Below are 57,671 nucleotides of genomic sequence, written 5' to 3'. Positions count from 1 at the left end.
CCCACGAGACATTTCTGCCCACTGGTTTTCAAGACCAGCTCCATCGGCCGCTCGGACAGCCCTCCTTGCCGCTCTGGGGTTCGTCGGAACGATCTCCGGAGCGGACAGGCCACGATTCTAGCCGACTCGCATCCCGGCAAGCCTTCCAGCCGAGCCTGTGAACGTCCTGAGGCGCCCTCAGCGTCTCAGCCCTCGTTGGCCGTGGAGCATCGCACCTCGGCCGCGGTCTGGCCCGTGACATCCGATGGCAATGCGCCCTCCGGCGCCGTGGGCGCGACCTCCTCGCCCGTCTCCTCGCCGGTCTCCTCGCCGGCGCCCTCGGTGCCGTCCTCTGGCACGGGGGCGGATGTCGCGGGGTCGCCGCCGGTGCCGAACTCCGCCTCGCCCGTGGCCGCCGGGTCGAGCACGATCGGCTGGTCCGCCTGCAGCGCCGCGTTGACGAGGGCCGCCGAGTCGGACGGCTCGACGGCGCTCTGGTCCCACGTGTACACGGTGGGGTACTGCACGAACGCGACCTTCGACAGGTCGACGTCCTGCACGGCGCGTGCGATCGAGATGAGCACCGGCGGGCTCTGCAGTGCGCTCGACAGGCTCATGTTCGACAGGATCGCCTTCGCCATCGAGTAGAGCTTCACCGGATCGCCCAGCGTGCCCTCGCCCTGCAGCTTGCGCATCATCGCCGACAGGAACACCTGCTGGTTCGAGATGCGGCCGAGGTCGGATCCGTCGCCCACGCCGTGACGCACCCGCAGGAACTGCAACGACTGCATGCCGCTGAGCGTCTGCATGCCCGGCGCGAGGTGGATGCCCGTGTAGTCGTCGTCGATCTGCTCGGCGATGCACACCTCGACGCCGCCGACGGCCTCGGCGAGCGCCGCGACGCCGTAGAACTCGACGATGCCGCCGACCGGGATCGTCACGCCGGTCAGCTGCTGCACGGTCGCGGCCACGCAGTTGAACCCGCCGTACGAGAGCACGGTGTTGATTTTCACGGACGAGAGCGCCGAGAGCGGTTCGCCGCCCGGGTCGGCGGGGTCGGGGCATTCCGGCACCTCCACGAGCAGGTCGCGCGGAAAGCTCACGACCTCGACATGCGTGTGGTCCTGCGAGATGTGCACGAGCATCGTCACGTCGTTCAGCACCGCCGAGTCCTCCTCGGGGTCGCCGAACGATCCGTCGGCCGGTCGCTTGTCGCTGCCGACGAGCAGGAAGGTCAGCCCTCCGTCCATCGCGCCGATGTCGGGCACCCCCTCGAGGAGTTCCTCGTTCTCCAGCGTCAGCGTCGGCGCCGAGACCGCGGTCTTCACGAGGTCGACGGCGGCGAACGCGGCCACCGCGACGCCGCTGATCGCCACGATCGCCACGACGGATGCCGCGAGCTTGGCCGCCGAGACCCAGCCGTTGTGTCGCGGCATCCGTCCGTGCCGAGGCGGTTCGGGTTTGAGGGGCCGAGGAGGCGGCAGGTCGAGACCGCGGGTGCGGGGCTTCTGCGCCGCCTCGGCATCGGCAGGCACGACGGCGTCCGGATCGACTTCGTCAGCCGCCCCGTCAAGCCCCTCACGATCATCGCTCACGACGACACTCCCCTGAGTGCCGAGTGTAACCGGGCGAGGGGGCGACGACCGGGGAGGTCGGGCGCCGGGCTAGGGCAGCGTGTCGAGCACCACGGCGAGTCCGGCCTCGTCGACGGAGCCCGTGACCTCGGTCGCGGCGCCCTTGACCTCGTCGGGCGCCTGGCCCATCGCGACGGCCCGACCGGCCGCACCCGCCCACGTGAACATCTCGATGTCGTTGCGGCCGTCGCCGACGGCGATGACCCGGTCGAGCGCGTGTCCCTGCCACCCGCGCACGCGTTCGAGCGCGGTCGCCTTGCTCACGCCGTCGGGCGCGATGTCGAGCCACGCGGTCCAGCCGATGGCGTAGCTGACCTGGTGCAGGCCCATGCCCGCGACGATGTCCATGAACTCGTCGGCGCCGTGCTCGGGTGAGACCACCACGACGCGCGTCGCGCTCGGCACGAAGAGCCCCTCGAACTCGACCTGGCGCGCGGAGTCGAGGTTCCAGGTGTCCATGCCGGCGGTGTAGATGCGTTCGCCGTCGGGGAGCTCGACCATGAATCGCCCGTCGGGCAGGAACGAGCGGATGCGCTCGAGTGCCGCCGTCGGGTCGAACGTCTCGATATGCGTTCGCACGTACCCGTCGGATGCCGCGTCGTCGCGCTTCATCGTCACCGCGCCGTTCGCGCAGACCACGTACTCGGGCCGAAGGCCGAGCGTCTCGAGCACGCTCGACGTGCCCGCCCACGAGCGACCGGTCGCGATCGTGACCTCGTGTCCGCGATCGCGGGCGGAGGCCACGGCCGAGGCGACCGCCGGGTCGATCGACTCGTCTTCGTGCATGATCGTGCCGTCGACGTCGAGCGCCACGAACCAGGGGTCGGTCGTGAGGTCGGCCCGCGGCATCCGCTCGCTCATCGGGTGACGGGTTCGAGCACCTCGAGGCCGCCGAGGTACCCGCGCAACGCCTCGGGCACGCGCACCGACCCATCGGCCTGCTGGTGCGTCTCGAGGATCGCGACGATCCAGCGGGTGGTGGCGAGCGTGCCGTTCAAGGTCGCGACCGGTGCCGTCTTGCCCGATTCGGTGCGGTGGCGGATGTCGAGGCGGCGGGCCTGGAAGGTCGTGCAGTTCGACGTGGAGGTCAGCTCGCGGTAGGCGCCCTGCGTTGGCACCCAGGCCTCGACGTCGTACTTGCGGGCCGCGCTCGACCCGAGGTCGCCGGCGGCGGTGTCGATGACGCGGTAGCTGAGGCCCAGGTCTTGCAGCATGCCCTCCTGCCAGCCGAGCAGGCGCTCGTGCTCGGCCTCGGCGTCGGCCGGGTCGATGTAGCTGAACATCTCGAGCTTGTTGAACTGGTGCACGCGGATGATGCCGCGGGTGTCGCGGCCGGCCGAGCCGGCTTCGCGGCGGTAGCAGGTCGACCACCCGGCGTAGCGGATGGGCCCGTTCGACACGTCGATGATCTCGTCGGCGTGGTAGCCGGCGAGCGCGACCTCGCTCGTGCCCGTGAGGTAGAGGTCGTCGGCCGGCAGGTGGTAGATCTCGTCGGCGTGGGCGCCGAGGAACCCGGTGCCCTGCATGATCTCGGGGCGCACGAGCGTCGGCGTGATGAGCGGCGTGAACCCGGCCGCGAGCGCGCGGTCGAGGCCCATGTTCATGATCGCGAGCTCGAGGCGCGCGCCGATGCCCTTGAGGTAATGGAACCGGGCGCCGGCGACCTTGGCGCCCCGCTGCATGTCGATCGCGTCGAGCAGCTCGCCGATCTCGAGGTGGTCGCGCGGTTCGAAGTCGAAGGTCGGCCGCTCGCCGACCTCGCGCAGCAGCACGAAGTCGTCTTCGCCGCCGGCGGGCACGCCGTCGACGACGACGTTGCCGATGCGCCGCACGGCCTCGGTGAACGCCTCTTCGGCGACCGTCGTCTCGGCGTGGGCCTGCTTGACCCTGGCCGCCAGGTCTTGGGCCTGCGCGACGAGCGCCGCCTTCTCGTCTTTCGGCGCCTGGGCGACCTGCTTGCCGAAGGCGTTCTGCTCGGCGCGCAGCGTCTCGTAGGCGGAGATCGCCTTGCGACGGTGCGCATCGAGGTCGACCGCGGCATCCACCAGCGCCGCGGACTCTCCACGCAGCTCCTGCGAATGCTTGATCAGGTCGGGGTTCTCTCGAAGCAGCACGGGGTCGATCACGCGTGCAAGTCTATCCGGGGGGCCCGGATGCAATACCGTTGGCTCCGTGGCGCGGGGCGAGAAGCAGAAGGCGGCGAAGACCGCAGGCCCTCAACGGCGCGTCGCGGTGATCTTCAACCCGAGCAAGCAGGGCGTCGAGACCCTGCGCACGACCATCGCCGAGGTCGCCGAGCAGCAGGGTTTCGCCGATCCGCTCTGGATCGAGACGACCGTCGACGATCCGGGCAAGGGCATGGCGCTCGAGGCCCGCGAGTCCAAGGTCGACCTGGTGGTCGCCGCGGGCGGCGACGGCACCGTGCGCTCGGTCGCGGCCGGGCTCCGCGACAGCGGCATCCCCGTCGGCATCGTGCCGATCGGCACCGGCAACCTCTTCGCACGCAACCTCGACATCCCCGTCAACGACATGCACGGGGCGGCGGAGCTCGCCTTCTCGGGCCTCGACCGCGCCGTCGACGTCGTCGTCGCCGACATCACCCGGCCGAACGGCGACACCGAGACCCACACGTCGCTCGTGATGGCCGGCATCGGCATCGACGCCGCGATGATCTCGAGCACGAACCCCGACCTGAAGAAGCGCGTCGGCTGGCTCGCCTACGTCGACGCCGGACTGCGCGCGCTGCCCGCCTCGAAGCCGTACCGCGCCTACTACCGAACGGATGCCGGCCGGCTGCACCGGTCGAAGGTCTCGACCATTCTCGTGGCCAACCTCGGCTACCTGCCGGGCAACATCGAACTCATCCCCGACGCCCAGCTCGACGACGGCCGCCTCGACATGGCCGTGCTGCAGCCGCGCAACTTCCTCGGGTGGATCTTCATCTGGCGCAAGGTGACCTGGGAGAACCCGGTGCTGCGCAAGTCGGCCCTCGGTCGGCAGATCATGGACCTCACGGGCGGCAGCCGCCGCCGCGAGATCATCTACTCCCGCGGTCGCTCGGTCGACATCGAGATCGGCGAGGGCGCAGAGGAGTTCGAGATCGACGGCGACGAGTTCGGCACCGTCGTGTCGGCCAGGTTCACGGTCGACCCCGCGGCGCTCATCGTGCGCGTGCCCTCGCTCGACTGAGCTGCGGCCAGCGCCGCGCCTCTCGGCCAGAAGCACCACACGAACACGAGGGCCAGGGCGGATGTCGCGGCGAGCGTCGCGATCGCGTTGCTCGCCTGGCCGAGCGAACTCAGGATCGCCCAGCGCTCGTTCATCGCGTTCATGTCCGCCTCCGACATCTCCTGTCCGCCGTAGGAGTTCATCTCGTCGTAGCCGTCGGCGATCACCTGCGAGAGCCATTGGAGGCCCGCGATCGAGAGCACGAGCACGGCGACCAAGGCGAGCAACGCGGGGTTGCGGATCGCCGCAGACGGGCGACTCATGAGGTCCGCCTGCGCCGGGACTGCACGGCCCACATCGCGAGCACGACGACGACCCCGAGTGCTCCCGCCTGCACGAGGCCGATCGCGAGCGCGGAGAGCGCACTCAGGAACGCCTGCGATTCGGCCCCGGCCATGCGCCCGGTGGGGCGCATCTGCTCGAGGTTCACATTCCAGGTGAGCACTACGCCCGCGATGACGAACGCGGCACTCGCTGCGAGCGCGACCCAGAACGAGAGCGACGGATGCCGCACGAACGGCGACTCGCTCAGCGGCTCCGGCTCGACGACGAAGTCGTCATGAGCGCCCATTCCGTCATCGGCATGCAGTGCCTGCTCGAGCGGCGAGGGCTCGATGCGGCCCTGACTCTGCGCCTCGGCGGCGTACGACGTGGTCGCCTCGGCGCCCGCCTTCGGGCCGAAGTAGGCGAGCAGGGTCGCGGCGTGATCCGGTTCGGAAACCCGGGTAGGGGCGAAGGGAGCGGCGGCCTCGATCCGGGGCGTCGGCCGCTCCGGAGGTGCTCCGGGCGGGCGGGGACCGAACAGCGCCGCCTCCTCGGCGGTCGGCGGGGCGTCGGGCCTGCGGCGTTCGGCCGCGCGAGCGGCGGCCGCGGCATCCGTCTTATACCCGCGCTGGAATCTGGGATCGAACCTCGGGTCGATGCCCCGCGCGGCCTCATTGCTCATCGCGTGTCCTTCGGTGTCGGGTGGGCGCTGCCGGTCACGGGTCGGACGGCTCAGTCGGGCTCGCCGCTGAGCAGTCCGCGCAGCCAGTCGCGCGCCTCGATGAAGATCTCGTCATCGTACTTCGCGTGGTACTCGATCTCACGCTGGTCGGCGCGCGGATAGGAGCCGAGGAAGATGACGTTCGGGCTCGTGCGGCGAAGGCCGAGCAGGGCGTCGGCGACGCGCTCGTCGGCCACGTGGCCGTCGAGGTCGACGACGAAGCGGTAGCGGCCGAGGGCGTCGCCGATGGGGCGGGACTCGAGTAGCGAGAGATTGACGCCTCGCGTCGAGAACTGCTCGAGCATCGCCATCAGCGCGCCGGACTCGTCGCTCGGCAGTTCGACGATGAGGCTCGTCTTGTCGGCGCCCGTCGGCTCGGGCAGCGCGCGCGAGCGCGACACGAGCACGAACCGGGTGACCGCGTTGGGGTTGTCGCCGATGTCGCGCGCGAGCACGACGACGTCGTGGTGCTCGGTGATGCCGGGCGGGGCGACCGCGGCATCGGCCGCGCTGTCGGCGTCGAAGAGGGATGCCGCCGACTGCACGTTGCTCGACGCGGGGATGTGACCGTGCTCTGGCAGGTGCCGTTCGAGCCACCCGCGCGACTGCGCGTAGGCCACGGGGTGCGCGTTGACGGTTCGCACGTCGGCGAGCGTGGTGCCGGGGCGCGCGACGAGCACGAAGTTCACGGGCACGAGCACCTCGCCGACGATGCGCAGGCCGGGCACCGTCGCGAGCGCATCCTGCGTCGCGGAGACGCCGCCCTCGATCGAGTTCTCGATCGCGATCATCGCGGCCACCGAACGGCCGCTCGTGACATCCGAGAGCGCCTCGCCCACGTTGTTGACCGACCGCCACGTCTTGCCGGCCGCCTCTGGCACCTGCTTCAGCGCGGCCTCGGTGAAGGTGCCGGCCGGCCCGAGGTACGAGTACGTCTCGTCGGGGGGCGTGGGTGCGGCATCCGTCATGCAGCAAGCCTAGCCAGCGGTCGGGCGCCGAAGGGCTAGCGTCGAGATCGTCCGCGACACGCGAACCGTGAGGAGGACGCGATGACCACCACCCTCGAGACGCCGGCCAGGAACCGAACCGTGCCGACCGACGCCGAGCGGCAGGCCGCGCTCCGGCGCATGAAGCGGCTCGCGACGGGGCTGCTCATCGTCGCCGCGATCGTGTTCACGGTGGCGTTCGCGCTGCAGGACGAGATCCCGTGGCTCGCGTACGTGCGCGCCGCGGCCGAGGGCGCGATGGTCGGCGCGATCGCGGACTGGTTCGCGGTGACCGCGCTGTTCCGGCATCCGCTCGGCCTGCCGATCCCCCACACCGCGATCATCCCGACGCGCAAGAACGAGATCGGCGCGACGCTCGGCGCCTTCGTCGAGGACGAGTTCCTCTCCGACGAGGTCGTGCTCGGCAAGCTCCGCTCGATCGGCATCTCGCGCCGCCTGGGCGGATGGCTCGCGCAGCCCGCCAACGCCGAGCGGCTGACCGCGGAGGCATCCGTCGCCGCCCGCGGGGTGCTCGAGCTCCTGGGCGATGACGACGTCGAAGACGTCATCGAGCGCCTCGCACGCAAGCACCTCTTCGAGCCGGAGTGGGCGCCGTCGGTCGGCCGCGTCGGCGCACGCCTCGTGGCCGCCGACCAGCAGCGTGCCGCCGTCGACGGCCTGCTCGACAAGGCCGAGGAGTGGCTCGTCGCGCATCCCGAGGCGTTCGGCAGCATGGTCTCCGACCGCCTGCCGCGATGGATGCCCGGATTCGTCGACCGGCTCGTCGACGATCGTGCGGCCCGCGAGGTGCTCGCCTTCGTGCACGCGGTGCGCGACGACCCGCGGCATCCGCTGCGCGAGGCGATCGATCGCTACCTCGCCGATCTCGCCGACGCCCTGCAGCACGACCCCGTCACGATCGCCCGCGTCGAGGGCATCAAGAACGACCTGCTCGAGAGCCCGCGCGTGCGCGAATTCGCGGGCGAGGCCTGGACCGCCGTGAAGGCCGCCCTCGACGACTCGCTCGCCGACCCCCAGAGTGAGCTGCGTGCGAGCCTGCGCTCAGCGATCGTCGAGGTCGGCACCCGGCTCGTCACCGACGAGACGCTGGCCGCGAAGGTCGACACCTGGGTGACGGATGCCGCGGCCTACGTCGTGCGCACTTATCGGCACGAGATCGCGGGCGTCATCACCGAGACCGTCGAGCGCTGGGACGCCGCGGAGACCACCCGCAAGCTCGAGCTGCAGGTCGGGCGCGACCTGCAGTTCATCCGCATCAACGGCACGGTCGTCGGCGCACTCGCGGGGCTCGCGATCTTCAGCGTGGCGACGGCGCTGCACTCGGTCGTCTGAGTCGGCTCGAGTCGGCGGGCGGGGGTGCGGTCGCCGTTCAGTCGCGCCAGACTGGGCGCATGCATGAACGCGCGGGAACCCAGGCCATCGAGTCCGACCTCATCGACGTCGAAGCGCTCGTCAGGGCGTACTACGAGCAGACACCGGATGCCTCGGTGCCCGAGCAGCGGGTCGCGTTCGGCACCTCGGGCCACCGGGGCTCCTCGTTCACGACGAGCTTCAACGAGCACCACATCCTCGCGATCACGCAGGCGATCGTGGAGTACCGCACGGCGCAGGGCATCACCGGGCCGCTGTTCATCGGCTCCGACACGCACGCGCTGAGCGCGCCCGCGCAGACCACGGCGCTCGACGTGCTCGTCGGCAACCGGGTGCGCGTGCTCGTCGACCAGTTCGACGACTACGTGCCGACGCCCGCGCTCTCGCACGCGATCCTCTCGTGGAACAACGACCCGGCCAAGCGCGCCGAGGGCGAGGCCGACGGCATCGTCATCACGCCGTCGCACAACCCGCCGCAGGACGGCGGCTTCAAGTACAACCCGCCGCACGGCGGACCCGCCGACTCCGACGCGACCTCGTGGATCGCGAACCGGGCGAACGAGCTCATCGCCGACGGACTGCGCGAGGTGAAGCAGGCCGAGCCGAGCGCGGTCGAGACCTACGACTTCCGCACGGCGTACGTCGCCGACCTCGCGAACATCATCGACTTCGACGCCATCCGCGAGGCCGGCGTCAAGATCGGCGCCGACCCGCTCGGCGGGGCCTCGGTCAACTACTGGGCCGCCATCCGCGACACGTACGACCTCGACCTCACGGTCGTCAACGAGCGCGTCGACCCCGCCTGGTCGTTCATGACCCTCGACTGGGACGGCAAGATCCGCATGGATCCGTCGTCGCCGAGCGCCATGGCGTCGGTGCTCGAGCACGGCGACAGCTTCGACATCCTCACGGGCAACGACGCCGACGCCGATCGCCACGGCATCGTCACGCCCGACGGCGGCCTGATGAACCCCAACCACTACCTCGCGGTCGCGATCGAGTACCTGTTCGCGCACCGGCCCGAATGGCGAGCGGATGCCGCGATCGGCAAGACCCTCGTGTCGAGCTCGATGATCGACCGCGTCGCCGCGGCGCTCGGGCGCCGGCTCTGGGAGGTGCCGGTGGGCTTCAAGTGGTTCGTGCCCGGACTCGTCGACGGCTCGGTCGGCTTCGGCGGCGAGGAGAGCGCCGGCGCCTCGTTCCTGCGCTTCGACGGCACCGTCTGGACCACCGATAAGGACGGCATCCTGCTGTGCCTGCTCGCCTCGGAGATCCGCGCGGTCACCGGCAAGTCGCCGTCGGTGCTCTACGCGGAACTCGTGGAACGCTTCGGCGACCCCGCATACGAGCGCAAGGATGCCGCGGCCACCCCCGCGCAGAAGGCCGCCCTCGGCAAGCTCACCGGAGACGCGATCTCGGCGACCGAACTCGCCGGGCAGCCGATCACCGCGAAGCTCTCGCACGCACCGGGCAACGACGCGGCCATCGGCGGCGTCAAGGTCGAGACGGCCGACGCGTGGTTCGCGGCGCGCCCCAGCGGCACCGAAGACGTGTACAAGATCTACGCCGAGTCGTTCAAGGGCGCCGAGCACCTCGCGCAGGTGCAGGAGGAGGCCAAGCGCGTCGTGGACGCCGCCCTCGGCGGGTAGCGCTCGACCGGCGATGGCGCGAATGCGGAACGCCCGGCCGAGCGAGGCTCGACCGGGCGTTCTGCGCATGCACGCGGCATCCGGATCAGTGGATCGAGAAGTACGTGACCGATCCGCCGCCCGAGGCGAGGGCCTCGTCGACGTCCCAGTAGTCGATGTCCTTCGTGTGGCCGCCGACCCACACCTTCGTGCCGGCGTCGGTCTGCTCGACGCGGGTGACGACCGCCGTGTGGTCGCGGTCGCCCGAGCTGTCCCAGTCGAACTGGGCGATGTCGCCCACCTTGACCTGGGCGCGCTGCGAGTCGTCGAGCGCGGTCGCCCGCGCAGGCTGGCTCAGCAGGTAGTCGCGGAGCGCGGTCGAGCTCGACCAGCTCGAGGACATCGTGCCGGTGGAGCCGTCGTAGAACCAGCCGCCGTCCATCGCCCAGCCGCGGGCGACGAGCGACTGGCTCGCGAAGTTCGCGCAGTCGACGCCGCTGAACACGGGGTACTGGGCCGAGTTGTAGCTGCTCCAGTAGGTCCCGACGTAGGCGAGCTGGGCGTCGATGCCCGGGTCGCTCGTGTAGGTGAGGGTGAGCGGCTCGGCCGGCTTCTCGCCGACGGTCTCGGCGCCCTGCTCGTCTTCGGTCGAGATCGACGAGATCAGGCCGGCGACCGACGATGCCGGCGCCTCGGTCGTGACGACCTCGACCGGCTCGCCTGCGGCATCGGTCATGGTCACGTCGACGGCAGCACCGGTCGTGGCCTGCGCGACGGCCGGCACCTGGAACGTGATCTGCGCGTCGTCGGCGGCGACGATGGTCGCGGGCGTCGTCCCGACGGTGACGGACGCCACCTCGTCGAGTGCACGGCCCTCGACGGTCACCTGGGTTCCGCCGGTGAACGGGGCGGCCTCGGTGGAGAGGCCGCTCGTGATCGCGGGGAGCGGCTCGGCGACGACGGCCGGGGTGACCGAGTCCTTGGTCGCCGCCTTCGTCGCCTCGGAGATGGCCGCGATGCTGTCGGCGCTCAGGTCGGCGGTCGAGGTCTGGGCGACGTCGGAGGTCTCGGCATCGGCCGGGATGAGGGCGCCGAACGCGCTGAGGCCGATGAACGCCATGGCCGACCCGAGTGCCGCCGTGCGTCGAACCGATGCCCCGGCGCCCTTGCCGCCCGGCTTGCCTGCAGCGGCGCGACGGTTGCGCACGCGCTCGGCACGGTGGCGAGGCGTGCTCGTCGCGCGTCGGGTGTCGGTGACCTCGGTCGGAGCGGCCGGGGCGACGTCGTCGGTCTGGGTCCCGGCCGGTTCGGCCGGTTCGGTCGCGTCGTCGGTCGCGGTCTCGGTGGTGGCGGTCGTCTCGATCGCCGGCGGCAGCTCGGCGTCGGCGATCGAGACGGTCGCGGTCACCACGGTCTGCTCGATGGGGGTCGTCTCGATCGCGCCGGTCGCGTCGATCGAGTCGGGTTCTGCCGTCAGCTCGACCGTCGTCGCGGCCTCGACGCCCGCGGCAGCGCTCTTCGAGCGCGCCTTGCGGCGGCGCTTCGAAGGTGCGTGCTCGGGCTCGGTCTCGAGGGCGGGTGCCCGGAAGGTGGCGCGGCGAAGGACGGGGAGATCGGAGGGATTCAGCAAACCGTGTTGTTTCGGGTCGTCGTTCAGGGGGACACCCAGCCCAACACGCGAATTTGTGAGGATCCCTCTCGAACGCTGGGAGACCTATGAGAGCGTGTTCACGCAGCAGCGGCGCGGCGCACCATCGCCATGCGCAGCCCGACGACCGCGAGCGGCACCAGCACGAGCAAGGCGACCATGTTCACCCCCGCGAATCCGAAGGCGCCGAGCACCAACCCTGAAAGTGCTGCGGATGCCGCGGCCGCCACGTTCATCGCGGCATCCGTCGCGCCCTGCAACGGAACGCGCAACCGCGCATCGACCGATGTCGTGAGCAGCGTGGACCCGCCGATCATGCCGGCCGACCACCCGAGCCCGAGCAGTCCGAGCGCGAGCGGCACGAGCAGCACGTCGTCGCCGGGGGCGAGGATGCCGATCACCACCGCCACGACGAGGATCGCCGCGCCGAGCAGCACCACGCGCACGGAGCCGACCCGGTCGACGAGCCAGCCCATGAGCGGGCTCGCGCCGTACATGCCGAGGATGTGGATGCTGAGCACCAGCCCGACGAGGTTCAGCGACATGCCGTGCTGGGTCATGTGGATCGGCGTCATGACCATGACGCCCACCATCACCGTGTGCGAGCAGACGATCGCCAGGATCGCGAACAGCGAGCGCGGCGAGTGCGAGGCCTCGCGCAGGGCGGCGAACGAGCCGACGGGCTTGCCGACGGGTGCGTCGGCGACCGCCTCGTCGACCTCGGCCGCATCGGCGTCGGTTGGCCGGCCCGCGGCATCCGGGAGCGCATCGGTCTCGAGCACGCCCGCCCTCGGCATGCGCAGCAGCGTGGCCACGAGCAGCGTCGACGTCGCGAACGCGACCGCCGAGAAGACGAACGGCCCGACCAGGTGCGGAAGGCCGAAGGCCGCGCCGACACGGTCGCCCGTCTCGGACAGCAGCGGGCCGGCGACCGAGCCGATCGTCGTCGCCCAGAGCACGAGCGACATCGAGCGCGCCTCGAACCCGGGCGCCGCGACCTCGGTCGCCGCGAACCGCGCCTGCAATCCGGACGCGGCCGCCGCGCCGAACGCGGCGAGCCCGACGAACACCAGCAGCGCCCAGCCGCTCGTCGCCGCGGCGACCACGAGCACCGCGCCGACCGCGGCGAGCCCGTAGCCGACGGCCAGCGCGACGTGCCGGCCGGAACGCACCGCGAGGCGCGCGAGCGGGATCGCGACGATCGCCGCGCCGAGCACGCTGGCCGACTGCGCGAGACCGCCCATCGCCACGACGCCCGTGAGGTCCGCGACGAGGATCGCCGCGAGCGCCATGCCCGTCGCGACGCCGATGCCCGCGAGCAGCTGGTTGACGATGAGCACCGACAGGGCGAGCCCGCGACTCGGGCGATGCGAATCGGTGGCGGCCGGCCGCGGCATCCGCTCGCTCATCGCGCGCTCGTCGCGATCGACCAGCACACCGAGGGCATCACGTGCTCAGCGGCACCGCCGGGAGCCCGAAGAACTCCTCGAGGGTCGTGAACCCGGTGTCGTGCATCTCGGTCGCGAGCTCGACGCCGATGTAGCGGTAGTGCCAGGCCTCGTGCGGGTAGCCCGTGACGTCGACCTTGTCGGCCGGGTAGCGCAGCAGGAAGCCGAAGCGATAGGCGTTGGCGCGCAGCCACTCGCCCTCTGGGCTCGTCTCGAGGCACTCGAAGGTGCAGCCGTTCTCGGCGCCGATGTCGATCGCGAGACCGGTCTGGTGCTCGCTCGCCCCGGGCGGCGCGGTCGTCGGATCGCTGCCGTCGCCGTACAGCTCGACCTGCGTCGAGTAGCTGCGGAACGCGCTGTTCGACGCGAGGTACAAGCCGGCCTCGTCGGTCGCCGCCTGGAACATGGCGACGACCGCGTCTGACGCCTCTTGCCGCATGAGCGGCTCCCAGGTGTGGGCGACCGGGACGCCGACGAGGTCGTCGGGCTCGAAGTCCTGCGGGTTGAGGGGGCGCAGCTTGTTGACGACGACCCAGATGCTCGCGGGGTCGTCGATCGACCTCGCCGTCTTGTCGAAGGTGTCGACCGCGGCCGGCGCGGAGGACTCGGACGGAGCAGGCCGCGGCGTCGCGCTCGCGCCCTGGTCTGCGTCGGTCGCGCCGGTGCCGTCGCCGGTGCTCGCACTCGCATGGGAGCCGGATGTCGCGCCCTGCGCCGACCCGGCCACGGCGCCCACCACGACCGCCGCGATCGCGACGAGCACGAGGCTGAGGATGCCGGCGACCGTCAGGCGCCGCCGCTGCACGGCCTCGGAGGGCTGGTCGGGCTCGTCTGCAGGCACCGTACGAGTCTACGCCGGGGCACCGACGGACCCTCGTTCAGGTGACGGATAGGTCACGCTTCGGTAACGAAGCCAGCCAATGAGAGCGCTCTCTTTGACATCCGTGAGAGCGCTCTCGTAGAGTCGCTGCTGCATCGTGAGAGCGCTCTCACCCAGTGGGTCGGCGCGTCCTCACGTGACCATTCCGTTACCCATCACACGCACACAAAGGAGTGACCGTGAAGCTTTCACGACGCACCAGGGCGATCGCAGCCGTCACCGGCGCCGCATCCATCGCCATCATCGCAGCGGGCTGCGCGCCCTCGTCCGACTCGGGCTCGAGCGACGGCGGCAAGGTCGAACTGACGGTCGCCACGTTCAACGACTTCGGGTACACCGACGAGCTCCTCCAGGAGTACATGGACGCGAACCCGAACGTGACGGTCGTGCAGAACGTCGCAGCGACGTCGAACGACGCCCGCGCCAACTACTTCCAGAAGCTCGGCAAGAAGGGCCTCGCCGACGTCGAGGCCATCGAGGTCGACTGGCTCCCCGAGGTCATGCAGTACTCCGACCTGCTCGCCCCCGTTCCCGCGGACCTGCAGGACCGCTGGCTCGACTGGAAGACCGACGCGGCCACCGACGCCGACGGCAACCTCATCGGCTACGGCACCGACATCGGCCCCGAGGGCGTCTGCTACCGCTCCGACCTGTTCGCCGCGGCCGGCCTCCCGACCGACCGCGAAGAGGTCGCCAAGCTCCTCGACGGCGACTGGGCCAAGTACTTCGAGGTCGGCGAGCAGTACACCAAGGCGACCGGCGCCGCGTTCTTCGACTCGGCCGGCGGCACCTACCAGGGCATGATCAACCAGGTCGAGGCCGCGTACGAGGACCCCGACTCCGGCGACATCACCGCGACCACCAACCCCGAGGTCGAAGACCTCTACAACCAGGTGCTCGACGCCAGCGCGACGCAGTCGGCTCACCTCGGCCAGTGGAGCGACGACTGGTTCGCCGGTCTCTCGAACGGCGCCTACGCGACGATGCTCTGCCCCGGCTGGATGCTGGGCGTCATCTCGGGCAACGCTGAAGACGTCACCACGTGGGACATCGCCAACACGTTCCCGAACGGCGGCGGCAACTGGGGCGGCTCGTACCTGACCGTCCCCGCCAACGGCGCCAACGTCGAAGAGGCCCAGAAGCTCGCCGACTGGCTGACCGCTCCCGAGCAGCAGGTCAAGGCGTTCGAGAACGCCGGCACCTTCCCGAGCCAGAACGACGCGCTGACGTCCGACACGCTCCTCGGCTCGACCAACGAGTACTTCAACAACGCTCCGGTCGGCCAGATCCTCACGGACCGCGCCAACGCCGTCACCGTCGCCCCGTTCAAGGGCCAGTTCTACTTCCAGGTGAACGACGCCATGCAGCAGGCCCTCACGCGCGTCGAAGACGGCACGCAGGACAAGCAGGCTTCGTGGGACCAGTGGGTCTCCGAGGTCGAGGCGATCGGCTGATCTGAGCTGACCTCTCACGTGGCGGGTCGGGCACACCCCGGCCCGCCACGATCCTCGCCCCCCACCTGAATTCGAAGGAACGACCGTGACCTCGACAAAAACGGCTCCGCCGTCCGCCCCGAGCCCCGAGCAGGCACGGCCCGACCGCACCGAGCGCACCCCCCGCCGCATCGCCTTCGGGCACAAGCTCAGCAAGTGGGACCTCAAGCTCTCGCCCTACCTCTACATCTCCCCCTTCTTCATCCTGTTCGCGATCACCGGGCTCTTCCCCATCGCGTACACCGCGGTGATCTCCTTCATGGACTGGGACCTGGTGCGCAACAGCGGCACCTTCATCGGCTTCGACCAGTACGTCTACGTGCTCACGCAGCCGAAGTTCTGGATCGCCCTGCGCAACACCTTCAGCATCTTCCTGCTCTCGAGCGTCCCCCAGCTGATCCTCGCCGTCTTCATCGCGACGATGCTCGACCAGAACATCCGCGCCAAGACCTTCTGGCGCATGGGCGTGCTGCTGCCCTACGTCATGGCCCCCGTCGCCGTGGCCCTCATCTTCAGCAACATGTTCGGCGACAAGTACGGCCTCATCAACACGACGCTCGCCGACCTCGGCCTCCCGCCCGTCATGTGGCACAGCAACGCGTTCGCGAGCCACATCGCCATCTCGACCATGGTGAACTTCCGCTGGACCGGCTACAACACCCTGATCCTGCTCGCGGCCATGCAGGCGATCCCGCGCGACTACTACGAGGCCGCGGCCATCGACGGCGCGAACCGCTTCCGCCAGTTCACCGCGATCACCCTGCCGAGCCTCCGTCCGACGCTGATCTTCGTCATCATCACGTCGACCATCGGCGGCCTGCAGATCTTCGACGAGCCGCGCATGTACGACCAGTTCGGCACCGGCGGCGCGAACTCGCAGTGGCTCACGATCTCGCTGTACCTGTACGACATCGGTTGGGGCCAGTGGAACTTCGGCCGCGCCGCCGCCCTCGCCTGGATCCTCTTCATCATCATCCTGGCCATCGGCGTGATCAACATGCTCGTGACCAACCGGCTCGTGCGCGACGAGGGCTCCCGCGACGGACGCTCGAGGCGCGACCGCCGCGCGGCGGCCATCGCCGCCCGCACCGAGCTCGAGCACCGCGTCGGCGGCACCGTCCGCGACGACTTCGGATCGGCCCCGACCGGAGCCGCGACATCCGACACCAACGACAAGACCACGGAGGTGGCACGATGACCGCCACGGAACCCGCCACCCAGGCGACGACGAGCATGAACACCGTCGCCTCGGTGACCGTGAACGCCAAGGACCCCAAGCGGCGCCTGCGCTCGCGCCCCGTCCGCGGCTCGCGCCCCGGATGGTTCGTCTACACGGCCCTCGCCATCGTGCTCGGCTCGGCGATCTTCCCGTACTACTGGTCGTTCCTCATCGGCTCCGGCGACGCCGGCACCATCCGCGACCCGAACATGTCGTGGCTGCCCGGCGGCAACTTCATCGAGAACGCGCTGACGGTCGTCAACGACCCCGCCGTCAACTTCTGGCGGGCGCTCTGGAACTCGATCTACAGCTCGGCGCTCATCGCCCTGTCGGTCGTGTTCTTCTCCACCCTCGCCGGCTGGGCGTTCGCGAAGCTGAAGTTCAAGGGCGGCAAGTGGCTGCTCGTCTTCGTCGTCGCCACCATGGCCGTTCCGATGCAGCTCGGCGTCGTGCCGCTCTACATCCTGTTCGCCGACCTCGGCTGGACCGGCAACGTCGGCGCGATCATCATCCCCGCGCTCGTCACCGCGTTCGGCGTGTTCTGGATGACCCAGTACATCCAGCAGTCGGTGCCCGACGAGCTGCTCGAGGCGGCCCGCGTCGACGGTGCCAACTCGTTCCGCACGTTCCTCACGGTCGGCCTCCCGGCCGCACGCCCGGCGGCCGCCATGCTCGGCCTCTTCACCTTCGTGACGGCCTGGAACAACTTCTTCTGGCCGTTCATCGTGCTCGACCGCAGCGACCCGACCCTGCCCGTCGCGCTCTCGCTCCTGCAGTCGAACCACTTCGTCGACTACTCCATCGTGCTCGCCGGCGTCCTGCTGTCGACCATCCCCCTGCTCATCCTCTTCGTCTTCGCGGGCAAGCAGCTCGTCAGCGGCATCATGGCGGGAGCCGTGAAGGGATGACCATCGAACTCCGAGAGGACACCAGCGCCGTGAACATCGCCGCTGCCGCGAACGGCGCGAACCGCCCGTTCCCCACCGACTTCCTGTTCGGTGCGGCCACCGCCGCCTACCAGATCGAGGGCGCTGCCCTCGAAGGCGGCCGCAAGGACTCCATCTGGGACGCGTTCAGCCGCGTGCCGGGTGCCGTCATCAACGCCGACAACGGCGACGTCGCGTGCGACCACTACCACCGCTACGCCGACGACGTCGCGCTCATGAAGCGCATCGGCCTGCAGACCTACCGGTTCTCGACCTCGTGGGCCCGCATCCGGCCCGACGGCGGCCCCGTCAACCACGAGGGCATCGACTTCTACTCGCGCCTCGTCGACGAACTGCTCGGCGCCGGCATCAAGCCGTGGCTCACGCTCTACCACTGGGACCTCCCGCAGGCCCTCGAGGAGAAGGGCGGATGGGCGAACCGCGACACCGCCGAGCTCTTCCGCGACTACGCGCTGTCGGTGCACGACGCCCTCGGCGACCGGGTCGGCGTGTGGACCACGCTCAACGAGCCGTGGTGCTCGTCGTTCCTCAGCTACACCGGCGGCGCCCACGCCCCCGGCCGGCAGAGCGTTCCCGACGGCATCGCCGCGGGCCACCACCTCATGCTCGCCCACGGCCTCGCCGTGCAGGCGCTGCGCGAGCGCGACCCGGAGCTCGAGCTCGGCATCACGCTGAACCTGGCTCCCGTGCACGCGGTCGACCCGACCGACCCGGCCGACGTCGACGCCGCGCGTCGCATCGACGGCCAGTTCAACCGGTTCTTCCTCGACCCGATCTTCCGCGGCGAGTACTCGGCCGACCTGGTCGAGGACCTCGGCCCGCTCGGCCTCGACGCCGTCGTGCAGCCCGGCGACCTCGAGATCATCTCGACGCCCATCGACACCCTCGGCGTGAACTACTACCACGGCGAGTACGTGAGCGGCCACGCACCGGCCGTGGTCCTCGAAGGCTCCGCTCCCACCGATCGCGCGACGCGTTCGCCGTTCCCGGCCGCCGAGAACGTGCACTGGCACCCGCAGGGCCTTCCGCTCACGGCGATGGACTGGGAGGTCGAGCCCGACGGCCTGCGCCGCCTGCTCAAGCGCGTCCACGACGAGTACACGGATGCCGCGGGCGTGCGCCTCTCCGTCACCGAGAACGGTGCGGCCTACGACGACGTCGTGGAGTCCGACGGCTCGGTGCACGACGCCGACCGCGCGGAGTTCCTCCGCGGCCACCTCGGAGCGATCCTCGACGCGATCGACGAGGGCGTGCCCGTGCACGGCTACTTCTACTGGTCGCTCATGGACAACTACGAGTGGGCCTGGGGCTACGACAAGCGCTTCGGGCTCGTGCGCGTCGACTACGACACGCAGGAGCGCACGCCGAAGCACAGCGCGCACTCCTACTCGGCGATCATCGAGAACCGGGCGCTCCCGGCCGGCCCGGCGGCACCGGTGGCCCCGGCGAGCTGATCGGCCGCACCGCGGCATCCGTCGACGGCTCCGCAGCCGTGAACCAGCCGTGAACCAACCGTGATCCAGCCGGGTTCCACCGGCTGTGGAGCCGTCGACGCGCACATAGACTGACCGAATGCAGGGGGGTGACGACATCAAGACACGACCCGCAGTGCCGACCCTCGAGGAGGTCGCACGCGAGGCGAACGTCTCGCGTGCAACCGTCAGCCGTGTCGTCAACGGCTCCCCCAAGGTCCGCCCAGACGTCGTCACGAACGTGAACGCCGCGATCGCGAAGCTCAACTACGTTCCCAACCGCGCCGCGCGGTCGCTCGTGAGCCGCACGTCGGGGGCGATCGCGTTGATCGTGCCCGAAGACACCACGATGTTCTTCGGCGACCCGTACTTCGCGGCCATCGTGCAGGGCATCACCCGCAGGCTCGACGAGAGCGAGCACCTGCTCAACCTGCTCGTCGCCTCGAACGACCCAGCGCACAAGACCCTTCGCTACCTGCGATCCGGCGTCGTCGACGGCGCGCTGGTGATCTCGCACCACGAGGGCGACGACCTGCTGCAGGCCGAGGGCCTGAGCATCCCGCTCGTCTTCGGCGGCCGCCCGTCGTCCGGCACGGGCGAGCAGGTGTACGTCGACGTCGACAACGTCGCCGGCGCCGCGATCGGCACCGACCACCTCGTCTCGGTCGGGCGCAAGCGCATCGGCGCGATCACCGGCCCCCAGGACATGCCCGCAGGCGTCGACCGCCTCATGGGCTACCGGCGCAGCATGGCCGAGGCGGGCCTGCCGTCCGACGCCGTCGAGACCGCCGACTTCACGGTCGCCGGCGCGGTCGCCGCGACCCGGCGTCTGCTCGACCGTCGCCCAGACCTCGACGGCATCTTCGTGGCGAGCGACCTCATGGCCACCGGCGCACTCGCCGTGCTCCACGAGCGCGAGCGCTCGGTGCCAGGCGACGTCGCCGTGGTCGGCTTCGACGACAGCCCTGCGGCCACCTCGTCGGCGATCCCGTTGACCACGGTGCACCAGCCCTCGGAGCCGATGGGCTTCGAGATGGCCGACCTGCTGCTGCGCCACCTCGCCGGCGAAGACGTACCGCGACGCAACATCATGCCGACGCACCTCGTGCGCCGGGCCTCCGCCTGAGGCGCGGCTCCGGGCGCCCGCCGTCCCAGGCGAGCGCCTGAGCCTGCACCCCGAGCGTGCGCCTCGGGTCAGCGACGCCCGGGCGAGCCGTCCCCGTCGATCGCGTGCATCGATCCCGTCGTCGTCGGCTCGATCGGCGACCCGGCGAGTCGCGCCGCCCGGTGCGCGACCTCGTCGATCTCGGGTTCGTCGCCGAGCGCGCCGGCCATCGCGTGGCGCCCGGATGCGGCATCCGCTCGGTGCTCGGCATCGCGAAGGTCCCTCGCCTCGTCGAGTTCCTCGGCGACGCCGATCTGCGCGACGGCCACCGCCTCTGCGGCGCTCGCGTCGGCCTCCTCCTGCATCGCGGACACCTGTCGCAACGGCAGTGCCGGCACGAACCAGGCCACCGCGAACGCGGCAAGCGCGATGATGAAGCCCAGCCAGTAGACCGAGACCGTCGCGTCGTTGAAGCCGACGAGGAACGGCTCGGCCAGTCGCGGGTCGGCGCCAACGAGGAACGAGCTGTCGGTGTCGAGCGCCGCGCCGATCTTCGCCGGGTCCTGCGTGCCGAGCAGCGCGAGGATCTCGGCGTTCGCGGGATCGGCCTGCACGGCCGGGTCCTGCATGGCCTCGGTCATCGGCCCGATCAGCGCGGGGTCGCTGAAGGCGGCCGTGAGCGTCTCGGCGAGGCGCGAGAACAGCAGCGAGAAGAACACCGCGGTGCCGAGCGTGCCGCCGATCTGGCGGAAGAACGTCGACGCGCTCGTCGCGACGCCCATGTCGCGCGCGGTGACGGCGTTCTGGCTGGCGATGGTGAGCGTCTGCATGAGCTGGCCGAGGCCGAGGCCGATGATGGCCATGCCGACCATGATGAACCAGATGTCCTGATCGGCGGTGAGGTTCGTCAGCCACAGGTATCCGGCGGCCATGAGTGCGGTGCCGATGATCGGGAACATCCGGTACCGGCCGGTGCGCGCGATGATCTGGCCGCTGGCGATGGAGGAGACCATGAGTCCGAGGATCATCGGCAGCATCAGCAGGCCGCTCTCGGCCGGCGTCGCGCCCTCGACGAGCTGCAGGTACAGCGGGATCGTCATCATCGCACCGAACATCGCGAATCCGACGAGCAGGCCGAGCCCGGCCACGACCGAGAACGTCGGGATGCGGAAGAGCTTCATCGGCAGCAGGGCGTCCTGCTTCATCGAGATCTCGACGAGGATGAAGACGACGATGCCGATCGCGCCGACCACGTAGCATCCGATCGCCCACGCAGAACCCCAGCCCCATTCGCTGCCCTGCTCGGCCACGATGAGCAGCGGCACGAGCGCGACGACCACGAAGGTCGCGCCCCACCAGTCGATGCGCACCTTGCGATCCGAATGGAACCGCGGCACGTGCAGGTACCGGATGACCATGAACAACGCGACCGCGCCGACCGGCAGGTTCACCAGGAACACCCACCGCCAGCCGGCCACGCCGAGGATCTCCTCCGTGCCCGAGAGCAGGCCGCCGATCAGCGGCCCGATGACGCTCGAGACGCCGAAGACCGCGAGGAAGTACCCCTGGTACTTCGCACGCTCGCGGGGGGCGAGGATGTCGCCCATGATCGCGAGCGGCAGTGCCATGAGGCCGCCGGCGCCGATGCCCTGGATGGCGCGGAAGATCGCGAGCTCGTACATCGACGTCGACATGCCCGAGAGCAGCGAGCCGAGCAGGAAGATCCCGATCGCGATGATGAACAGCGGGCGCCGGCCGAACAGGTCGCTCAGCTTGCCGTAGATCGGCGTCGTGATCGTGGCCGTGATGAGGTAGGCCGTGGTCACCCACGCCTGCAGCTCGAGGCCGCCGAGGTCGTCGGCGATCGTGCGCATCGACGTGCCCACGATGGTCTGGTCGAGTGCGGACAGGAACATGGCGGACATGAGTCCGAAGATCACCAGCAGGATCTGCCGGTGCGTCATGAGCGGTGCCGGTGCGTTCTGCGCGTTCTGTTCAGGAGCCGTCACCCGGCCGACGCTACTCCCCCACAGGAGGTTACGAGAAGGGGGGCGCGCCCACGGGCGACCGGCTCAGGCGAACTCGACGCCCTCGATGTTCGCGAACCGCGCCCGCATGACGGCGATCGCCTCGGCGTTCTCGTCGACGAGCACGAAGCGTCGCCCGAGCGTCGCCGCGACGGCTCCCGTCGTGCCCGAGCCGGCGAAGAAGTCGAGCACCCAGTCACCCTCGCGCGTCGACGCCTGCACGATACGGCGCAGGATGCCCTCGGGCTTCTGCGTCGGGTAGCCGGTCTTCTCACGCCCCGTCGGGGACACGATCGTGTGCCACCAGACGTCGGTCGGCAGCTTGCCGAGCACGGCCTTCTCCGGCGTCACGAGCCCGGGCGCCATGTAGGGCTCGCGGTCGACGGCGGTCGAGTCGAACCAGTACGCCGACGGGTTCTTCACGTACACGAGGATCGTGTCGTGCTTCGTCGGCCACTTTCGCTTCGCCTTCGCGCCGTAGTCGTAGGCCCAGATCAGCTCGTTGAGGAAGCACTCGCGCCCGAACAGGGCGTCGAGCAGCACCTTCGCGTAGTGCGCCTCGCGGTAGTCGAGGTGCAGGTACAGGGTGCCGTCGTCGGCGAGCAGTCGCCAGGCCTCGACGAGGCGCGGTTCGAGGAATCCCCAGTAGTCGTCGAACCGGTCGTCGTAGCGCAGCAGGTCGCCTCGGATGCGCTCGTAGCGCTTGCCCGCGAACCCGGTAATGGTTCCGGCAGCGGGCTTGGAACCCGGCGATCGCGTCGCGTCATCGTTCGCCTCGACCCTGACGTGGCTGGTGGAGCGCCGGGTCTGCGCCCGCCCCGTGTTGAACGGCGGATCGAGGTAGATGAGCGTGAAACGCCCGTCGGGGAACGTCGGCAGCACGGCGAGGTTGTCCGCGTGGATGATGCGGTCGGGCTCGTCGTGGGTCACGGGCTCCAGTCTGGCAGTGACGGGCGGGCCCGGGCGGCGGTCAGCGCTCGACGTCGAGGCGGATGCGGCCCTTGAACCGGTCGGGGTCGCCGTCGTCGGCGTCGGCCGCGGCGTACGAGATGCCCTTGTCGCCGTCACCGGGAACGGGCGCCGGCACGGGCAGCCTGGCTTGGCGCTCCTGCTCGATCTGCGCCTCGTACTTGCGCGGGGCGAAGACCTCGTCGCCGATCATCATGACGGCGCTGCCGCTGGGCTTGCCCTTGCGGGTCTTGTCGGAGAGGTCGATCCAGCCGCGGCGCACCGCGTACGTCAGCACGGCGGCGACGAGCACGGCGCCGACGAGCCAGATCCACCAATCCATCCGGTGAGTCTACCTGCGCCGGATGAGTCTTCCTCACACGGGTGGCGGATGCCGCGGCGCTACCGGGCGACCTGGTTCACCGGCTCACGGCACGCGGTAGAGCCACTCCTTCGTCGCGAACTTCGACTCGGCGAGCGCCTCGGCCTCGGCGAGCTCGTCGGGAGCGACGGCGCCGGGCGTCGCGCCGTAGAGCGAGGTGAACGTCTGGATGAGCGCCTCGATGATCGCGCCGCGGCTGAGCCCGGTCTGCGAGCGCAGCGGGTCGACGCGCTTCGCCGCCGAGGCGATGCCCTTGTCGCTGATCTTCTCGCGGCCGATGCGCAGCACCTCGAGCATCTTCTCGTTGTCGAGGTCGTACGCCATGGTCACGTGGTGCAGCACGCCGCCCGAGCCGAGGCGCTTCTGCGCGGCGCCGCCGATCTTGCCGAGCGGGCTCGCGATGTCGTTCAACGGCTGGTAGGTCGCCTCGATGCCGATCGAGCGCAGGCCCTGCAGCACCCAGTCGTCGAGGAATGCGTAGGAGTCGGCGAAGCTCATGCCCTGCACGAGCTCGGCCGGCACGTAGAGCGAGTAGGTGACGACGTTGCCCTGTTCCATCATCATCGCGCCGCCGCCCGAGATGCGACGCACGACGTCGAAGCCGTTGCGCTCGGCGCCCTCTGGGTCGACCTCGTTCTTCACGGACTGGAAGCTGCCGATGACGACGGCCGACTCGTCCCACTCCCAGAAGCGCAGGGTCGGCTTGCGGCGCCCGTCGCCCACGCGGGTGGCGAGCACCTCGTCGAGCGCGAGGTGCACGCGCGGCGACACGGCCGGGTCGTGGATGACCTCCCACTCGTAGTTCGACCAGCTCGTGGCATCCGTCAGCGCACGTCGAACGGCGACCGCGATCGCCTCGGGCGAGAATCCGAGCATCACCGCGTCTGGTCGAAGCCCCGCGGCGACGGCGGCGGCGATGGTCTTGGCATCAGATGCCGCGGCCAGGCCGTCGAGGGACGCGTCGAGGTCTGCGAGCGCCTCGTCGGGCTCGAGGAAGAAGTCGCCCGCGACGCGGGGCGAGCGGATCACGCCGTCGACGACGTCGAAGTCGACGACCACGAGCTTTCCACCGGGGACCTTGTACTCACCGTGCATGAGGGACAGCCTACGGATGTCCCGGCCGGTTCCACCCTCGAATGCGTACGCTGGCGATATGACGACCTTCTTCCTGGCGCGACACGGCGAGACGGTCTGGCATGCAGACCACAGGTACGCCGGCAACTCGGATGTCGCGCTCACGCGCCACGGGCTCGGGCAGGCGGCCGCGCTCGGCGCCTGGGCGGTCGACTCCGAGCTCGACGCGATCGTCGCCTCGCCGCTGAGCCGGGCGCAGCGCTCGGCCGCGCCGTCGGGCGAGACGACGGGGCTCCCCGTGCGCAGTGAGCCGCGCCTGGTCGAGATCGACTTCGGCGACGCCGAGGGCCTCACGCCCGACGAGCTCGCCGAGCAGTATCCCGACGAATGGGCGGCGTTCTGCCGGGCGCCGGCCAGCAACCCGTTCCCCGGCGGCGAGACCGGTCGGGCGGGCATCGCTCGGGCGGTTCCGGTGTTCGACGAGCTCGTCGAGGAGTTCCCCGACGGGCGGGTGCTGATCGTGGCGCACGCGACGCTCATCCGCCTGCTGTTCTGCGAGCTCGCGGGCATGGATCCCGACGGCTACCGCGACCTGCTCCCGGTGCTCGGCAACTGCCACGTCACGACGATCGTCTACCCGTGGGCGACGGAGTCCGATGCGTCGCACCATCCGCGCATCCGCCTGCTCGGCTACGACGTGCCGCCCTGGCACGCCAAGATGTAGCGGTCGCCCAGCGCTTCGCAGGCCGCGACGCCGGCCCGCGGCATCCGAGGTCCGTCCGTCGTCGGAGGCCGGCAGAACGGTGACCGATCAGTCGATCGCGAACCGCTCGTCGAGCCAGGTGATGAGGTCGGCGCGCACCTCTTCGCGGTTCGTCTCGTTGAAGACCTCGTGGCGGGCGTCGTCGTAGACCACGAGGGTCACGTCGACGAGGCCCGATCGCCGCGCGTACGCCCTCGCGAGCTTCACGGCACTCGTCTCGCCGCCGAGCGTGTCGTCGGAGCCGACCATGATGAGCAGCGGCAGCTCGGTGGGCAGCCGTCGCGCCGGGCGGCCGAGCAGGCGCATCGCATCGCGCAGGCCGAACAGCTTCCGCAGCGGCACCTCCGTCGTGTACGGGTCGGCCATGAACGCGGGCGCCACCGCCGGATCGCGGCTCAGCCACTCGACGGGGGTCGGGCCGAGGTGCTTGTGGCGGGCGTTGAGGTCGCCGCCGTTCATGTCGAAGAGGGTGCGGTAGGCGGTGCCCGTGAGCACCACCGCGTCGTAGTCGAGCGGATGCCGGTTCAGGATGATCTGCGACATCAGCGAGCCCCACGAGTGCCCCAGCAGCACGAGCGGGAGCTCGTGGCCCTCGGTCTCGCGGATCACGCCCGTGAACTGGTGAACGGCGTCGATCGTGGCGCGCAGGCCGCCCGGCCCCAGCCGGCCGATGCGGTCGAGGTCGCCGCCGTGCTGCTCGAAGCCGGTCTGCCCGTGCCCGCGGTGGTCGTCGGCCCAGACGGAGTAGCCGGCCTCGTTCAGGGCCAAGATCAGCTCGCCGTAACGCCCGATGTGCTCGCCGACGCCGTGCGCGAGCTGGATCACCGCGGTCGGTTCGGGCACCCGCCACGCCTGGTAGTGGATGTGGACCCCGTGCGCATCGGTGAACGTCGGCATGCGCACATCATGGCAGGCGCGGCATCCGCTCGACAGTGCCGCGGCGGACTGCCGCTCAGGCGACGCGCGTGATCTCGACCGAGACGAACAGCTCGGATGCCCCCGGCCCCGCGTAGACCCCGCGAAGCGGAGGCACGTCGCCGTAGTCGCGGCCGCGGCCGACGAGCACGTGCCGGTCGCCGACCTCGACGAGGTTGGTGGGGTCGTAACCGCGCCACTCCCCCGCGAACCACTCGATCCACGCGTGCGACTCGCCCACGACCGTCTGGCCGACCGTCGCGCCCGGATCGGGGTGCAGGTAGCCGGAGACGTAGCGCGCGGGGATGCCGGCCGAGCGCAGCGCGCCGAGCGCGACGTGCGCGATGTCCTGGCAGACGCCCTTGCGCTCGGCCCACGCCTCCGCGGCCGTCGAATGCACGCCCGTGACGCCGCGCATGTACTCCATCGACGAGCCGACGGCCCGGCAGATCTCGAGCGCGGTCTCGCTGATGCCGCCGCCCTCGGCGACGATCTCGGCGGCGAGCCCGCGCACCTCGTCGGGCGGGGCGGTCTGCCGCGAGCGGCCGGTGGACTCGACGAGCGTCACGGTCGACGCGGCGGCGACGGCGAGCTCGTCCCAGCCGAGCTCGGAGCGCGGCACGGGTGCGGGGTGCACCTCGACGAGGCTCGTCGCCGTGACCGACAGTTCCTGGTGCGGGGTGAGCACCTCGAACGTCGACACGCGCGTGCCCCAGTAGTCGAGGTACGAGTGCTGGTTCGCGCCGGGGCGGATGTCGAGGCCGGCCTGCATGACGAACTGGTGCCCGTCGGAGTGCGGCAGCATGCGCGCCTCGTTGTACGACGCCGTCGCCGGCTCGGCATAGGTGAACCCCGTGCGGTGCACGATGCGGATGCGACTCATGAGACCTCTCCGATCCAGACGGGGACGACGCTCGTCGGGAAGTATCGCGCCCTGATCGCCTCGCTCGTCGCGGAGGTGACGCCCTGCAGGTGCTCCATGTGCCCGGTCAGGTCGACGAGGATGTCGGCGATGGGCCGGTACTCGAGCTCCGACCGGATCTGGCCGAGCAGCCGCCTGGCCTGGTCGGTGACGCCCACTCGGCCGGCCCTCGGGTCGATCTCGCGGAGCGACTCCTCGGCGCGGATGACGCTCGAGATGATCGAGCGCGGGAACAGCCGGTCGAGCAGCAGGAACTCCGCCGCCGACTCGCTCGACGGCACGCCGCGGTAGCTGCGGAGGTAGGCCTCGTAGCCGCCGCAGCTGCGGAGGATCGTGGTCCAACTGGGCCCGCTCGCCTCGGTCAGCGAACGGGTGGCGAGCAGGCGCGCGGTCATGTCGGCCCGCTCGATCGCCCGGCCCAGGGCGAAGAACTGCCAGGCCTCGTCGCGGCTCGTCGCGGAATCGACGACGCCGATCGCGAGCGCCGAGCGGTCGCGCACCCAGCGGAAGAACTCGTGCGTCTTGTCGCTCGCGACGCGGTGCGGCATGCGCGCGTTCGTGTGGTTCAGCGCCTCCCACAGCTCGGTCGAGACGATCTCGCGGGCGCGCCTGGCGTTCTCTCGGGCGGCCGCGACCGAGTGCGCGATGGAGGCCGGATGCGTGCGGTCGACCGCGAGCAGCGTGATCACGTCGTCGCGGCCGAGCGGTGCGTCGCCCTCGGCCTCGCTGCCCATGACCGAGAGCAGCGCACGGCAGGCGGTGTCCTCGTCGATCCACGGATCCTCGAGCAGCAGCTGCAGGTGCACGTCGAGGATGCGCGCGGTGCCGTCGCTGCGCTCGATGTAGCGCCCGATCCAGAACAGCGACTCGGCGATGCGGCTCAGCATGGTGCGTCCTCCCGGCCTTCGACGAGCGGATGCCGCGGCATCCGCTCGCGCAGTTGTTGCTGTTGCTGTTGCTGCTGGCGCACGGGGGCGTCCTCGTCCTGCGGCGAGGAGGTCACGGGCGAGGTCGTGCGCGTCGTCTCGCCGACGACGACGGCGGGCGGGGCGTGCGTGCCCTGGCCGCCGTGCAGGCCCGTCGCGGGCGGGGTGTTCGGCGAGGCCTGGTCGGCCACGAGCGCGCCGGCCGAGCGCCGAGCGGTGCCCGCGGCATCCGCCATGACCGGAAGGCCACCGGTGTCGAACCCGGGAAGCGGTCTCGACTCGAGCACCCAGGTGTCCTTCGACCCCCCGCCCTGGCTGGAGTTCACGACGAGCCGCCCCTCGGGCAGGGCCACGCGCGTGAGCCCGCCCGGCAGCACCCACACCTCGTCGCCGTCGTTCACCGCGAACGGGCGGAGGTCGGCGTGCCGCGGCCGCAGCCCGTCCTCGACGAGGGTCGGGATCGTCGAGAGCTGCACCACGGGCTGCGCGATCCAGCCACGGGGATCGGCGAGCAGGCGCGTGCGCAGCTCGTCGAGTTCGGCCTTCGAGGCATCCGGTCCGATGACGAGGCCCTTGCCGCCCGAGCCGTCGACCGGCTTCACGACGAGTTCGTCGAGTCGGTCGAGCACCTCGGCGAGCGCCTCGGGCTCCTCGAGCCGCCAGGTGTCGACGTTGGGCAGCACCGGCTCCTCGCCCAGGTAGTAGCGGATGAGGTCGGGCACGTAGGTGTAGACGAGCTTGTCGTCGGCGACGCCGTTGCCGACGGCGTTCGCGATCGTGACGTGGCCGAGGCGCGCCGCGAGCATGAGGCCGGGCGCCCCGAGCACGGAGTCGGGACGGAACTGCTGCGGGTCGAGGAACTCGTCGTCGACCCGGCGGTAGATGACGTCGACACGGGTCGGGCCCGCGGTGGTGTGCATCCACACACGACCGCCCGAGCAGAACAGGTCGCGGCCCTCGACGAGCTCGACGCCCATGAGCCGCGCGAGCAGCGTGTGCTCGTAGTACGCCGAGTTGTGCACGCCGGGCGTGAGCACGACCACGGTCGGATCCTCGATGCCCTCCGGTGCGCTCCTCCGAAGCGCCTGCAGCAGCCGATTCGGGTACTCGCCGACCGGCCGGACGCGCATCGACGTGAACAGCTCGGGCAGGGTCTGCGCCATCACGCGCCGGTTCGAGATCACGTAGCTCACGCCGCTCGGCACCCGCACGTTGTCCTCGAGCACCCGCCAGTCGCCCTGCTCGTCGCGGATCAGGTCGATGCCGGCGACGTGGATGCGCACGCCGTTGGCCCCGACGATGCCGGCCGCCTGGCGGTGGTAGTGCGTCGACGAGCTGATGAGCGCGGCCGGGATCACGCCGTCGGCGACCGCTCGCTGCGGGCCGTACACGTCGGCGAGGAACGCCTCGAGCGCCCTGACCCGCTGCGAGACGCCGGCCTCGGCGCGCGCCCAGTCGGAGGCCGAGATCACGCGCGGCACCGCGTCGAGCGGGAACGGCCGCTCCTCGCCCGCGAAGTCGAACGTGACGCCCTGCGCGAGGTAGGAGCTCGCGAGCGCATCGGTGCGTCCGCGCAGTTCGTCCTGCGACATGCGGGCGAGAGCGGGGTACAGCTCGCGGTAGGGCTCGCGCACGTCGGTCGTGCCGTCGGGGAACATCTCGTCCCACGGCCGCCCCGCGCGTCGTCTGCGCCCGGCACGGTTGGTGCCCGCGGTGGCATATCCGTCGAAGAGTGTCGCCATGACCAGAGAATTCCACTCCGCGGTTTCCGGGCTGTTTCCATCATGGGTCGTGCCCGCGCCATCCCGCCGCCGACCGTCGCGATTTCATTAGCAAGACTAATGAGCTAGGCTAACCATCAATGACCGAACTCCCGGACCAGGCCGCCTCGCAGGTGCGACTCGCGGCCGTGCGCCTCTCCCGCCGCCTGCGCGCGCAGAAGTCCGACGACCGCGTCACCGACAGCCAGATGACCGTGCTCATGCACCTCTCGAAGCACGGCTCGCTGACCCTCTCCGAACTCGCCGAGGCCGAACGCATCAGCGCCCCCTCGATGAACCGCACCGTCGACTGCCTCGAGACCGACGGCCACGTCGTGCGCACGCCCGACCCCGTCGACCGCCGCAAGACGAACATCACCGCCACCGAGACCGGCCGCGAGATCGTCGCCGCCACCCTGCACAAGCGCAACGCCTGGCTCACCGAGCGCATGCACGAGCTCACGCCGGCCGAACGTGCGACGCTGCTCGCGGCATCCGAGATCATGGATCGGATCGCCACGCAGTGAGCGCGATGTTCAGGTCGCTCGCGAGCCGCAACTACCGGTTGTGGTTCATCGGCGCGATCATCTCGAACGTCGGCGGCTGGATGCAGGCGACGACCCAGGACTGGGTCGTGCTCACCGAACTCACCGACAACAACGCCGCTGCCGTCGGCACCACCATGGCGCTGCAGTTCGGGCCGCAGCTCCTGCTCGTGCCCGTCACCGGCGCCGTCATCGACCGCTTCGACCGGCGCAAGGTGCTCCTCGTCACCCAGACCGCGCTCCTGCTGCTCGCCGTCGGCCTCGGCCTGCTGCTGCTCGGCGGCCACGCGCAGCTCTGGCACCTCTACGGCTTCGCGCTCGCATTCGGCATCACGTCGGCCTTCGACGCGCCCGCCCGCCAGACCTTCGTCTCCGACCTCGTCAGCGGACCGAACGCATCGAACGCCGTCGCGCTGAACGCGGCGTCGTTCAACGTCGCGCGCCTCATCGGCCCGGCCGTCGCCGGCCTGCTCATCGTGCTCGTCGGCTCCGGCTGGGTGTTCCTCATCAACGCGGTCACGTTCCTCGCCCTCATCGGCGCGCTCCTCGCGATGCGCGAGCGCGAGCTCATCAGGCACCCGCGCCGTCCGCGCGAGGGCAACGCGCTCGTGCAGGGCTTCCGCTACGTCGCCGGGCGCTCCGACGTCGTCATCGTCATGACCATCGTGTTCATCGTCGGGGCCTTCTGCATGAACTTCCCGATCTTCGCCTCGACCATGGCGGTGATGTTCGGCGAGGGCGCAGGCGAGTACGGCATCCTCTCGTCGATCCTCGCGATCGGGTCGCTGACGGCGGCGCTGCTCGCCGCCCGCCGCTCGCGGGCCCGCCTGCGCGTGGTCGTGCTCAGCACCGGTGCGCTCGGCCTCGCGATGGCCGCCGCCGCGCTCATGCCGACCTACGGCACGTTCGCCGTCTCGTTGGTGTTCATCGGCTTCTGCACCGTGACCCTGCTGACCACCGCCAACGGCTACGTGCAGACCACGACCGACCCGTCGGTGCGCGGGCGCGTCATGGCCCTCTACACGGCGATCCTCATGGGCGGCACGCTCATCGGCGCGCCCGTCATCGGCTGGGTCGCGGATGCCGCGGGCCCCCGTTGGGCGCTCGGCGCCGGCGCCCTCGCGGCCTTCGTCGCCCTCGGCATCGGCGTCGGCTGGCTGGTCGTCGCCCACGGACTGCGGGTCACCCGCATGCCGCAGCAGCCGTGGCGGTTCGGACTCGCACTCGCCGCTTCGGCCGAGGCCATCGCCGACGGCGACCGCGTCAACGCCCCCGCAACGGGGTCGGTTCGGGCCATCGACGACGAGGCCGAGCCCGAGGCCTTCTCCGACCAGGTCGCGATGACCTCGCCGATCCCGCTGCCGAAGCTCACCGGCGGGCGAGCGGATGCCGCGGGGCGCACCGAGCCCGCAGACACGCCGCAGCACCGCTGACCGCCGACGCGTCGAGGCGCCCGCTCGACGTCAGATGACGCCGAGGGCGAGCATCGCGTCGGCCACGCGGGTGAAGCCCGCGATGTTCGCGCCGACCACGTAGTCGCCGGGCACGCCGTACTCGTCGGCGGTCGCCGCCGTGCGCTCGTGGATGCCGGCCATGATCTCCGACAGGCGCTCCTCGGTGTGCTCGAAGCCCCACGAGTCGCGCGACGCGTTCTGCTGCATCTCGAGGGCCGACGTCGCGACCCCGCCCGCGTTCGCAGCCTTGCCGGGGCCGAAGAGCACGCCGGCCTCGCGCAGCACGCGGATCGCGCCCGGCGTGGTGGGCATGTTCGCACCCTCGGCGACGGCGACGACACCCGCCGCGACGAGCTTCACGGCCTGCGCCTCGGAGAGCTCGTTCTGCGTCGCGCACGGCAGGGCGACGTCGATGCGCTCGTCGCTCTCGATGTCCCACACGGAGGCCCCCGGCAGGAACCGGGCCCGCCCGCCGCGCTCGTCGGCGTAGACCGAGATGCGCTCACGGCGACGTTCCTTGACGTCGCGCAGCAGGTCGAGGTCGATGCCGTCGGGGTCGTGGATCGCGCCCGACGAGTCGGAGGCGCCGACGACCACGCCGCCCAGCGCGTGCACCTTCTCGATCGCGTAGACCGCGACGTTGCCAGAGCCCGACACGAGCACGCGCGCGCCGTCGAACGAGCGGCCGCGGGTGGCGAGCATGTGCTCGGTGAAGTACGCGGCGCCGTAGCCCGTTGCCTCGGTGCGCACGAGCGAACCGCCCCAGGTCACGCCCTTGCCGGTGAGCACGCCCGACTCGTAGCGGTTGGTGATGCGCTTGTACTGGCCGAACAGGTAGCCGATCTCACGCGCACCGACGCCGATGTCGCCCGCCGGGACATCCGTGTACTCGCCGATGTGGCGGTAGGCCTCGGTCATGAACGACTGGCAGAAGCGCATGATCTCGCCGTCGGACCGGCCCTTGGGATCGAAGTCGCTGCCGCCCTTGCCGCCGCCGATGGGCATGCCGGTGAGCGCGTTCTTGAAGACCTGTTCGAAGCCGAGGAACTTCACGGTGCCCAGCAGCACCGTCGGGTGAAAGCGGAGGCCGCCCTTGTACGGGCCGAGCGCCGAGTTGAACTGCACGCGGAACCCGCGGTTGATGCGCACGCGCCCGGCGTCGTCGACCCACGGCACCCGGAAGATGATCTGCCGCTCGGGCTCGCAGATGCGCTCGAGGATCGAGGCCTGCACGTACTGCGGGTGCTTGTCGAGCACACGGCCGAGCGAGTCGAAGACCTCGCGAACCGCTTGGTGGAACTCCACCTCGCCCGGGTTGCGCTGCAGCGTCGCCGCATAGACGTCTTCAATGGCAGTGCGGTTCTGCAACGCGCGCCCTCCTGTGGAACGGATGCCACGAGGTGCATGTCGCGCGCGGCCCTTCCACACTACCCAGCGCAGAACGGCGTTCGGTTCGTGTGACGTGCGCGCTCAGGCCGACGTGCGCGTCGACTCGCGGACCACGAGCTCCGGCTGGAAGACGACGTGCTCGTGCACGTGGTCGTCACCGGCTGCCGCGGCGGCGGCCTCCTTCAGCAGCAGGTCGACGGCGGTGTAGCCGATGAGCGTCGCCGGCTGGCGGATCGACGAGAGCGGCACCACGGCCGCCGACGCGAAGTCGATGTCGTCGTAGCCGATGAGCGCGATGTCGTCGGGAACTCGCAGGCCGCCCTGCATGGTGAGCGCCTGCAGCACGCCCATCGCGAGCAGGTCGTTCGCCGCGAAGATCGCGTCGGGGCGGTCGGCGATCGGGCGCTCGCGCAGGGACTCGCCGGCGGCACGCCCCTCGAGCACGGTCAGCGAGTCGGTCGCGAGGACCTCGAGCGAGGCATCCGCCACGGTCTCGATCGCGCGCCGGGCGCCCTCGAGGCGGTCGGCGACCTGCTGCAGCCCCTCGGGGCCGCCGACGAACGCGATGCGCCGGCGGCCGGCGTCGAGCAGGTGGGAGACCGCGAGCTCTCCGCCGACGACGTCGTCGACCGCGACCGACGAGAACGCCCGGTCGGGCGACTCGCGGTCGACGAGCACGACCGGGGTGCCGCGTTCGCGCAACCTGGCGAGCCTCGGCATGTCGTCGGCGAGCGGCGAGATGAGCACGCCGTGCACGCGCTGCTCCTCGAACAGGTCGAGGTAGGCGCCCTCGCGGGTGGAGTTCTCGTCGCTGTTGCCGAGCAGCACGGTCATGTGCTCCTCGGCGGCGCGGTCTTCCGCGCCGCGGGCGACGTCGGTGAAGAAGGGGTTGCGCACGTCGAGCACGACGAGGCCGATGCTGCGGCTGCGGCCGGCCCGCAACTGGCGGGCCGCATCGTTGCGAACGAAGCCCAGCCGCTCGATCGCGGCCTGGACCCGCTCGACCGTGGCCGGCGCGACGATCTCGGGGCGGTTGAGCACGTTCGAGACGGTGCCGACCGAGACGGATGCCGCGAGCGCGACGTCCTTCACACTGACTGCCACCGGCTGCCCCTCCGTTCGATGCGCACGTTCCCACGCGCTCCGGCCATGATGTCAGGAATCCGTCGGAATGCCCCGGAAGCGAACGCCGGACGGCGGGGGCGCACGCACTCCGCATCATCGGACTGCCTCGGCGCGTGGTCGGTACCCGACCCCACCGCGTTCAGCCGCCAGCGAGTTCACAAGACCGATACATCCCCGAAAACCGGAGGGGTACCCGGGACCGAGAGGATCGGTTTCTATCAACCGACAGAAACCCTCATCCCCTTTGGAGCCCCCATGATCATCCTCGGAGTGGGCATCACCGTTCTCGCCGTCCTCGGCGTCGGAATCATCGTCGCCAAGAAGGTCGACGGCGACAGCGACAACTTCCTCGTCGCCGGACGCCGGCTCGGCGTGCCATTGGTCGCGGTCTCGCTGACCGCCGCCGCAGTCGACGCCAACGCCACCGTCGGCAACACCGACCTCACCGCCGACTTCGGTTTCTGGTCGGGCGCATCGCTCGCGATCGGCCTCGCGATCTGCCTCCTCCTGGCAGGCCTGTTCCTCGCCAGGCCGCTGAACGCGATGCGGCTCTACACGCTCGGCGACTACTTCCGCGTCCGGTACGGACGGCGGACCGAGGTGGCCGCGAGCATCATCATGTCGTTCGCGTTCACCATTTTGCTCGCGGGCAACCTCGTCGCCTGCGGGTTCCTCATGGAGCGGTTCGCGAACATCCCCTACGCCTGGGGCATCGTCATCGTCGCGGCGCTCGTCGTCGCCTACACGGTCGCCGGCGGACTCTTCTCCGACGCGTACACGGCCGCGATCCAGACGACGATCACCGTCATCGCCGCACTGGCCCTGCTCTGCTGGACCGCGCTCTCGTTCGGCATCGTGATCCCCGAGGGCCGGGGCCCGCTCGACCTCGGCCAGCTCACCGACCCGGCCCAGGGGGCCGCGATCAACTGGGCGACCCTCGTCGCCCTCGGCATCGGCGACCTCGTGGCCATCGACTTCATGCAGCGCATCTTCGGAGCGCGCTCACCCGAGGTGGCGCGACGTTCGTGCTTCACCGCAGCCGCGCTCACCGCCGCGATCGGCACGATCTTCGCGCTCGTCGCCCTCACCGCTTCCGCCGTGCTCGGGCTCACTGCGGCGGACGGCCCGGTGCTGTACCAACTCCTCGACGGATGGGCGCCGCCGCTCATCTCGGTCCTCGTGCTCTCCGGCATCGTCGCGGCATCCTTCTCGACCGCGTCGGGCGCGATCCTCGCGACCTCGGCCGTCATCGTCCGCAACATCTTCAAGCTGCGCCGCACGACCGTCCAGGGCGCACGGGACCCGCTGCTGACGTGGACCCGCCTCGCGATGATCCCCATCGTGGTCGTGGGCGGGCTCGTGGCGATCAACGTGAGCCAGACCGGCGTCCTGCTGACCCTCGCCTTCGACCTCATGCTCGCCTGCCTCGCCGCGCCCTTCATCGCGGGCGTCTTCTGGCGACGCCCCGGCCGGGTCGCAACGCTGGTGTCGGCGGCGCTCGGACTCATCGTGCGCCTGACCCTGCTCGTGCTGCAGCCGACGATCTACGGCGTGCCGAACGACATCCTCTACGTGCCGAACGACCTCGTGACCGCGGACCTGGACGGCTGGGCGACCCTGATCGCCTTCGGCGTCAGCCTCTCGGCCTTCTTCCTCATCAGCTGGCTGAGCCCTCGCACCGAGGCCGAGCTCGCCGACGAACTCGCGGAGATCGAGTCGCTGCGCGCCGAGCAGGCCGAGGCGCCGAGCGGCCGCGAGGAAGTGCCCGTGCCGGCCTGACCCAGGCGACACGAGGCGGGCCGGGGCGAGATGTTCGTCCCGGCCCGCCTCTGTGCTCATTCGCGGGCGCGCACCCGTGCGATCTCCGCCTCGTCGACATGTGCGACCCTCAGGCAGGCCTCGGCGATGCGCTCGGGCAGGCCGTCGGGCACCTCGCCTTCGCGGCGCAGCGGGATCACGAGCTCGACGAGCTGCATGCAGCAGGCGCCGGCGAAGGCCTCCTCCTGCGTCGGTTCGATGCGGTGCGCGAGCGCGCCGTACACCCCAGCCAGCTCGGCCCTGGCGCGACGGAAGGGTGCGAAGGCCTCCGCGGCGACCTCCGGAGCGAGGTACATCGTGCCGATGTTGTGAGGCTCATCGAGGAGCGTGGTCACGTCGGCACGCGCGAGGTCGTAGAGCGCTGCCACGGGGTCCGCGGCCTCGAGGCAGTCCGCCGCGCGCTCGAGGGTCGGCGCGACCGACGGCTCGAGGAGCGCGAGCAGGATCTCCTCCTTGCCCGCGAAGTGGTAGTACATACTCGCCTGCCGCATGCCCGCTCGCTCGGCGATCCGGCGCGTGCTCGTGCCGGCGTATCCCCGCTCGGCGAACAACGACGCGGCGGCATCCAGGATCTCGGTGCGCGGGTCGACCTCGGGCCGGCCGGGAGTGATCCGCGGCCGCCCGACGGTCGATGATGCCATTTCCCTATTGTGCCTGCTGCTCCAGGTATCGGCGCCATCCGCCGAACCTCGTGATGTCGACGGCATCCTCGAGGGCGAGGTGCTCGGCCTGGAAGCCCGCGACGGAGGATCCGTCCTCGAGTGTCACCCGTCCGATGGTCATCGGTTGCGGGAGTCCGGCGACGAACGCACCGAATCCCGAGGCCGACAGCGTCCAGACCTCTCCGTCGATCGCCTCGCCGCCCTCGGCTACTCGGCGGAGGCCCGGCTTTGGCGGCACGGTGCCGAGGGCATGGAGGCGATACTCGGCCGCCGTGCGAACGCGACCCCGAAGCCGGCCGCCGGCAGCGACGAGCTGATGGTTGAGCGGCTGACCCTCCAGGTGCGAGCCGACCACGAGCAGGTCGTGCGGTGCTTCTGCGATCAGGCCCGCGAGCTCGGCGAGCTGGCGATCGGATCCCGCCGGGCCGGTCAGCATCACACCGTACGGCACCCCGTCGACGGCTCCGGCCGGCACCGCGAGGGAGGCGTAGTCGAGCAGGTTCGCGAAGTTCGTGAACCGTCCCATGCGCGCATTGGCGCCCACGGGATCCGCCGCGACCTCTGCGAGCGTCGGATGCCACGTGGTCGTCGGGGTGAGCAGGGCCGCGGTGCCCTCCAGCCGCTTGGCGCCCTCGAGGCCGAGGCGCTCGAGCCGCTCGCGGTCGCGGAAGACCTCGACCGCCGTGCATGCGTCGCCGCCCAGCACGATCCTCGCCACCGTTGGATCGAGGTCGGTGCCCACGAGTTCCGGGTGCTCGCGGATGAAGTCGCCGACCGCGGCGGTTCGCTCCGCGACGAACGACCCGCCGTACAGCAGGGCGGCCGCCTCGAGCAGCGGCGCGATGTCCACTTCGACGATCTCGACGCCGGAGCGCGCGAGGCGGTCGACCACGCGGGCGAACTCCTCCGCCCACCCGTCGGCGAGCCCCTCGAGGTGCTCGGAGGTCGGGATCGCGATCCGGGGCACCGCCGCGAGTCCCGGCAGCACTGGACGCGGTCGCGCGAGCGGGTCGAGCCCGTCCGGGCCCTCCATGAGCTCGGCGGCCCGACGGGCGAGCCCGAGGTCCCGCCCGAAGACCGTCACGACATCGATCGACCGGCATGCGGGCACGACGCCGGTCGCCGGGATGAGGCCGACACTCGGCTTCACCCCGTAGATGCCGTTGAGCGCGGCGGGGACGCGGCCGGACCCGGCGGTATCGGTCCCGAGCGCCAGGTCCACGAAGCCGAGGGCCACGGCGACGGCCGACCCCGAACTGGAGCCACCCGAGATGCGATCCGGACGCCAGGCATTGCGCACGGCGCCGAATGGGCTCCGGGTGCCGACGAGTCCGGTCGCGAACTGGTCGAGGTTCGTCTTGCCGACCACGATCGCGCCCGCCTCCCGCAGGCGGGCGACGGCCGTGGCATCCGCTTCGGGCTCGTAGGCGTACGCCGCGCTGCCGGCGGTCGTCGGCAGGCCCTCGACGTCGATGTTGTCCTTGACCGCCACGAGGACGCCGGCGAGCCGGAGGCGCTCGCCTGCTGCGCCACGCGCGTCGATGCGCTCGGCCTCCTGCAGGACCTCCTCCTCGGGCCGAAGGGTGATCCACACCTCGGGACGGTCGGCAGAGGCGATCCGTCGGTACGCCTCGCATACCCGGGCCACGGCGCTCACGAGTTCGCTCCGACGACGACGAGTTCTGGCGCCGGCTCGTCGGGAGCGGGCGGAGCGCCCGCGCGCACGGCGGCGAGCACCTGCCCTGCGGCGACCTGGTCGCCCGGCTTCACGTAGACCTCGACCACCTGCCCCGACACCGGCGCGAGCACCTCGTTCTCCATCTTCATCGCCTCCAGCACGAGCAGGCGATCGTCGGCGTCAGCCGATGCGCCCGCCTCCACGTCGACGCGCCACACGCTCGCCGCGAAGGGCGCCGTGATCGGGATGCACCCCTCGGGCACCGGCGTCTCGGCTGCCGCGACCGTGGGCTCGTCGTAGACCCGATCGAACTCGCCCGCGTCCCTCCAGCGCTCCTTCTCCTCGTCGAACGCGCGACGTTGCGTCGACTGGAACGCGGCGATCGATTCGCGCTCCCGCTCGAGGAACGCCTCGTGCTCGGCGAGGGAGAAAGTCCCCTCCTCGGTGCGGAACTCCCCGCGACCCGCATCGACCTCGGCGCGGAGCTCGAGGAGTTCCTCCGCGGACACGGGGTACCACCTGATCCGGTCGAACGGGCGCAGCGCCCACGGGTGCTCGTCGATCAGCCCACCACGGCGGAACGTGTTCCAGATCTGCACGGTGCGGCCGACGAACTGGTAGCCGCCGGGGCCCTCCATGCCGTAGATGCACATGTAGGCGCCGCCGATGCCGACCGAGTTCTCGGCGGTCCACGTGCGTGCGGGGTTGTACTTGGTCGTCACGAGCCGGTGTCGCGGGTCGATGGGCGTCGCGACCGGGGCGCCGAGGTAGACGTCTCCGAGGCCGAGCACCAGGTAGTCCGCGTCGAAGACGATGCGCTGGACCTCCTCGACCGTCGCCAACCCGTTCACCCGCCGAATGAACTCGATGTTCCACGGCGTCCACGGCGCGTCGTCGCGGACGCTCGACATGTAGCGCTCGATCGCGACGCGGGTCGCGGGGTCGTCCCACGACAGTGGCAGGTGCACGATCCGCGATGGCACCACGAGCTCCCGCGTGGCGGGCAGTTCGGCCTCGATGTGCTGCAGCTCGTCGAGCAGCGACGACGCGCGCCGCACCAGCGGGTCGGTCTGGATCTGCAGCGACCGGATGCCGGCCGTGATGTCGCGCACCCCGGGGATGCCACGGGCGACGACGGCCTGCTCCAGCGCATGGACGCGCATGCGGAGGCCCAGGTCCAGCTCGTTCTCGCCGTACTCGACGAGGAGGTTCGCGTCGCCGTCGCGACGGTAGGTCACGGCTGGCGCGAGCACGGCATCGCCGTCGACGACCGGCTCGCGACGGGCGAGCACGCCGTCGTCGCCGTCGCCGGCCGGGCGGCCGTGCTCCAGGTCGACCTGGAAGCGATGCGCCTCGTCGTCGCGCACCGGTGCGAATCGCACGGTGTCGCCTGGTCGCAGCTGCCCGACCTTCCAGAACTCGCCGCTGGCGACGACGGCCGGGCAGACGAACCCGCCGAGGCTCGGTCCGTCCGGCCCGAGGATGATGGGGGTGTCGCCCGTGAAGTCGAGAGCACCGATCGCGTACGCGGTGTCGTGGATGTTCGACGGGTGCAGGCCGGCCTCGCCGCCGTCCTCTCGCGCCCAGGCGGGCTTCGGTCCGCGCAGGCGCACGCCGGTACGGGCCGACTGCACGTCGACCTCGTAGACGGCCCGGTACAGCTCGTCGATGTCCTCCCGAGTGAAGAACTCGGGAGCGGCGTGCGGCCCCTCGGTCACGCCGATGACCCACTCGCTGGTCAGTCGCGGGCGACGCGCCGACGGGGTCGGCCCACCGGCCGCGACGACGCCGGCCTCGCAGGGCCGCAGCACGTCGCCGGCGACGAGGGCCCGCCCGCCGTGCCCGCCGAAGCCTCCGAGCGTGAAGGTCGAGGCGCTGCCGAGGTACTCGGGGACGTCGAGTCCTCCCTGCACCGCGAGGTACGCGCGCATGCCGAGGGTCGTCGCCCCGATCGCGAGCACGCCGCCCGCGGGGACCTCGATCGGCGTCCACCGCTCGACGGGCGAGCCGTCGACCGTGACGGCCGCCTCGGCACCGGTGATGCAGACGACGGTCGCGACCGAGAAGCGGAGGCGCGGGCCCGACATCGTGATCTCCAGCGCGGGCGCCGTCGCAGGATTGCCGACTGCGAGGTTCGCCTCCCGGAAGGAGACCGGGTCCATCGGCCCCGACGGCGGCACGCCGACCTTCCAGTGCCCGACCCGGCCGGGCAGGTCCTGCACGGTGGTCATGAGGCCCGGCGACAGCACGTCGATGCGGGCATCCGGGTCGACCGGATCGCCGAGCGTGCCGGTGTCGTGGCGCACGGCGCGCACCGTCGGATCGTCGCAGAGTGCGCGGAGCATGCCGAGCCCGGTCACGATGCCGTCGACGCGGGTCGCGGCGAGGGCCTCGCCGAGCCGGTCGAGCGCAGCGTCGCGGTCGGCGCCGTGCACGATCACCTTGGCGAGCATGGGGTCGTAGTCGGGCGTGACCCGGAGGCCGGTCTCGATCCACGAATCGACGCGCACGCCGTCGCCCTCGGGGAACTCGGCCCTGGTCACCAGTCCGGGCGAGGGTGCGAAGCCCTTGGCGGGATCCTCCGCGTAGACGCGCGCCTCGAGCGCGTGGCCGACGGGGACCTGCTCCTCGAAGAGGTCGGCCTCCATCGACGCGGCCCCGTCGCGCGCGAGACGCAGCATGAGGGCGACGAGGTCGATGCCGAAGACCGCCTCCGTCACGGGGTGCTCGACCTGCAGTCGGGTGTTCATCTCGAGGAACGAGACCTCGCCCCGCTCGACGTCGTAGATGAACTCCACGGTGCCCGCCGAGCGATACGCGACGGTGGCTGCGAGCCTCCTGGCCGCGTCATGCAGCTCGCGGCGAACGGCGTCGCCGAGTCCGGGCGCGGGCGCCTCCTCGATCACCTTCTGGTTGCGGCGCTGCAGCGAGCAGTCGCGGTCGCCGAAGACGGCGACCCGGCCCTCGCCGTCGCCGAAGACCTGCACCTCGACGTGCCGGGCACGGGTCACGAGCCGTTCGAGGAAGACGCCGCCCGAGCCGAAGCTGCGCGCCGCCATCGATGCGACCGCGACGTACCCCTCCCGCACGTCGTCGAGGGTGCGGCACACCCGCATGCCGATGCCGCCGCCCCCGCTCGTCGCCTTGAGCATGACCGGCAGGCCGATGCGCTGCGCCGCGGCGATGGCCTCCTCCGCGGAGCCGAGCAGTCCGGTGCCGGGCAGCAGCGGCACCTCGGCGGCCTCGGCACGGTCGCGCGCGGTGTGCTTGAGGCCGAACGTCTCGATCTGCTCGGGCGTCGGCCCGATCCAGGCGAGCCCGGCCGCCTCGACCGCTCGCGCCGCCTCCACGTTCTCGGAGAGGAAGCCGTAGCCCGGGTGCACGGCGCCGGCGCCGGTCGCGCGGGCCGCGTCGAGGATCGCGTCGATCCGCAGGTAGGACTCGGCGGCCGGCGCCGGGCCGAGCCTCACGGCGACGTCCGCCTCGCGGACGTGGGGCGCCGCGCGGTCGGCATCCGAGTAGACGGCGACGGTGCGCAGCCCCAGCTGCTTCGCCGAGCGGATGATGCGGCGCGCGATCTCGCCGCGGTTGGCGATGAGGACGGTGTCGAAGGTCATCGGGTGCCTCGTTCCGGACGGGTGAGGATCGCGCGGAGCGGCGTCACGTTGAAGTCGTTGCATGGGTTGTTCATCTGCGGGCAATTGGAGATGACGACGATCACGTCGCGCTCTGCGCGGCATGCGACCCGGCGCCCGGGTGCGCTCATCCCGTCGACGATGCCGAGCGAGCCGTCGGCCTCGACCGGGACGTTCATGAACCAGTTGAGGTTCGAGACGAGGTCGCGGGCCGTGAGCCCCCACGCCGCGCCCTCGAAGAGGAAATTCTCGCGGCAGGCGTGCTGGTACGCGGTGTGGTGTCCGTAGCGCAGCGTGTTCGACTCCTTGCTGCAGGCCCCACCGATCGTGTCCTGCCGGTCGATCTCGTTGCCGACCACCGTCATCAGCGGGTCGCCGAGATTGGAGCGCAGCACGGTGCCGGCCGTGACGTACGCGTTGCCCTGCCAGGTGATCGTGTCGGGTGCGCTGTACCGCTCCGATGTGTCGTCGGCGGCGAAGATCAGGCAGTCGCCGGACTGGTTGCCCCCGACGTCGACGAGCGTGAACACGTCGCCGGCGTGCACGAGCGCCGACCAGGAGGCGCGGGGGGCGATGGGTTCGTCGACGATGACGGCACCGGGGACGAACCCCTCCGACCAGTCGAGGACGGAGCCGGCCGCGTAGACGGGCCGAGGCGGGACGGTGGTGGTGACCATGTCGGTTCTTCCTTCTCAGAGGCCTGCGAGCTCGGCGTACGCGATCGTGTTGAGGTAGGCGCGCTCTCGCTCGGGAGTCGTGGCGTGGCGCGAGTCGTCGCTGCGGGTCGGCCGACTCCGCCACGCGTGCACTCGCAACGGGCCGGCGACGTAGTCGGAGCGGGGGTCGAGCGGATGCGGCGCGTTCGCCACGAGCACGATCAGCGGCAGCTCGGCGACCAGGTCGACGTGTGCGGCCGCGCCGGCCGATCCGATCCAGTCGAGCGCCCCGTCGGCGGCGACCCGCACGCCCTTGAAGAACGAGACGGCAGGAGGGATGTCGCGTCGCGTGAGGCCGTGCTTGGACGCGGCCATGCGGAGGAGGGCGTGGCCCGACGGCGTCGGGCCCTCGGGCGTCGCGTCGCCGAACTTGCGGACGTTCCAGGCGTCGCCGGAGGCGCCGCAGAGCGCGTCATGGCGGCCCGACGTGTCCTCGACGACGGTCGCGAGCACGCGTCCGTCGCCGGAGAGCAGCGGATGCCCCGCGCCGAGGTAGGCCTGCCACGGGATCTTCTGGGTGTCGGCGACGTTCAGCCGTTCGGCGGTGTTCAGTGCATTCAGCACGACGACGCTCGCCGAGGCGTCGCCGTCGGTGTCCTCGAGGCGGATGCGGGTGCCGCGGGCGACACGCAGGTGCGTGTAGCCCCCCGGAGCGACGGTCTCCGACCAGAGCAGCTCCGTCGCCGGGACGCCCTCCGGCGGGTTCGGGGTCGAGGCTGCCGGCAGGTCCGGCATCCAGGGCGAGCGGCTGCCTCGGGCGCGGGCGTCCGAGCGTGCCGCCCCGACGCTGTCCAGGGTCGCCATCCGTGCCGAGCTGTCGATGGTCATCGTCCGGCCTCCGTATTTCTGTCAGTTGACAGAAATCAGACCAGCGGCTCGTTTCACCGGTGTTTCGGGGACGAAACAACCGCGCACGAGTTCGGCGTCAGCGCGCCCTGCCCCCGGGCGCCGCGGCGGAGACGGCGGGTGCCGCGGTGGACCGCCGCACGACGAGTTCGGGCAGGAACACCGTCTGCCGCGGGATGAGGTCGGGGTCCGCGGTCTCCTCGAGGAGGATGCGCAGGGCGGTGCGCCCGATCATGCGGCTGGGCTGGCGCATCGACGAGAGCGGCACGGCCGCCGCGGCCGCGAACGGGATGTCGTCGAACCCGATGATCGCGATCTCGTCGGGGACGAGCATGCGGCCGTCGACGACGAGCGCCTGCAGGAGGCCGAGCGCGACGAGGTCGTTCGCCGCGAACAGGGCGTCGGGGCGGTCGCCGCGCGGCCTGGCGAGGATGCGTGCGCCGGCCGCGACGCCGTCGGCGACCGTGGTCGCCTCGGTCGCGACGACCTCGATCTCGACGGGCGAGACGGCGTTCTCGGCGGCGACGCGCGCGCCGGCCAGGCGATCGCGGACCTGCTGGATCTCGAACGGCCCGCCCACGAACGCGATGCGCCGTCGCCCCGCGCCGATGAGGTGCTCGACGGCCATGCGTCCGCCCGCGACGCTGTCGACCGAGACCGAGCTGAAGCGCCCGTCGCCGCTGAAGCGGTCGACGAGCACGGCGGGGATGCCGCGGGCGCGCAGGCGCTCGAGCCTGGAGTGGATGTCGCCGTACGGCGAGATGAGCACGCCGCGCACCTGCTGCTCCTCGAACAGGTCGAGGTACATGCGCTCGCGCGCGACATCCTCGTCGGTGTTGCCGTAGAGGATCGCGAGGTTGTGGCTGCTGGCCTCGTCTTCGGCGCCGCGCACGACGTCGGTGAAGAACGGGTTCTGGCCGTCGAGCACGACGAACCCGACGGTGGTGCTGACGCCGGCGCGCAGCTTGCGGGCGGCGTCGTTGCGCACGTAGCCGAGCTGCTCGATGGCGCGGTTGACGCGGTCGACCGAGTCGGGCGAGACGTCGCCCGGACGGTTCAGCACATTGGACACCGTGCCCACGGAGACGCCGGCGCGCTGCGCGACGTCGCGGATGCGCACCCCAGCCATTCCAGCTCCCTCGCCGATGTCGTGCCGGTCATCCACCCGGCGAACTTGACCGCCAGTGAATCGTTCCATACAGTGTCCCTGAATCGTACATGAATCGATTCATCCAGATTCACCTCGATGAGGAGGCCATCGTGCAGACGGACACGCCGCAGACGCCGGCGCCGCCCATGCTTGAGCTCTCGCGAGTCGTCAAGTCGTTCGGACCGGTGGTCGCCCTCCGCTCCGGGAGCCTTCGACTCCAGTCCGGCTCCATCCACGCGCTCGTCGGCGAGAACGGCGCCGGAAAGTCGACGCTCGTGAAGATCGTCGCCGGGCTCTACCGCCGCGACGCCGGCGAGTTCCGCCTTCGCGGAGAAGACGTCGACTTCACCTCCACCGCCCAGTCGAAGGCCGCCGGCATCGCGGTCATCTACCAGGAGCCGACGCTGTTCCCCGACCTGACGGTCACCGAGAACATCTTCATGGGCCGCCAGCCGGTGCACCGCTTCGGCCGCATCGACCGCAAGGCCATGCGACGCGAGGCCGAGGAGCTCTTCCAGCGGCTCGGCGTGCGCATCGACCCCGAGCGTCCGGCCGAGGGCCTCTCGATCGCCGACCAGCAGGTCATCGAGATCGCCAAGGCCGTCTCGCTCGACGCCCGCGTGCTCATCATGGACGAGCCGACCGCCGCCCTCTCGGGCGTCGAGGTCGACCGCCTGTTCGCGGTCGCGCGCAGCCTCCGCGACGAGGGTCGCGCCCTGCTCTTCATCTCGCACCGCTTCGACGAGATCTTCGCGCTCTGCGACACCGTGACCGTCATGCGCGACGGCGCCTACGTCGCCACCACGCCCATCGCCGAGACCACCGTCGACGAGATGGTGCGCCAGATGGTCGGCCGCGACGTCACCGAGCTCTTCCCGAAGACGCCGGCCGAGATCGGCGAGCCGCTGCTCGAGGTCGAAGGCCTGACCCGCACGGGCGTCTTCCACGACATCACCTTCTCGGTGCGCGCCGGAGAGATCGTCGGCCTCGCCGGCCTCGTCGGCGCCGGCCGCAGCGAGGTCGCCCGTGCCGTCTTCGGCGTCGACCCGTACGAGTCCGGCTCCGTCCGGCTCGGCGGCCGCGCGCTGCCGCGCAACCGACCCGACCGGGCGATCGGCGCCGGCATCGCCCTCGTGCCCGAGGACCGCCGGAAGGAAGGACTCGTGCTCGAGTCATCCGTCGCCCGGAACCTCTCGCTCGTCATCCGGAACCAGCTCGCGAAGGCCGGCATCATCACGAACGGCTTCGAGAACCGCGCCGCGAAGGTCTGGGCCAGCCGCCTCGAGGTCAAGACGAACGCGCTCAGCACCATCGCCGGAACGCTCTCGGGCGGCAACCAGCAGAAGGTCGTGCTCGGCAAGTGGCTCGCCACCGAACCGACCGTGCTCATCATCGACGAGCCGACGCGCGGCATCGACGTCGGCACCAAGGCCGAGGTGCACCGCCTGCTCTCGGAGCTCGCCGGCAAGGGCATGGGCATCCTCATGATCTCGTCGGAGCTGCCGGAGGTGCTCGGCATGGCCGATCGCGTGCTCGTCATGCGCGAGGGGCGCATCACCGCCGAGATCGACCGATCCGACGCCACCAGCGAGAACGTCATGTTCGCCGCCACCCACGCCCAGGGAGCCCACTCGTGACCGCGCCCGCCCAGACGCCGCCGCCCGCGCCGACCATCCAGAAGACCGCCGTCACCAAGCGGCTGCAGGCCGTCGGCGCGGCACGCGAGTTCGGCATCCTGCTCGCCCTCGTCATCGTCGTGATCGCGGCGACCGTCGCGAACCCGAACTTCCTCTTCAGCTCAGACGGATGGCGCGATCTGCTGCTGACCCCGTCGATCCTCGTGCTCGTCGCGGTCGGCCAGGCGATCGTGCTCATCACGCGCAACGTCGACCTGTCGGTCGGCTCGATCCTCGGCCTGTCGGCGTACCTGACCGGGCGGCTGTTCATCGACATCCCCGGCATCCCGATCCTCGCCGTGTTCGTCGCCGCGATCGTGTTCGGCGGGCTGCTCGGGCTCATCAACGGCGCGCTCGTCGCCTACGCCAAGGTGCCAGCGATGGTCATCACGCTCGGCACCCTCTACGCCTACCGCGGCATCAACGTGCTCTGGACGGGCAGCGACCGCGTCAACGCGTCGGACCTGCCGAAGGACTTCCTCGCCCTCGGCACCGGGCAGATCCTCTGGATCCCGATCCTCACGATCATCGCCCTCGTCGTGCTCGTCGTCATCGGCTGGATCATGAAGAACACCCGCAGCGGACGCGAGTTCTACGCGATCGGCTCCGACCCCTCGGCGGCCGAGCTCTACGGCCTGCGCGTCACGCGCCGCCTGCTCATCGCCTTCGTCTCGTCCGGTGCCCTCGCCGGCCTTGCCGGCGTGCTCTACACGGCCCGCTACGGAACGGTGAACTCGCAGGCCGGATCGGGCTGGGAGCTCGACGCGGTCGGCGCGGCCGTCATCGGCGGCGTCGCCATCACCGGCGGCGTCGGGTCGGTGTGGGGCGCCGCGATCGGCGCGGTGCTGCTGCTCACCATCAACCGCGCCCTGCCGATCCTCGGGATCCCCGACTTCTGGCAGCGCGCCGTGGTCGGCGTGCTCATCATCGGCGCCATCGTGCTCGACCGCGTGCTGGCCGTTCGCCAGAAACGCAAGCTCATCGCGGCCAGGGAGGACGACTGATGACCACCGCTACCGCCTCGACCGCCGCCCCCGCGCGCACCTATCGCGACTACGACCGCCCGCTCTGGCAGCGCCTGCTGCTCACCCGCGAGATGGCCATCGTCGGCCTGCTCGTGATCGTCGCCGTGGTCGCCTCGGTGAGCGTTCGAGGGTTCGGGCAGCCGATCACGCTGACCTACCTGATCCTCGACGTCACGCCGATCCTGCTCATCGCCCTGCCGATGACGCTCATCATGATCACCGGCGAGATCGACCTCTCGGTCGCGAGCGTCGTGGGCCTGTCGAGCGTGCTCATCGGCGTGCTCACCCAGGCCGGAGCGCCGTTCGAGGTCGCGATCGTCGTGGCGCTCGTCGCCGGCGCCATCGCGGGCGCGTTCAACGGATTCCTCGTCACGGTCGTGGGCCTGCCCTCGCTCGCGGTCACGATCGGCACGCTCGCGCTGTACCGCGGCCTCGCCGTCGGCCTGCTCGGCACGACCGCCGTGACCGACTTCCCCGACTTCTGGACCGACCTCGCCAAGATGAAGCTCGGCGGCTCGAACGTGCCCGCCGTGCTGCTGCTGTTCCTCGTGCTGCTCGTGGTGTTCGTGGTGCTGCTGCACTTCACCCCCTTCGGCCGCGGCATCTACGCGATCGGCCTGTCGAAGTCGGCCGCGCGCTTCTCGGGCGTGCACGTCGAGCGCACGAAGCTCGTGCTGTTCGTGCTCTCGGGCACCATCGCGGCACTCGCCGGCGTCTACTACACGCTCCGCTTCGGCAGCGCCCGCGGCGACAACGCGACCGGCCTCGAACTGCAGGTCATCGCCGCGGTCGTGCTCGGCGGCGTGTCGGTGTTCGGCGGCCGGGGCGCGATCCACGGCGTCATCGCCGGCGTGCTGCTGATCGGCATCCTCGCGAGCGCCCTGCGCCTGGCGAACGTCACCTCCGACGTCATCAACATCATCACCGGCGTGCTGCTCGTGGCGTCCGTGGTGTCCAACAGCTTCCTGGCCTGGCTGCGCACGAAACGCAGGGCACCAGGGGGAACCGCGCGCGCGAGGGCTTCCGCAGCAGGGTGACCGCCCGCGCACGCGTGTCGATGCGATCACCCATCGACCAGAACCGATGAAGGGAAAACAACGATGTTTCACAAGAAGTCCCGCGTCGCGGCCGTAGCCGCCGTCGCGATGAGCGTCGCACTCCTCGCGACCGGCTGCGCCGCAGGCGACTCCGGTTCGGGCGGGGGCGAGGGCGGCGACAGCGCCAACCTCGCGATCACGTTCCTGCCGAAGAACCTCGGCAACCCGTACTTCGACACCTCGTCGTCCGGCGCGAAGGAGGCCATCGGCGAGTTCGACGGCACGTTCGCCGAGGTCGGCCCCGCCGAGGCGACGCCCGACGCGCAGGTCAGCTACATCAACACCCTCACGCAGCAGGGCGTGGGTGCGATCGCCGTCTCGGCGAACGACCCCGAGGCCATCTGCGACGCGCTGAACGAGGCTCGCGACGCCGGCGTGAAGGTCGTCACCTTCGACTCCGACACGAACCCCGACTGCCGCGACCTGTTCATCAACCAGGCCGACGCAGAGGGCATCGCCAAGGTGCAGGTCGACCTGATCGCCGACCAGATCGGGGGCGCCGGCGAGATCGCGATCCTCTCGGCATCCGCCAACGCGACGAACCAGAACGCCTGGATCGAGATGATGGAGGAGTACCTCGCGAGCGACTACCCCGACATCACGCTCGTCGAGACGGTCTACGGCGACGACGACGACCAGACGTCGTTCGACAAGACCGCGGCGCTGCTGCAGACCCACCCCGACCTCAAGGGCATCATCTCGCCCACCACGGTCGGCATCTCGGCTGCAGCCCGCTACCTCTCGACGTCGGAGTACAAGGGCAAGGTCGCGCTGACCGGCCTCGGCACCCCGAACCAGATGCGCGAGTACGTCGAGGACGGCACCGTCACCGCGTTCGCACTGTGGAACCCGGCCGACCTCGGCTACCTCGCGGCCTACGCGGCGAAGGCGCTCATCGAGGGCGACATCACGGGCGCAGAGGGCGACTCGTTCGAGGCCGGCAAGCTCGGCGACTACGAGGTCGGCGCCGACGGCGTCGTGCTCCTCGGCGACCCGTTCGAGTTCAACGCCGACAACATCGCGGACTTCGACTTCTGATCGGATGCCGCACCCGAGGCCCGGCGGCGGTTCACCCCGCCGGGCCTCGGCCGTTCCAGGGCCACCCCTTTCGCCAGGCGGTGCCCGCACGTAGGCTGGATCCTGGAAAGCGCATTCCCATTGCACTCTCCCGTTCTTCCGTGTAGAGTCTTGAAACGATTCATAACGGGCCGCGAAACCGCACCACGGAGCCGCACCACAGAGAACCGCACCACCGAGAACCGCACCACCGAGAAAGGACGGCGAGCTCGATGACGAGCCACCCCGAGGGCACCGCCCCGGAACGTGTCTGCTTCCAACTGCAGGTCGACCCCGCCCGCCTCGACGAGTACCGCGAGCGCCACGCCGCGGTCTGGCCCGAGATGCTCCACGCGATCGCGGACTCCGGACGCCGCGACTACTCGCTCTACCTCCGCGCCGACGGCCTGCTGATCGGCGTCTACGAGACCGACGACGACGAGGCCTCGCAGCGCGCGCTCGAACTCGACCCGCGCACCGCCGCCTGGGAGGCCGAGATGGCGGAGTTCTTCGTCTCGCTCGACGGCTCCCGCCCCGACCAGGGCGCTCCGCGCCTCACCGAGGTGTTCAACCTCGAAGACCAGCTCGCGGCCCTCGCGCCCGAGCCCGAAGTCACCGCCGACGACACCGACCACGCGGCATCCGTCGCAACGCAGACCACCGCCGACCACGCGGCATCCGCACCTCCCATCGCAGAAAGCAGCCACCCGTGAGCACCTTCTCCGCAGACCAGCTCGCCCAGCTCGAGCAGCAGGCCATCGAACTCCCGAGCTGGGCGTTCGGCAACTCGGGCACCCGCTTCAAGGTGTTCGCGACGCCGGGCACTCCGCGCGACCCCTACGAGAAGATCGCGGATGCCGCGCAGGTGCAGAAGTTCACGGCCCTCGCGCCGACGGTGGCCCTGCACATCCCGTGGGACAAGGTCGACTCCTACGACGACCTGCGCGCCCACGCCGAGGGCCTCGGCGTGCAGCTCGGCACGATCAACTCGAACACGTTCCAGGACGACGACTACAAGTTCGGCGCCCTCACCCACGAAGACGCCGCGGTGCGCCGCAAGGCCATCGACCACCACCTCGAGTGCATCGACATCATGCACGCGACGGGGTCGCGCGACCTCAAGATCTGGCTCGCCGAGGGCTCGAACTACCCCGGCCAGGCCGACCTGCGCGGCCGCCAGGACCGCCTGCAGGAGTCACTGCAGGAGATCTACGCGCGCCTCGGCGACGAGCAGCGCCTCGTGCTCGAGTACAAGTTCTTCGAGCCGGCGTTCTACCACACCGACGTTCCCGACTGGGGAACGTCCTACGCCCAGGTGGCCGCCCTCGGCGACAAGGCCATGGTCTGCCTCGACACCGGCCACCACGCGCCGGGCACGAACATCGAGTTCATCGTCATGCAGCTGCTGCGCCTCGGCAAGCTCGGCTCGTTCGACTTCAACTCGCGCTTCTACGCCGACGACGACCTCATCGTGGGCGCCGCCGACCCGTTCCAGCTGTTCCGCATCCTCTACGAGGTCATCCGCGGCGGCGGCCTCAACAACCCCGACGTGGCGTTCATGCTCGACCAGTGCCACAACGTGGAGGACAAGGTGCCCGGCCAGATCCGCTCGGTGCTGAACGTGCAGGAGATGACCGCCCGCGCCCTCCTCGTCGACGGTTCGGCCCTCGCCGCCGCCCAGCGCAGCGGTGACGTGCTCGAGGCCAACCGCGTGTTCATGGACGCGTTCTACACCGACGTGCGCCCCGCCCTCGCAGAGTGGCGCGAGTCGCGCGGACTGCCCGCCGACCCGATGGCGGCGTTCGCGGCATCCGGATACCTCGCGAAGATCGCGGCCGACCGCGTCGGCGGCGTGCAGGCCGGTTGGGGCGCCTGAGCGGATGTCGCAGCTGACGGCGTACGGCGCGGCCGACGGGCTCGTGCGGGTCTACCCCGCGAGCACGTCGGATGCCGCGGCGCGCCGCCGGACGCCCGCGCTCGTCTGGGCGCACGGCGGAGGATTCGTCGCCGGCGACCTCGACATGCCCGAGGCGGAATGGGTCTCCCGTTCGCTGGCGGCGCGCGGCATCGCCGTGGTCTCCGTCGACTACCGGCTCGTCGCGGCCGACGGCTCCGGCCGCCTTCCGGCCGGATCCGACGACGTGCTCGCCGCCTGGCGCTGGACCCTCGAGCACGCCGACGAGCTCGGCATCGACCCGGGCTGCGTCACGATCGGCGGGGCGAGCGCCGGGGCGAACCTGGTGGCCGGCGCGGTGCTCCGCATGCTCGGCGAGGCCGACGACGCGCCACCCGCGTCGCTGCCCGCCGGCGTGTTCCTCGCGTATCCGACGCTGCTCGCCGTGCAGCCCGCACCCGACGCCGCCCTCCGCGCACTGCTCGACGCGAACCCCGCGGCCGACCGCTTCGGGCCGGCCGCCGTGCGCGGCATGTACGAGACCTACCTCGGCGGCCCGCTCGACGAGGCCCCGCTGTTCGCCGTGCCCGGCCTCGCCGCGGCATCCGACCTCGCAGGGTTCCCGCCCGTGCTCATGATCAACGGCGAGGCCGACGAGCTCCGCGTCTCGGGCGAGGTGTTCGCCGCCACGCTGGTCGAAGCCGGCGTCGACACCACGTGCGTCGTCGAGCCCGGCACCGAGCACGGGCACCTGAACCGACCGGGCGAGCCCGCGGCATCCGCTTCGATCGAGCGCATCGTCGCATGGTTCGCGAGTCTCGAGACGGGCGTTGCGCGCCCGACTCGACCGGCAGACCTCCACCACCACCGACTGACCGCAGTCACCACCGAAGGAATCACCTCATGACGAACCAGGCTGCAGCCGACCTCATCGCGCGGTCGAACCGCCTCGGCGCCGACCCCAAGAACACGAACTACGCCGGTGGCAACACCTCGGCCAAGGGCACCGAGACCGATCCGGTCACGGGCGAGCCCGTCGAGCTCATGTGGGTCAAGGGCTCGGGCGGCGACCTCGGCACGCTCACCGAGCAGGGCCTCGCGGTGCTGCGGCTCGACCGGCTGCGCGCGCTCGTCGACGTGTACCCCGGCCTCGACCGTGAAGACGAGATGGTCGCCGCGTTCGACTACACGCTGCACGGCAAGGGCGGCGCGGCACCGTCGATCGACACGGCCATGCACGGCCTCGTCGACGCGGCGCACGTCGACCACCTGCACCCCGACTCGGGCATCGCGATCGCCACGGCGGCCGACGGCGAGGAGCTGACCGCGAAGGTCTTCGGCGAGAAGGTCGTGTGGGTGCCGTGGCGCCGCCCCGGCTTCCAGCTCGGACTCGACATCGCCGAGATCAAGGCGGCGAACCCCGCCGCGATCGGCTGCATCCTCGGCGGGCACGGCATCACCGCATGGGGCGACACGTCCGAGGAGACCGAGGCGAACTCGCTCTGGATCATCGACACCGCCGCCGCGTACATCGCCGAGCACGGGGCCGCGGAGCCGTTCGGCCCGGTCGTCGACGGCTTCGAGCCGCTCGAGCCCGGCGAGCGCCGCGCGAAGGCCGCCGCCCTCGCCGCGACCGTGCGCGGACTCGCGAGCCACGACAAGCCCATGGTCGGCCACTTCACCGACGCGCCAGAGGTGCTCGACTTCCTCAGTCGCGAGAAGCTCGCCCCGCTCGCGGCCCTCGGTACGAGCTGCCCCGACCACTTCCTGCGCACGAAGGTCAAGCCGATGGTGCTCGACCTTCCGGCATCCGCGAGCATCGAGGACTCGGTCGCCCGCCTGCAGGAACTGCACCAGGCGTACCGCGCCGACTACCAGGCGTACTACGACGCGCACGCGACCGCCGAGAGCCCCGCGATCCGCGGCGCCGACCCGCTCATCGTGCTCATCCCGGGCGTCGGCATGTTCAGCTACGGCGCGAACAAGCAGACCGCGCGCGTCGCCGGCGAGTTCTACGTCAACGCGATCAACGTCATGCGCGGTGCCGAGGCGCTCTCGACCTACTCCCCCATCAGCGACGCCGAGAAGTTCGCGATCGAGTACTGGGCGCTCGAGGAGGCCAAGCTCCAGCGCATGCCGAAGCCGAAGCCGCACGCGGGCCGCATCGCGCTCGTGACGGGCGCGGCATCCGGCATCGGCAAGGCCATCGCGACCCGCCTCGCGGCCGAGGGGGCGTGCGTCGTGATCGCCGACCTCGACCTCGAGAAGGCGCAGGCGGCGGCAGCAGAGCTCGGCAACGCGGATGTCGCGATCGGCGTGCAGGCGAACGTCACCGACGGCGCGGCGATCCAGCGCGCGATCGACGACGCGGTGCTCGCGTTCGGCGGTCTCGACCTCGTGGTGAACAACGCCGGACTCTCGCTCTCGAAGCCCCTGCTCGAGACGACCGAGGCCGACTGGGACCTGCAGCACGACGTCATGGCCAAGGGCTCGTTCCTCGTCTCGAAGGCCGCGGCGCGCGTGCTCATCGACCAGGGCCTCGGCGGCGACATCATCTACATCTCCTCGAAGAACTCGGTGTTCGCCGGGCCGAACAACATCGCGTACTCGGCGACGAAGGCCGACCAGGCCCACCAGGTTCGCCTGCTCGCGGTCGAGCTCGGCGAGTACGGCATCAAGGTGAACGGCATCAACCCCGACGGCGTCGTGCGCGGCTCCGGCATCTTCGCGAGCGGCTGGGGTGCGAACCGCGCCAAGACCTACGGCATCGAGGAGGAGGACCTCGGCAAGTTCTACGCCCAGCGCACGATCCTGAAGCGCGAGGTGCTGCCCGAGCACGTCGCGAACGCGGTGATCGTGCTCACGGGCCCCGAGCTCAGCCACACGACCGGCCTGCACATCCCCGTCGACGCGGGCGTCGCGGCCGCCTTCCTGCGATGAGCGCGGGCACCGTCGCGGCGGTCGACCTCGGCGCGACGAGCGGGCGCGTCATCCTGGGCCGGGTCGACCAGCGCGCCGGCGCGCTCGAGCTCGACCACGTCGCCCGGTTCCCGAACGGGCCGGTGCGGCTCGCGTCGGGCCTGCACTGGGACTTCACGGGCCTGTACCGCGACCTGACGGCCGGCCTCGCCGACGCGTTCCGGCGCGACCCGGCGGTCGCCTCGATCGGCATCGACTCGTGGGCGGTCGACTACGGGCTGCTGCGCGGCGACCGCATGCTGGGCGAGCCGTTCCACTACCGCGACGAGCGCAACGAGGCCGCGGTCGACCAGGTGCACGCGGTCGTGCCGTTCGCCGAGCTCTACCGCCGCAACGGCCTGCAGTTCCTGCCGTTCAACACGGTGTACCAGCTCGCGGCCGAGCGCGCCTCAGGCCCAGCCGCCGGCCCCGGTTCCGGCCGGCAGGGCGGAGGCCTCGGGCTCGCCGACTCCCTCCTGCTCGTGCCCGACCTCATCGCGTTCCAGCTCACGGGCCGCCGGGTCGCGGAGCGCACGAACGCCTCGACGACCGGGCTCGTCGGCGTGCACACCGGGGAGTGGGACGACGAGCTCATCGAACGGCTCGGGCTCCCGGCATCCGTCTTCGCACCGATCGTCGCGCCCGGCGACTCGCTCGGCTCCCTTCGGCCGGCGGTCGCCGCACAGCTCGGCGCCCCCGCGGGCGTCGAGGTCGTCGCGGTCGGCTCGCACGACACCGCCTCGGCGGTCGTGGCCGTGCCGATGCGCGCCGAGTCGGCGGCCTACATCTCGTGCGGCACCTGGGGCCTCGTGGGCGTCGAGCTCGAGCATCCGGTGACGACGGATGCCGCGCGCGACGCGAACTTCACGAACGAGGCGGGCGTCGACGGGCGCGTGCGGTTCCTGCACAACGTCATGGGCCTCTGGCTGCTGTCGGAGTCGGTGCGCTGGTGGGAGCGGGACGGCGAGACGATCGTGCTGTCCGAACTGCTCGCGGCCGCGGCATCCGTCACCGCGCCGGTTGCCGTGTTCGACGCGGACGACCCCCGGTTCATGGCGCCGGGCGACCTGCCGGGCCGCATCGCGGAGTGGTGCGTCGAGCACGGCGTTCCGGCGCCGCAGACGCGCGCCGAGTTCGCCCGCTCGATCATCGAGTCGCTCGCCGAGGCGTTCGCCGGCACCGTGCGCCAGGCATCCGTGCTCTCGGGCGTCGACGTCGAGACGATCCACATCGTCGGCGGCGGCGCGCTCAACGAGCTGCTCTGCCGCCGCACGGCCGACCGCTCCGGCCTACCCGTGCTCGCGGGCCCGGTCGAGGCGACCGCGATCGGCAACGTGCTCGTGCAGGCTCGGGCTGCGGGGTTCGCGCACGGCTCGCTCGAGGACCTGCGCGCACTGGTCGCGACCGCGTTCGAGCCGCGCCGCTACGAGCCCAGCGCCCGCTGAGGCGTGGCGATCAGTGGCCGTGCGCGGCGAGTTGGATCAGCACCACGCTGAGCCCGACCGCCATGAGCGTCGCGAGCGCGACGAGTTGCTTCCACCAGGCCGCATGGGTGCGTCGCACGCCAAGGTAGGCGATCACGCCGAGCGTCACGACGTACACGACCGAGACGATGCGCAGCGCCGTCTCGAGCTCGACGAGGCCGACGGCCGCGAGCACGAGCACGACCACCGGCACGCCGGCCGAGGCGAGCGCCGAGGCCGCGATGCGGAGCATGACCCGCACCTCGTGGCCGTCGGGGAACCTGGAGTGCACCGAGAGGAACGAGATGACGTCGGCGGCCAGGCCGGCGGCCGTGATCGCGAGGATGCCCACGACCAGCTCGATCGCGACGCGGCCCGCGACGAGGTGGTCGACGTTCGTCAGCTGCACGAGCACGATGGCGAGGCCCGTGAAGGTCGCGTAGACGCGCTCCTTCAGCGCCTCGGCGCGCACGTTCTCGGGCTTCACCCGGTGGTCGTCGCGCGCCGCCGCATCGGCGGCCGCCTCGTGCCTGCCTCCGGAACTGGATCCGGCCCCCGCGTCATCCATGAGCGTTACGGTAGCAGCCGCCGCGCCCCGGGGTCAGGCCGAGACGGATACCGCGCGCACACGCCCTGCGGCCAGTTCGGTGTCGCGCATGCCGAGCGCCGACACGCCCACGCCGTACGTGACGAAGTCGCCGGTCGGCCGCACGCTGACGCCGACGATGCTGCCGTGGTCGCCGCCGTCGGTGACCTCGAGGTCGTCGAGCAGGGCGCCGCGCACGTGTTCGGGCATGGCCGACAGCGGCACGACCTCGGCGTCGCCGGCGAACGTGACGGTGGCGGCGGGGATCTTGATCCACGGCATGAGCGGAACGCGCTTCGCGATCGGCACGGTGATCGAGACGTTCGGGTTGGCGGCGATGTGCCGCGTCTTCCAGGCGAGGTCGTGGCTGGTGAACCAGACGCGCTCGCCGTGCACGGCGTGCATGACCCCTGCGGTGCGCGATTCGCCGCGCGCGGTCACCATGCCGATGACCATGAAGTTCTCGGCGGTGATCGCCTTCCAGACGTCGCCCCGTTCGATGTCGACCATGTCGATCCCCCTCTGTAGCTTTACAATGTAAAGCGAGTGTACGAACGAGAGCTTGACATTGTCAAGTGCTTTCTGGAGCGGGTCCCGGGCACTTGCCCGATGACGACTCGGCAACGACGATGGGAACACGATGACCGACACGATCCCCACCGGCGCCCCCGGGCGAGCAGCACTCCTGCGCGCCATGGAGGAGCTCGCGCGCGAGCAGGGCGTGAACAGCGTCGGCCTCCGCGAGGTCGCGCGCCGCGCCGGCCTCTCCCACGCCGCTCCGACGCACTTCTTCGGCAGCCGCGAGGGCATGATCCGCGCCCTCGCGCTCGAGGGCCTCGCCCTGCTCGACGACGAGCTCTGCACGGCGCAGGAGCGCGCAGCACATCTGCCGGGGCGTGAGCGGCTCGTGCAGGACTCGCTCGAGTTCGTGGCCTTCGCGCAACGAAACCCGGCCCACTTCGACGCCATGTTCCGCACCCCGAGCATCGCCCGCGGCGACGAGACGCTCGACCGCGCCCGCCTCGCCGCCCTCGCCGGCCTGCGCGCCCTCGTCGTCGAGGTGCACGCCGCCGGGGACATCACGGGCGACGTCGAGAGCACGTTCCTGCAGCTGTGCGCCATGAGCCACGGCATCGC

The 57,671-nt window shown here is 70.9% G+C and carries 48 protein-coding genes and 1 tRNA gene (2 of these 49 running past the window's edge); 22 read left to right on the top strand and 27 right to left on the bottom strand.

Annotated elements, in window-relative coordinates; translation table 11 throughout:
• The 4 genes from ASE68_RS02235 to serS form a co-directional block, all read right to left on the bottom strand.
• Positions 1 to 65, bottom strand: a tRNA-Ser gene (locus ASE68_RS02235); it reaches 20 nt to the left of the window's first position.
• A gap of 120 nt (positions 66 to 185) precedes the next feature.
• Entirely contained in the window at positions 186 to 1,415 is a 1,230-nt protein-coding gene (locus ASE68_RS02230; protein ID WP_055854755.1) for an LCP family protein, read from the bottom strand.
• A 228-nt stretch (positions 1,416 to 1,643) separates the two neighbouring features.
• Entirely contained in the window at positions 1,644 to 2,474 is an 831-nt protein-coding gene (locus ASE68_RS02225; RefSeq protein ID WP_157421497.1) for an HAD family hydrolase, read from the bottom strand.
• Complete coding sequence (serS, locus tag ASE68_RS02220) at positions 2,471 to 3,739, bottom strand: serine--tRNA ligase (protein WP_055854751.1); 1,269 nt, start codon at positions 3,737 to 3,739, stop codon at positions 2,471 to 2,473. The genes ASE68_RS02225 and serS overlap by 4 nt, the downstream gene beginning before the upstream one ends.
• Positions 3,740 to 3,785: 46 nt before the next feature.
• On the opposite strand from serS, the gene ASE68_RS02215 reads away from it, so the two are divergent.
• On the top strand, positions 3,786 to 4,802 hold the full coding sequence (locus ASE68_RS02215) for a diacylglycerol kinase family protein (RefSeq protein WP_055854747.1): 1,017 nt from the start codon (positions 3,786 to 3,788) through the stop codon (positions 4,800 to 4,802).
• Positions 4,803 to 5,100: 298 nt separating this feature from the next.
• Here ASE68_RS02215 and ASE68_RS02210 read toward each other — a convergent pair whose 3' ends face one another.
• The gene (locus ASE68_RS02210; RefSeq protein WP_055854744.1) at positions 5,101 to 5,787 is read right to left on the bottom strand and encodes a hypothetical protein; all 687 of its coding nucleotides are present in this window, start codon (positions 5,785 to 5,787) and stop codon (positions 5,101 to 5,103) included.
• Between the two features lie 50 nt (positions 5,788 to 5,837).
• Positions 5,838 to 6,794: a prephenate dehydratase gene (gene pheA / locus ASE68_RS02205; RefSeq protein WP_055854739.1), complete on the bottom strand. Its 957-nt coding sequence runs from the start codon at positions 6,792 to 6,794 to the stop codon at positions 5,838 to 5,840.
• Between the two features lie 81 nt (positions 6,795 to 6,875).
• On the opposite strand from pheA, the gene ASE68_RS02200 reads away from it, so the two are divergent.
• A complete protein-coding gene (locus ASE68_RS02200; protein ID WP_055854736.1) occupies positions 6,876 to 8,165 on the top strand; it encodes a DUF445 domain-containing protein in 1,290 nt (429 codons plus the stop codon).
• 59 nt (positions 8,166 to 8,224) lie between these two features.
• Positions 8,225 to 9,853: a phosphoglucomutase (alpha-D-glucose-1,6-bisphosphate-dependent) gene (pgm, locus tag ASE68_RS02195; protein WP_055854733.1), complete on the top strand. Its 1,629-nt coding sequence runs from the start codon at positions 8,225 to 8,227 to the stop codon at positions 9,851 to 9,853.
• A gap of 85 nt (positions 9,854 to 9,938) precedes the next feature.
• On the opposite strand, the gene ASE68_RS02190 is transcribed toward pgm, so the two are convergent.
• The 3 genes from ASE68_RS02190 to ASE68_RS02180 form a co-directional block, all read right to left on the bottom strand.
• Complete coding sequence (locus ASE68_RS02190) at positions 9,939 to 11,462, bottom strand: amidase domain-containing protein (RefSeq protein WP_055854729.1); 1,524 nt, start codon at positions 11,460 to 11,462, stop codon at positions 9,939 to 9,941.
• Between the two features lie 98 nt (positions 11,463 to 11,560).
• Positions 11,561 to 12,889: an MFS transporter gene (locus ASE68_RS02185; protein ID WP_157421495.1), complete on the bottom strand. Its 1,329-nt coding sequence runs from the start codon at positions 12,887 to 12,889 to the stop codon at positions 11,561 to 11,563.
• A 37-nt stretch (positions 12,890 to 12,926) separates the two neighbouring features.
• Complete coding sequence (locus ASE68_RS02180; RefSeq protein WP_055854723.1) at positions 12,927 to 13,769, bottom strand: M15 family metallopeptidase; 843 nt, start codon at positions 13,767 to 13,769, stop codon at positions 12,927 to 12,929.
• A 218-nt stretch (positions 13,770 to 13,987) separates the two neighbouring features.
• Here ASE68_RS02180 and ASE68_RS02175 point away from each other — a divergent pair, with 218 nt between their 5' ends.
• From ASE68_RS02175 to ASE68_RS02155, 5 genes are all read left to right on the top strand, one after another.
• A complete protein-coding gene (locus tag ASE68_RS02175) occupies positions 13,988 to 15,262 on the top strand; it encodes an ABC transporter substrate-binding protein (RefSeq protein WP_055854720.1) in 1,275 nt (424 codons plus the stop codon).
• A gap of 85 nt (positions 15,263 to 15,347) precedes the next feature.
• A complete protein-coding gene (locus ASE68_RS02170) occupies positions 15,348 to 16,499 on the top strand; it encodes a carbohydrate ABC transporter permease (RefSeq protein WP_082461874.1) in 1,152 nt (383 codons plus the stop codon).
• Positions 16,496 to 17,428: a carbohydrate ABC transporter permease gene (locus tag ASE68_RS02165; RefSeq protein ID WP_082461872.1), complete on the top strand. Its 933-nt coding sequence runs from the start codon at positions 16,496 to 16,498 to the stop codon at positions 17,426 to 17,428. The genes ASE68_RS02170 and ASE68_RS02165 overlap by 4 nt, the downstream gene beginning before the upstream one ends.
• Positions 17,425 to 18,921 (top strand): GH1 family beta-glucosidase, encoded by a 1,497-nt coding sequence (locus ASE68_RS02160; RefSeq protein ID WP_082461870.1) that lies wholly within the window; start codon positions 17,425 to 17,427, stop codon positions 18,919 to 18,921. Before ASE68_RS02165 ends, ASE68_RS02160 begins: the two co-directional genes overlap by 4 nt.
• 118 nt (positions 18,922 to 19,039) lie before the next feature.
• Complete coding sequence (locus tag ASE68_RS02155; RefSeq protein ID WP_055854717.1) at positions 19,040 to 20,065, top strand: LacI family DNA-binding transcriptional regulator; 1,026 nt, start codon at positions 19,040 to 19,042, stop codon at positions 20,063 to 20,065.
• Positions 20,066 to 20,133: 68 nt separating this feature from the next.
• On the opposite strand, the gene ASE68_RS02150 is transcribed toward ASE68_RS02155, so the two are convergent.
• The 4 genes from ASE68_RS02150 to ASE68_RS02135 all read right to left on the bottom strand — a co-directional run bounded on the left by ASE68_RS02150 (position 20,134) and on the right by ASE68_RS02135 (position 24,496).
• A complete protein-coding gene (locus ASE68_RS02150) occupies positions 20,134 to 22,008 on the bottom strand; it encodes an MDR family MFS transporter (protein ID WP_082461868.1) in 1,875 nt (624 codons plus the stop codon).
• 108 nt (positions 22,009 to 22,116) lie between these two features.
• Positions 22,117 to 23,010 carry a site-specific DNA-methyltransferase gene (locus ASE68_RS02145; RefSeq protein WP_055860523.1) on the bottom strand — a complete coding sequence of 298 codons (894 nt, stop codon included), beginning with the start codon at positions 23,008 to 23,010 and terminating at the stop codon, positions 22,117 to 22,119.
• Between the two features lie 31 nt (positions 23,011 to 23,041).
• Positions 23,042 to 23,362 (bottom strand): hypothetical protein, encoded by a 321-nt coding sequence (locus ASE68_RS02140; protein ID WP_055854714.1) that lies wholly within the window; start codon positions 23,360 to 23,362, stop codon positions 23,042 to 23,044.
• Positions 23,363 to 23,446: 84 nt separating this feature from the next.
• The gene (locus ASE68_RS02135) at positions 23,447 to 24,496 is read right to left on the bottom strand and encodes a biotin/lipoate A/B protein ligase family protein (RefSeq protein WP_055854712.1); all 1,050 of its coding nucleotides are present in this window, start codon (positions 24,494 to 24,496) and stop codon (positions 23,447 to 23,449) included.
• A gap of 58 nt (positions 24,497 to 24,554) precedes the next feature.
• Here ASE68_RS02135 and ASE68_RS02130 point away from each other — a divergent pair, with 58 nt between their 5' ends.
• Positions 24,555 to 25,199: a histidine phosphatase family protein gene (locus tag ASE68_RS02130; protein WP_082461865.1), complete on the top strand. Its 645-nt coding sequence runs from the start codon at positions 24,555 to 24,557 to the stop codon at positions 25,197 to 25,199.
• An 87-nt stretch (positions 25,200 to 25,286) separates the two neighbouring features.
• Here the strand turns inward: ASE68_RS02130 and ASE68_RS02125 are convergent, their stop codons facing one another.
• Genes ASE68_RS02125 through ASE68_RS02110 form a run of 4 tightly spaced genes read right to left on the bottom strand, consistent with a single transcriptional unit; the run spans position 25,287 to position 29,743 of the window.
• Entirely contained in the window at positions 25,287 to 26,135 is an 849-nt protein-coding gene (locus ASE68_RS02125; RefSeq protein WP_055854709.1) for an alpha/beta fold hydrolase, read from the bottom strand.
• A gap of 55 nt (positions 26,136 to 26,190) precedes the next feature.
• Complete coding sequence (locus ASE68_RS02120; protein WP_055854706.1) at positions 26,191 to 27,036, bottom strand: transglutaminase family protein; 846 nt, start codon at positions 27,034 to 27,036, stop codon at positions 26,191 to 26,193.
• A complete protein-coding gene (locus tag ASE68_RS02115) occupies positions 27,033 to 27,962 on the bottom strand; it encodes an alpha-E domain-containing protein (RefSeq protein ID WP_055854703.1) in 930 nt (309 codons plus the stop codon). The genes ASE68_RS02120 and ASE68_RS02115 overlap by 4 nt, the downstream gene beginning before the upstream one ends.
• Complete coding sequence (locus tag ASE68_RS02110) at positions 27,956 to 29,743, bottom strand: circularly permuted type 2 ATP-grasp protein (RefSeq protein ID WP_055854700.1); 1,788 nt, start codon at positions 29,741 to 29,743, stop codon at positions 27,956 to 27,958. The genes ASE68_RS02115 and ASE68_RS02110 overlap by 7 nt, the downstream gene beginning before the upstream one ends.
• Positions 29,744 to 29,862: 119 nt before the next feature.
• On the opposite strand from ASE68_RS02110, the gene ASE68_RS02105 reads away from it, so the two are divergent.
• Together ASE68_RS02105 and ASE68_RS02100 are read left to right on the top strand one after the other, a co-directional pair.
• Positions 29,863 to 30,288, top strand: coding sequence for a MarR family winged helix-turn-helix transcriptional regulator (locus ASE68_RS02105; protein WP_055854697.1), 426 nt, complete (start codon positions 29,863 to 29,865; stop codon positions 30,286 to 30,288).
• A gap of 5 nt (positions 30,289 to 30,293) precedes the next feature.
• A complete protein-coding gene (locus ASE68_RS02100) occupies positions 30,294 to 31,739 on the top strand; it encodes an MFS transporter (RefSeq protein WP_055860519.1) in 1,446 nt (481 codons plus the stop codon).
• A 30-nt stretch (positions 31,740 to 31,769) separates the two neighbouring features.
• Here ASE68_RS02100 and gdhA read toward each other — a convergent pair whose 3' ends face one another.
• Entirely contained in the window at positions 31,770 to 33,128 is a 1,359-nt protein-coding gene (gene gdhA, locus ASE68_RS02095; protein WP_055854694.1) for an NADP-specific glutamate dehydrogenase, read from the bottom strand.
• Positions 33,129 to 33,230: 102 nt separating this feature from the next.
• On the bottom strand, positions 33,231 to 34,253 hold the full coding sequence (locus ASE68_RS02090) for a LacI family DNA-binding transcriptional regulator (protein ID WP_157421494.1): 1,023 nt from the start codon (positions 34,251 to 34,253) through the stop codon (positions 33,231 to 33,233).
• 276 nt (positions 34,254 to 34,529) lie between these two features.
• On the opposite strand from ASE68_RS02090, the gene ASE68_RS02085 reads away from it, so the two are divergent.
• Positions 34,530 to 36,053, top strand: coding sequence for a sodium:solute symporter family protein (locus tag ASE68_RS02085; RefSeq protein WP_055854688.1), 1,524 nt, complete (start codon positions 34,530 to 34,532; stop codon positions 36,051 to 36,053).
• A 56-nt stretch (positions 36,054 to 36,109) separates the two neighbouring features.
• On the opposite strand, the gene ASE68_RS02080 is transcribed toward ASE68_RS02085, so the two are convergent.
• The 6 genes from ASE68_RS02080 to ASE68_RS02055 form a co-directional block, all read right to left on the bottom strand.
• Positions 36,110 to 36,733: a TetR/AcrR family transcriptional regulator gene (locus ASE68_RS02080; protein WP_055854685.1), complete on the bottom strand. Its 624-nt coding sequence runs from the start codon at positions 36,731 to 36,733 to the stop codon at positions 36,110 to 36,112.
• Positions 36,734 to 36,737: 4 nt separating this feature from the next.
• Entirely contained in the window at positions 36,738 to 38,402 is a 1,665-nt protein-coding gene (locus ASE68_RS02075) for an allophanate hydrolase (RefSeq protein ID WP_235480872.1), read from the bottom strand.
• A 5-nt stretch (positions 38,403 to 38,407) separates the two neighbouring features.
• A complete protein-coding gene (gene uca / locus ASE68_RS02070) occupies positions 38,408 to 42,049 on the bottom strand; it encodes an urea carboxylase (RefSeq protein WP_055854680.1) in 3,642 nt (1,213 codons plus the stop codon).
• On the bottom strand, positions 42,046 to 42,744 hold the full coding sequence (locus ASE68_RS02065) for an urea amidolyase associated protein UAAP2 (RefSeq protein WP_055854678.1): 699 nt from the start codon (positions 42,742 to 42,744) through the stop codon (positions 42,046 to 42,048). Before ASE68_RS02065 ends, uca begins: the two co-directional genes overlap by 4 nt.
• Before the next feature lie 15 nt (positions 42,745 to 42,759).
• Positions 42,760 to 43,611 carry an urea amidolyase associated protein UAAP1 gene (locus ASE68_RS02060; RefSeq protein ID WP_082461862.1) on the bottom strand — a complete coding sequence of 284 codons (852 nt, stop codon included), beginning with the start codon at positions 43,609 to 43,611 and terminating at the stop codon, positions 42,760 to 42,762.
• 97 nt (positions 43,612 to 43,708) lie between these two features.
• Positions 43,709 to 44,758 (bottom strand): LacI family DNA-binding transcriptional regulator, encoded by a 1,050-nt coding sequence (locus ASE68_RS02055; RefSeq protein WP_082461859.1) that lies wholly within the window; start codon positions 44,756 to 44,758, stop codon positions 43,709 to 43,711.
• Between the two features lie 167 nt (positions 44,759 to 44,925).
• Here ASE68_RS02055 and ASE68_RS02050 point away from each other — a divergent pair, with 167 nt between their 5' ends.
• The 9 genes from ASE68_RS02050 (at position 44,926) to ASE68_RS02010 (ending at position 55,930) form a co-directional block, all read left to right on the top strand.
• Positions 44,926 to 46,416, top strand: coding sequence for a sugar ABC transporter ATP-binding protein (locus tag ASE68_RS02050; RefSeq protein WP_055860512.1), 1,491 nt, complete (start codon positions 44,926 to 44,928; stop codon positions 46,414 to 46,416).
• A gap of 35 nt (positions 46,417 to 46,451) precedes the next feature.
• Positions 46,452 to 47,459 carry an ABC transporter permease gene (locus ASE68_RS02045; RefSeq protein WP_055860509.1) on the top strand — a complete coding sequence of 336 codons (1,008 nt, stop codon included), beginning with the start codon at positions 46,452 to 46,454 and terminating at the stop codon, positions 47,457 to 47,459.
• Positions 47,459 to 48,517 carry an ABC transporter permease gene (locus tag ASE68_RS02040; protein ID WP_055854675.1) on the top strand — a complete coding sequence of 353 codons (1,059 nt, stop codon included), beginning with the start codon at positions 47,459 to 47,461 and terminating at the stop codon, positions 48,515 to 48,517. The genes ASE68_RS02045 and ASE68_RS02040 overlap by 1 nt, the downstream gene beginning before the upstream one ends.
• A 108-nt stretch (positions 48,518 to 48,625) precedes the next feature.
• Complete coding sequence (gene rhaS / locus ASE68_RS02035; protein ID WP_369800047.1) at positions 48,626 to 49,615, top strand: rhamnose ABC transporter substrate-binding protein; 990 nt, start codon at positions 48,626 to 48,628, stop codon at positions 49,613 to 49,615.
• Positions 49,616 to 49,866: 251 nt separating this feature from the next.
• Positions 49,867 to 50,346, top strand: a complete 480-nt coding sequence (locus ASE68_RS02030) for an L-rhamnose mutarotase (protein WP_082461852.1) — start codon at positions 49,867 to 49,869, stop codon at positions 50,344 to 50,346.
• Positions 50,343 to 51,509 carry an L-rhamnose isomerase gene (gene rhaI / locus ASE68_RS02025; protein WP_055854671.1) on the top strand — a complete coding sequence of 389 codons (1,167 nt, stop codon included), beginning with the start codon at positions 50,343 to 50,345 and terminating at the stop codon, positions 51,507 to 51,509. Before ASE68_RS02030 ends, rhaI begins: the two co-directional genes overlap by 4 nt.
• 4 nt (positions 51,510 to 51,513) lie before the next feature.
• Positions 51,514 to 52,434, top strand: a complete 921-nt coding sequence (locus ASE68_RS02020) for an alpha/beta hydrolase (RefSeq protein WP_055854669.1) — start codon at positions 51,514 to 51,516, stop codon at positions 52,432 to 52,434.
• Complete coding sequence (locus tag ASE68_RS02015) at positions 52,431 to 54,467, top strand: bifunctional rhamnulose-1-phosphate aldolase/short-chain dehydrogenase (RefSeq protein WP_055854666.1); 2,037 nt, start codon at positions 52,431 to 52,433, stop codon at positions 54,465 to 54,467. Before ASE68_RS02020 ends, ASE68_RS02015 begins: the two co-directional genes overlap by 4 nt.
• Positions 54,464 to 55,930 (top strand): rhamnulokinase family protein, encoded by a 1,467-nt coding sequence (locus ASE68_RS02010; protein WP_055854663.1) that lies wholly within the window; start codon positions 54,464 to 54,466, stop codon positions 55,928 to 55,930. The genes ASE68_RS02015 and ASE68_RS02010 overlap by 4 nt, the downstream gene beginning before the upstream one ends.
• Positions 55,931 to 55,940: 10 nt before the next feature.
• On the opposite strand, the gene ASE68_RS02005 is transcribed toward ASE68_RS02010, so the two are convergent.
• On the bottom strand, positions 55,941 to 56,516 hold the full coding sequence (locus ASE68_RS02005; RefSeq protein ID WP_055854661.1) for a hypothetical protein: 576 nt from the start codon (positions 56,514 to 56,516) through the stop codon (positions 55,941 to 55,943).
• Between the two features lie 33 nt (positions 56,517 to 56,549).
• Positions 56,550 to 57,044, bottom strand: a complete 495-nt coding sequence (locus ASE68_RS02000) for a pyridoxamine 5'-phosphate oxidase family protein (RefSeq protein ID WP_055854659.1) — start codon at positions 57,042 to 57,044, stop codon at positions 56,550 to 56,552.
• 130 nt (positions 57,045 to 57,174) lie between these two features.
• Between ASE68_RS02000 and ASE68_RS01995 the strand changes: the two genes are divergently transcribed.
• Positions 57,175 to 57,671: the 5' portion of a TetR/AcrR family transcriptional regulator gene (locus tag ASE68_RS01995; RefSeq protein WP_055854656.1), read on the top strand. It continues 112 nt past the right edge of the window; 497 of the gene's 609 nt are visible here — the first part of the coding sequence; its start codon is at positions 57,175 to 57,177; its stop codon lies beyond the right edge, outside the window.

Source organism: Agromyces sp. Leaf222, from assembly GCF_001421565.1.
GTDB lineage: Bacteria > Actinomycetota > Actinomycetes > Actinomycetales > Microbacteriaceae > Agromyces.
This window is presented reverse-complemented; position numbering and strand designations above follow the sequence as displayed.

Bases quoted from the DNA above. Each gene is read 5' to 3' on its own strand.
- ASE68_RS02155 (WP_055854717.1), top strand. From the start codon at position 19,040: ATGCAGGGGGGTGACGACATCAAGACACGACCCGCAGTGCCGACCCTC.
- uca (WP_055854680.1), bottom strand. From the start codon at position 42,049: ATGACCTTCGACACCGTCCTCATCGCCAACCGCGGCGAGATCGCGCGC.
- ASE68_RS02185 (WP_157421495.1), bottom strand. From the start codon at position 12,889: ATGAGCGAGCGGATGCCGCGGCCGGCCGCCACCGATTCGCATCGCCCG.
- ASE68_RS02055 (WP_082461859.1), bottom strand. From the start codon at position 44,758: ATGGCTGGGGTGCGCATCCGCGACGTCGCGCAGCGCGCCGGCGTCTCC.
- ASE68_RS02140 (WP_055854714.1), bottom strand. From the start codon at position 23,362: ATGGATTGGTGGATCTGGCTCGTCGGCGCCGTGCTCGTCGCCGCCGTG.
- ASE68_RS02085 (WP_055854688.1), top strand. From the start codon at position 34,530: ATGATCATCCTCGGAGTGGGCATCACCGTTCTCGCCGTCCTCGGCGTC.
- ASE68_RS02200 (WP_055854736.1), top strand. From the start codon at position 6,876: ATGACCACCACCCTCGAGACGCCGGCCAGGAACCGAACCGTGCCGACC.
- ASE68_RS02105 (WP_055854697.1), top strand. From the start codon at position 29,863: ATGACCGAACTCCCGGACCAGGCCGCCTCGCAGGTGCGACTCGCGGCC.
- ASE68_RS02040 (WP_055854675.1), top strand. From the start codon at position 47,459: ATGACCACCGCTACCGCCTCGACCGCCGCCCCCGCGCGCACCTATCGC.
- ASE68_RS02165 (WP_082461872.1), top strand. From the start codon at position 16,496: ATGACCGCCACGGAACCCGCCACCCAGGCGACGACGAGCATGAACACC.
- ASE68_RS02050 (WP_055860512.1), top strand. From the start codon at position 44,926: ATGCTTGAGCTCTCGCGAGTCGTCAAGTCGTTCGGACCGGTGGTCGCC.
- ASE68_RS02080 (WP_055854685.1), bottom strand. From the start codon at position 36,733: ATGGCATCATCGACCGTCGGGCGGCCGCGGATCACTCCCGGCCGGCCC.
- ASE68_RS02160 (WP_082461870.1), top strand. From the start codon at position 17,425: ATGACCATCGAACTCCGAGAGGACACCAGCGCCGTGAACATCGCCGCT.
- ASE68_RS02010 (WP_055854663.1), top strand. From the start codon at position 54,464: ATGAGCGCGGGCACCGTCGCGGCGGTCGACCTCGGCGCGACGAGCGGG.
- ASE68_RS02130 (WP_082461865.1), top strand. From the start codon at position 24,555: ATGACGACCTTCTTCCTGGCGCGACACGGCGAGACGGTCTGGCATGCA.
- ASE68_RS02000 (WP_055854659.1), bottom strand. From the start codon at position 57,044: ATGGTCGACATCGAACGGGGCGACGTCTGGAAGGCGATCACCGCCGAG.
- ASE68_RS02115 (WP_055854703.1), bottom strand. From the start codon at position 27,962: ATGCTGAGCCGCATCGCCGAGTCGCTGTTCTGGATCGGGCGCTACATC.
- ASE68_RS02100 (WP_055860519.1), top strand. From the start codon at position 30,294: ATGTTCAGGTCGCTCGCGAGCCGCAACTACCGGTTGTGGTTCATCGGC.
- ASE68_RS02210 (WP_055854744.1), bottom strand. From the start codon at position 5,787: ATGAGCAATGAGGCCGCGCGGGGCATCGACCCGAGGTTCGATCCCAGA.
- ASE68_RS02030 (WP_082461852.1), top strand. From the start codon at position 49,867: ATGACGAGCCACCCCGAGGGCACCGCCCCGGAACGTGTCTGCTTCCAA.
- ASE68_RS02020 (WP_055854669.1), top strand. From the start codon at position 51,514: ATGTCGCAGCTGACGGCGTACGGCGCGGCCGACGGGCTCGTGCGGGTC.
- ASE68_RS02135 (WP_055854712.1), bottom strand. From the start codon at position 24,496: ATGCACGGTGAGTACAAGGTCCCCGGTGGAAAGCTCGTGGTCGTCGAC.
- ASE68_RS02150 (WP_082461868.1), bottom strand. From the start codon at position 22,008: ATGACGCACCGGCAGATCCTGCTGGTGATCTTCGGACTCATGTCCGCC.
- pgm (WP_055854733.1), top strand. From the start codon at position 8,225: ATGCATGAACGCGCGGGAACCCAGGCCATCGAGTCCGACCTCATCGAC.
- ASE68_RS02230 (WP_055854755.1), bottom strand. From the start codon at position 1,415: ATGCCGCGACACAACGGCTGGGTCTCGGCGGCCAAGCTCGCGGCATCC.
- ASE68_RS02005 (WP_055854661.1), bottom strand. From the start codon at position 56,516: ATGGATGACGCGGGGGCCGGATCCAGTTCCGGAGGCAGGCACGAGGCG.
- pheA (WP_055854739.1), bottom strand. From the start codon at position 6,794: ATGACGGATGCCGCACCCACGCCCCCCGACGAGACGTACTCGTACCTC.
- ASE68_RS02120 (WP_055854706.1), bottom strand. From the start codon at position 27,036: ATGAGTCGCATCCGCATCGTGCACCGCACGGGGTTCACCTATGCCGAG.
- ASE68_RS02110 (WP_055854700.1), bottom strand. From the start codon at position 29,743: ATGGCGACACTCTTCGACGGATATGCCACCGCGGGCACCAACCGTGCC.
- rhaS (WP_369800047.1), top strand. From the start codon at position 48,626: ATGAGCGTCGCACTCCTCGCGACCGGCTGCGCCGCAGGCGACTCCGGT.
- ASE68_RS02015 (WP_055854666.1), top strand. From the start codon at position 52,431: ATGACGAACCAGGCTGCAGCCGACCTCATCGCGCGGTCGAACCGCCTC.
- ASE68_RS02065 (WP_055854678.1), bottom strand. From the start codon at position 42,744: ATGGTCACCACCACCGTCCCGCCTCGGCCCGTCTACGCGGCCGGCTCC.
- ASE68_RS02060 (WP_082461862.1), bottom strand. From the start codon at position 43,611: ATGACCATCGACAGCTCGGCACGGATGGCGACCCTGGACAGCGTCGGG.
- ASE68_RS02225 (WP_157421497.1), bottom strand. From the start codon at position 2,474: ATGAGCGAGCGGATGCCGCGGGCCGACCTCACGACCGACCCCTGGTTC.
- ASE68_RS02125 (WP_055854709.1), bottom strand. From the start codon at position 26,135: ATGCCGACGTTCACCGATGCGCACGGGGTCCACATCCACTACCAGGCG.